Origin of the sequence: Fructobacillus parabroussonetiae, assembly GCF_018437265.1 — a bacterium.
GTDB classification, from domain to species: domain Bacteria; phylum Bacillota; class Bacilli; order Lactobacillales; family Lactobacillaceae; genus Fructobacillus; species Fructobacillus parabroussonetiae.
In genome coordinates this window covers 57,672-115,342 of record NZ_JAAMFL010000007.1, presented here as the reverse complement: position 1 = coordinate 115,342, position 57,671 = coordinate 57,672, and the positions used below count along the sequence as shown (strand labels likewise).

Below are 57,671 nucleotides of genomic sequence, written 5' to 3'. Positions count from 1 at the left end.
ATTACGGAACGCCGCATTCAAGAAATCAACACGGGTGTTTACGTCTTTGATAACGAATTGCTCTTCCAGGCCCTGGCAAAAGTCGGTAACGATAATGCCCAAGGTGAGTACTACCTCCCCGATACCCTTGATATTTTGCGTGAGTCGGGTCAACCAATTGGCGCCTATGAGACCATGGATTTCTTTGAGTCCTTGGGTGTCAACGACCGGATGGCCCTGGCCAAGGCAAATGAAATTATGCGCGGCCGGATTAACGAAGGCCATATGCGAAACGGCGTCGAATTATTGGCACCAGGCCAAACCTACATCGAAGCGGACGTTCAAATCGGACAAGATACGGTGATTGAGGGAAACGTGACACTGACGGGCAAAACGGTGATCGGGCGCGATAACGTGTTGACGGCGGGGACGCGGATTTCCGATTCGACCATTGGGGATGGCAATGTGATTACTTCTTCGCACTTTGAAGAAGCACAGGTTAAAAACCATACGACGATTGGCCCATACGCCCATTTGCGTCCGGCAGCCGTCATTGAAGACGAAGCCCACTTGGGGAACTTTGTTGAAGTGAAGAAGGCGACGGTTGGGCATCGTTCCAAAGTCGGCCACCTTTCCTACGTTGGTAACGCAACGCTCGGCGAAGATGTGAACATTGGCGCCGGCACGATTTTTGTGAACTATGATGGGGTGCACAAGTTCGATAGTCAGGTGGGTGACCGGGCCTTTATCGGGTCGAACACCAAAATTATTGCGCCAGTAACGATTGAGGACGAAGCCATTACGGCTGCGGGATCAACGATTACGAATGACATCCAAAAACACGCGATGGGGATTGCCCGTTCGCGCCAGACCAATAAGGAAAATTTCTGGGATCGGATGCCACATAAGAAATAAGAAATGTTGAGGACTGTTCTGACAGTCCTCTTTTTTTGTGCTGACTTGTCAGGAAATCATTTTGTGGTATACTTTTTTTAGTTCTTATTACAACTATACCAATACTTAAAGGAGTGAATGATGAATAAGAAAGCTGTTGCGTTGATTTCTGCTATTGTCGTGATTGCTGCTGGTGTTGCGGCCGGTTTTGCCATTGCCGGACACAATGGCAAAAGTAAAGGTGACCATTCCATGAAAAACATGTCGATGTCCTCTTCGTCTTCCATGTCAATGTCTTCGTCATCAAGCATGGACATGTCGTCCATGAAGATGGATGAGAGCCTGCCAACCAACTTGAAGACCGCTGAAAATCCAAAGTATCCAGTTGGCTCGGCAATTACGTTGGAGGCCGATCACATGACGGGTATGAAGGGCGCTGAAGGAAGCGTTGCAGCAGTTTATGATACAAAGCTCTATGAAGTTACTTACCAGCCAACAAACGGTGGTAAAAAGGTAACGGGTCACAAGTGGCTAACAAAGGACGACTTTGAAGACATGAAGGACCACAAGAAGGGTGATGCTGTGACAATCGCCAGTGCGCACATGGCCAACATGAAGGGGGCTAAGGCGACGATTACAAAGGTGGTTGACGGACCAGCTTACGCCGTTAACTACCAACCAACAAACGGTGGTTCCATGGTGATGAACCACAAGTACTTGGTTGAATCCGAGATTAAAGCTCGCTAGAATAGAGAATAGATAAGGTTTTTTGAAAGGAGCAACAGAATGGATTTTTCAGTGCTTTACATTGGCTCAGGTCAGGCAACATGGAACGGGGCCGTACCGCTAGCCAAAACCGGTGTCAAGATTGGGGTCATTGAAGAATCCCAGTATGGTGGTGTTTGTTCCAACAAAGGCTGCAATGCCAAAATTATTTTGGACAAGCCGTTGCAGTTGATCGACCAGATAAAAGCCCTCCAAGGCCGCGGCCTGGAAGGTGTTCCAACGGTTAATTGGGAAGATCTGATGGCACACAAGCACGAGTTAATTGTGCCACAGGACCAGCACGGAAAGGACCGACTGGATAAGGCCGGGATCACAACCATTCATGGCCATGCGGAATTTGTCGATGCCCATACCGTTCGGGTTGGCGAAAAGACCGTCACGGCAAATAAAATTGTGATTGCAACCGGTCTGCGTCCCCACCGTCTGAACATTCCTGGAGCAGAAAACTTTGCCAACTCCACGGATTTTCTTTCATTACCACACATGCCCGAACACGTGACCATCTTGGGTGGCGGCTTTGTGGCCATTGAATTTGCTACCATTGCTTCAGCAGTCGGTGCCAAAGTCGACGTGATTACCCGTGGTAATCAGATCTTGAAGCAATTCCCTAAGGAATATGTGGCTTCGGTCCAAGCGGACTTGAAACAGTCTGGCGTCCGCTTTATCCCGGACATGAATGTGGCCAAGGCGGAAAAGAACGCGGATGGCAGCCTGACTTTGTTTGGGCCAAAGGAATTCCAGCTGACAACAGATTATGTCTTGGATGCAACGGGTCGGATTCCTAATCACGATCAATTGAATCTGGAAGCAGCTGGTGTCAAAGCCAACGCGCGTGGCATTGAAGTGAATGAATACCTACAAACCAATGTGCCCAACATCTTTGCTGCTGGGGATGCCCTTGATAAAAGCATTCCGAAGTTGACGCCAACGGCGGCTTTTGAATCACGTTACTTAGCGGCCAAGTTCATGGGAACAAACGAAGGTCCCATTGCTTATCCAGCAATTTCTGAGATTGTCTTCACTTCGCCGCGGATTGCCCAAGTGGGGGTTCACTTGGATGAAGCTAAGGCCAAGCCTGAACAATATGAGGTGGTTTCTGCTTCGTATGATGGCGACTGGTACCGCCAAGTCGAAAACGAGCAGGGTGCTAAACTGGCCCTAATTTTTGATTGCCAAACGGACCGTTTGGTCGGTGCGGCTGAAATGGCCAATGCTGCCGAAGAAACAATTAACACGATTGTGCCCTATGTCCAGATGGCGTTGACCAAGGAAGAACTGAACGACTTTGTTTATGTTTTCCCTTCCATTGCCTATACGCTCCAACGGCGCTTGCCACTGGTCTAATCCAAAAGAACCGACGCTTTTTATGAAAAGCGTCGGTTTTTGTCTTTTGCAGGTCGCAGCCCTATGCTATACTCTTTTTGTTAAGCAAAGGAGAACTTCATGGAATTATCAGGTGAAAACATCGTCGACTTGGTCGACAATCAGTCTTATCAGGACAGAGTCATGGCCAATCCTGAGGGACAGGCCGTCGACTTGGATGCTCTCTTTGCCGCCTTTGCCGAGTTGGCCAAAAATGAAGAACCTGCTCGTGCCGCCCTGGATATTGAGGGTGGTATTGAACAAGGGGGCACGACTTTGTCTTTGGAATTAAACGTCATTAACTTACCCCTACGATACAAAAATCAGGAAAAGAAGCTGGTTTACGTTGATCAGGCCTACGAGTTGGCAGTTTATCTGATTGTTGATGATGCCAACGTGACGAAATCAGCTTTGAAAATTGAGAAGCTGGCCTCGCTGTCGGCCTATCTCGATGATCCTGATTCCGTGACGGCAAAAGCGGCCCAACGCTTTGCTGAGCTCTTGGATCAGATTCGAACAAACCAGGAAGAAGCAGCATCCGAAGCAGCGTCATCGGATGACGAAAAAGAAGAAAAGTAAGAAAAAAGCAGCCCTTTTGTTGAAGGGCTGCCTTTTTATTCTTGGTGGATTTTACCGGATAAGTGGTAGGATTGACCATCTTTTTCCACGGTGGCCTTCAAAACACTTGGCGAAGCGATGTGGGAAAAGGTCTCGAGTTCGCCAAGGTCGTAGGCCTCGATGACAGCGGCCACGAGGGCTTTCTTATCGATAAAGTCGTTTTCAGGAATGGCCAAGTCGTCCCATTCCTTGACTTCGGCTGGGCCAATGGCCTTTAGTTCTTTTGTTTGGATTTTTTGAATGATAATCATAGCCTTCATTATGAGGGCCTTTTTCGTAAATGTAAAGCGCCGGCAGTGCCGAGAGCTTTAAGGGATGCTGCGACCTTTTCCGTCGGCTTGTGCCAAAAACCTTTGCACAAGCATGAAAGTCGTGCGGCTTGCATTTTAGGACTTGAGCTGGCATAATAAAGGTATGCGATGAGTCGAACGCGTCTTTTAGGACGCTCACGCGGCCTGCTCGGATTAAATTCCAAGCCACGGATTTGGTGCAGGTGTTTTGGTTGTTGTGGAACTGCCATTTCTCACCATGACTACTAGCGCAAGCTAGGGTGACGCAAGACTTGTTTGGTTCGTGACTGAATCAAACCGCCCGTCGAAGCGAATTCGGCATGCCAAACTAAGGGCGAACTACGGTTCGCCCTTTTTTACTGTCCTAAAAGAACTCGGCTTTCTGATATAATAAAGAAAGTAATGCATTGTTTGGGAGGGACTTTTGTGGATCAATCACAGTACGTCAGCGTTTCAGCGTTAACGAAATATTTGAGTGCCAAGTTTGATCGGGATCCCCACCTGGGGAAGGTCTATCTGACGGGTGAAATTTCCAACCTTGGGAATCGCCGCTCCCGCCACCTTTACTTTTCGATTAAGGATCCGGAAGAGAAGGCAGTGATTCGTGCTGCCATGTTTTCTTACGCCTCCCGCTTAAAGTTTGAGCCGGAAGAGGGAATGAAGGTCCAGGCGGTTGGCCGTGTGCAACTATACGAACCAGCCGGTTCCTACTCGATTATTCTGGAACAAATGACACCGGCTGGTGTTGGTGATTTGTTTTTGGCCTTACAGCAGTTAAAAGATAAGCTGTCAAAAGAAGGCTTGTTTACGGCGCCAAAGCGGCCAATTCCGGCATTGCCAAAGAAAATAGCGGTCATTACATCACCAACGGGAGCAGTTGTGGAAGACGTGGCCAAGACGGTGGAACGCCGGCTGCCACAGGCCCAAGTTGTTCTCTTACCCGCAGTAGTCCAAGGGGATGGCGCCGTTCCCTCCCTGTTGAAACAACTGGAACGAGTTGATCAACTCGGCTTTGACACGGTAATCATTGGTCGTGGGGGTGGGTCGATTGAAGACCTTTGGGCCTTCAACGATGAGGCCCTTGTTCGTCGGGTGGCGGCGTTGAAGACGCCCATTATTGCCTCTGTTGGGCACGAAACGGATAATACCCTGGTTGATTTGGTCGCTGATCAGCGAGCCGCGACGCCAACAGCCGCGGCCGAATTAGCGACGCCCATTTCAAAGCAGAACTTACTGGATCGGGTCTTGGAGCTATCTGCCCGTTTAAATCTGGCGGGGCAAAAGCTCATTCAAAAGAAGCAGCAAGATTTGAAATATGTCATTGACCGCCCCATTATGAAACAGCCGGATCGGCTATACGCAGCCTATCAGCAGGAAGTTGATTCGCTTGAGAAGCGCTTGCTTCAGGCCTTTTCTCGTAAAACGGAACAGGACAAGTACCAAGAGCAGGCCTTGCGTGAACGCCTCTTCCAGCAAAAGGGGCAACTGTTACGCCCCTATCAGGAACACTTGGCCTTATCGGCGGCCAAACTGGATTTGGTCTCGCCACTAAAGATTCTTTCTTCTGGTTATACCATTGTACGGGATGAGAAGGGTCAGGTCGTGAAAGCAACGACTGATTTAGCCGCTGGGCAACCGGTGGATTTGACCTTTGCTGACGGCCAGTTAACGGCGAAGATTTTAGGAGAAAAACATGACTGAACAGGCAACATTTGAAGAGAAGTTAAAGCAATTGGACCAAATCGTGACGGCTCTTGAAAAGGGTGACCGTCCGCTCGAGACGGCCTTGGCCGACTTTAAGACCGGGGTCACACTAGCAAAGGACTTGCAAAAGACTTTGGCTGAGGCCGAAAAGACTTTGGCAAAAGTCATGCAAGACGATGGTTCCATGACGGATTTGGAATTAACGAACAATGACTGAGTTTCGATATTTTATCAAGCGCTATAAGGGGCAAATCGACCAGGCCCTGGTTGACGAAACAACAAAACCCAACGAGGCACTGATTTCGAATTATGAGCCGGATTCGGCCTATGAGCAGGCCCTCCAATATGCGCTCTTAACACCCGGTAAGCGTTTGCGCCCACTTTTGGCCTTAGCCGTGATCGATTCCTTTGGTCAGCCGATTGATGATCAGGCGGTGAGGGCTGCTTCTGCACTTGAATGGGTCCATGCTTATTCGTTGGTACACGACGATTTGCCAGCGATGGATAACGATGCCTACCGACGTGGCCAATTATCGATGCATGCCAAGTATGGCCCAGCTTTGGCGGTCCTTGTTGGGGATGCCTTGCAGGGTAATGCCTATGCCATTTTGTCTTCTTTGACGGCGGTTTCTGCCGAACAAAAAGTCAAGATGGTGGCGACTTTGGCCAATCGGTCGGGTGCTTTCGGGATGGTCTACGGCCAGGTCTTAGACATGCGCAACCACGACTCAAAGGGGATTGGCGAAGTCGGTTCGATGGAACGTTTGGAAGCTTTTTCGAACTTGATGAAGGTCTATCAGATGAAGACGGCGGATTTGCTAGTAGCTGCTGCCTTAATTGGTGGGCACTATCTGGGATTGGACCAGGAAGCGCTCGACAAGTTAGAACGATACGCCACGAAGCTCGGCATCATTTTCCAGATTCAAGACGACATCGACGATTATGAACAAGATGTTAAGGAAGATGTGGTTTCCTTTGTGCGTTTCTATGGGCTAAAAGAGTCTAAGGAAATGGTGGCTGAATTACTTGACCAAGCCCATGAAACCTTGGATGAATTAAAGGTATACGATGACCGCTTTAATCCCGCCTTACTCACAGATTTGATTGATTTAATTGGAGCATAGCAATGGCAGTTGCAAAAGAACGTGTTGATATTTTACTTGTCCAGCAGGGGCTGTTTACTTCGCGTGAACAAGCCAAGCGCGCCGTGATGGCTGGCCAGATTCTTGGTGAAAACGAAGAACGTTTGGACAAGGCCGGACAGAAAATTCCGGTCACAACCGAATTGCATTTTAAGGGGCGGCCACTGCCCTTTGTGTCGCGTGGCGGCTATAAATTAGTGAAAGCAATCGAGACTTTTGGTATGGCGATGGCCGACCAAATCGTCTTGGACATTGGCTCTTCGACTGGTGGCTTTACCGATGTTTCGCTTCAAAACGGGGCGAAGCACGTCTATGCTTTGGATGTTGGAACCAATCAGTTAGCTTGGAAGTTGCGAATCGATGAGCGGGTGACCGTCATGGAGAACACGAACTTCCGCTATGCGAAGTTGGCGGACTTTATGGAGGGGCAGCCAACACGGGCAACGATTGACGTTTCCTTCATTTCGCTGTCACTTATCTTACCGACTTTGAAAGATATCTTAGCAAAGGGTGGCGAGGTCGCTGCCTTAATTAAGCCGCAGTTTGAGGCTGGTCGCGAACTGGTTGGCAAGCACGGGATCATTAAGGACCCAGCCGTTCACCGCCTCGTGTTGGAAAAGACTTTACCGATGATGGTCGAAAACGGCTTCTCGGTAAAGGGGCTAACCTTTTCGCCAATTAAGGGCGGTCAAGGAAACATTGAGTTTTTGGCCTGGTTATCACGCAGTGATGATGCGGCGATTGCCGAAACGGTGTCGAGTGATCAAGTCATCGAAGCTGCTCACGGCCAATTAGACCAAGAAGGCTAACAAAGTCATCGTGCAACGTGTAGATCATTTGTTTGGAGGCAGGGGATGCTGGAACAACTTGTCATTGAAAATTTTGCCATTATCGATTCGGTCGAACTGGCCTTTGATGATCATTTGACGGTCCTAACTGGGGAAACCGGTGCTGGAAAGTCCATTATTATCGATGCCCTGGCCATGCTAACCGGAGGCCGTGCCAGTACGGAAATGATCCGCAAAGGGGCGGAGAAAGCCGTCTTGCAGGCTGTTTTTTCACTGGATGACGGGAAAAAAGAGCAACAAGCAAAGCAGCTGGGCGCTTTTGAAGAGGCGGGCATTGACGTTTCGGATGGGCAAGCCGTCATTTACCGGGAGTTTAACCAAAAGGGCCGGTCGGTTTCGCGGATCAACGGAACGATTGTCCCCTTGAAACTCTTAGCTGAACTAGGGGCCATGCTGGTCGAAATCCAAGGGCAACACGATACCTCACTTTTGTTGAATCCGGATTCCCATCTCAGCTTGCTCGACGACTTTGCGGATGCCTCATTGAAGCAGGCCAAGGCCGAATATGACCATTACTTTACTGCTTACCGTTCCCTTGCTTTACGTTTAAAACAAGTCCAAAGTCAGGCCCAGGATTTCAACCAGCGACTGGACCTGTTGACTTTTCAAGCAGAGGAACTGAAAAACGCCAATTTGCAAGCTGGTGAAGAAGAAGAGCTTTTGGCGGAACGGGCAAAACTTGCCAACCACAAGAAAATTGCGGATTCGCTCGATCAAGCACAGCAGGCCTTGAATCCTGGATTGGAAGGTGGGGCCGTTGATTTGTTGGCGGCTGCTAACAATGCCTTAAGTACGGCGGCCTCCTTTGATAAGAGCTATGAAAATTTGGCCCAGTCACTATCCGAGGCCTATTATGCCGCACAAGATGCAGGCCGTGAGTTAGACGAGTCCGTTGCCAATCTTTCCTTTGACGAAGGTGCCTTGGTCAAAATTGACGACCGTCTGCAGGTGATCCACCAACTGAAGCGTAAGTATGGTGAAACCGTTGACGAAGTGCTGGCCTTTCAAAAACGAGTTGAGGCTGATCTGGCTGCTTTGGATGGCGGTTCGCTCGATATTGATCAGTTAACGACCGAAAAAGAAAAGATGAAGGCAAAGATTCAAGCGGCTGCAACACGCCTTCACGAAGGCCGAGAACGGGTCGCCAAAAAGCTAGAGGAAGCGGTCAACCAGGAATTAGCGGACTTGTTGATGAAGGACGCCTTCTTCCAAGTGGCCTTTGAACCCGTTGAAGGTTTCTTACCAAGTGGTAGTGACCGGGTCACTTTCCAGGTGCAGACTAACAAGGGTGAGGGGGTCAAAGCGCTCGAAAAAGCCGCCTCAGGTGGTGAAGCTTCCCGGCTGATGCTGGCTTTGAAGACGGTCTTCATTGCCCAACAAGGCTTATCAACGGTTGTCTTTGATGAAATTGACACCGGGGTGTCAGGTCGGGTTGGTTCGGCCATCGCACAAAAGATGCGGGCCATCTCGGCACAAACACAGGTTTTGGCCATTACGCATTTGCCACAAGTGGCTGCTGCTGCTGACCATCATTTCCTGATTGAAAAGTCCACGGAAGAGGAACGAACGGTCACCCATGTCAAGGATTTAGCAGAAAAGGACCGCGATGCCGCCGTTGCGATGATGCTTTCTGGAAACGAAATGACCGAGGCCGCCTTGGCCAATGCGCGTGATTTGCGTGAAAATGCCGGTCGATAACGTTCATACTCAAAAAAAGAATGTCGCTCAGACATTCTTTTTTGATTGCCGGCTTATTTCACAGATTTGTGACTTGTTGTTTCTTGTTAATCATGTATCATGGTGATATAAAGTGACTCTTTGAAGGGAGAGCCGGATGTTTCGTCGTATCGAAGAAGTGAATCTTAGTTTTAACGAGCGCTATCGACCATCAAAAACGGGTTTTTTTCTGGGCTTTGTTGTTCTCTTGGGCCTCGGTTTGTTGGTAACGCATCAGGTCACACGACTGTCCGGTAGTTATGCGGCCGTTGCCAAAGAAAACCGGCATTTTCTAACGGACACCATTGACTTTCATAATGAAGATGTCGTCACCAACCTTGCCAAAGCGGATCGTTGGACACACGGTTCCTATGATTTAAACGGGCAGCAACTGACTGTAACGGTGGCTGGCAAGCAATATAAGGGCCGGTTCGTGCAGGGCCGCCAGAAGTTTTATCTCGAAGTGAATCAGCATAAAGAATACTTTACAAAGAATTAGCGATTTTTTGTCTTTCGAAAAGACCTTAACAAATTAAAAAAAGTCCGACCGGATATCCGGTCGGACTTTTCGTTGTTTAGCGATGGGTATAGAAGAGAAAGGCCACGAAGATAATGGCTAAGAGGTACATCAATACGTTGACTTCTTTTGCTCGCTTGGCCGCAATCATCGTGATTGGGTAGGCGATAAAGCCCAGGGCGATACCATCTGAGATCGAATAAGTCAGTGGCATGCCAATGACAATGAGAAAGGCTGGCGCTGCGATGGCCATGTCTTCCCATTGAATCTTCTTCAAGTTACCGGCCATCATGATGCCGACAACAATCAAAGCGGGGGCGGTGACTTGAGAAGTCACAACCGAAAGCAATGGGGAGAAGAAGAGGGCCAGGATGAAGAGAATCCCGGTCACAATTGAGGTGAAGCCTGAGCGACCACCAACGGCAATACCCGAAGAGGATTCAACGAAGGCAGAGGTTGGGGATGTTCCCAGTGTTGCCCCGACCGTCATCCCGACGGCATCAGCCATCAAGGCCTTACCAGCACGTGGCATCTTGCCGTTTTCAAGTAGGCCGGCCTGTTCGGTCAAACCAATCAAGGTACCCGCTGTATCGAAGAAGACGACAATTAAGAAAGTCAATGCGACAATGATCATTTCGAAACTGTTGATATCGCCAAGGTGTGACCAAGCTTGACCAAATGTTGGCGCCATTGAAGGGGCGCTGGCAACAACGGAACCAGGCAAAGCGATTTGGCCGAAGATAATCCCAACGACTGCCGTTCCGACCATTCCGAAGAAGATGGCGGCTGGGACTTTTTTAACTAATAAAATCAAGGTCAGGGCAATGCCGAAGATGGCTAACAAAGTCGTGCCCTTCGTCAACGTGCCCATGGCGACCATGGTATCCGCGTTGGCAACGATCAAGCCCGCGTTGTGCAAGCCGATGAAGGCGATGAACAGGCCAATACCAGCAGCGATGGCGATTCGCAAGTTATAAGGAATGGCGTCGATGATTTTTTCACGGATGTGCGTGAGTGTCAGCACTAAGAAAATCAAGGCGGCGACCAAGATACCAGCCATCGCCGTTTGCCAAGAGACCTTCATCCCAATAACGACTGAATAGGCGAAATAGGCGTTCACGCCAAGCCCGGGGGCAATGGCGATTGGATATTTGGCGACCAGCCCCATAAAGATGGTGGCCGTTGCGGCGGCAATGGCTGAAGCGGTAAAGACCGCTCCCTTGTCCATACCGGCAGCAGCCAAGACGTTGGGGTTCAAAAACAAAATGTAGGACATGGCCACAAAGGTGGTGAGTCCGGCAGTGACTTCCTTTTTAAAGGAAGTACCCAGTTTTTCAAACTGGAAGTAAGATGCAATTCGTGACATAAACGACTCCTCTTTTGCTAAATGACTACTTGACTAGTTTAACAAGAATAAACGGACTTGTCTGGATAAAAATGAGAAAATATGGCGTAAAAAGCGAACAATAATCATTAATTTTATAAAACGTTCTTATTTTTACTCTTATCTAATGGTGAAAATTGCTCTCTCTGCTTTCTTTTACTGGACTGGCCACTCGTCGAGTTGGCATTGAAGAAGAAATTGCAGGATGGGCCTTTGCCGCTTACCATTGGCTGGGCTATAATAAGGTATTAAATGAAATTGAGGGGGACCAGCGGATGGATCAACAGACATGGGAACGAATCGTGACCTACACGGAATTACAGGGGACTTCCGGTCAAGAAGACGCCGTCCGGGCGACCTTTGAAAAAGATCTAAAGCCGCTCGTTGATCGAGTTGAAAAAAACGGGATGGGCGGTCTCTTTGGTATCAAGGAGGGGAATGCAGCGGATCCGCGTATCATGTTTGCTGCTCACTTGGATGAGGTTGGTTTCATGGTTTCGTCGATTTTGCCAACCGGGGCCTTGCAAGTGGTTGCCCTTGGCGGTTGGAATCCAATGACGGTTCCTGCCCATCGCTTTACCCTCTTTACAAAAACCGGCCAATACCCGGTTGTCTCGTCTTCCATTGCCCCACACTTACTACGGGGCAAGGCTGCTGGTGCAGCAGCCTTAACCATCGATGACATTCTCTTTGACGCCGGTTTTGAATCAAAGGAACAGGCGGAAGCCTTTGGCGTTCGGCCTGGCGACTTTATTGTGCCTGAGACGAAAACCATCCGCATGGCCAACCCGAACCGTGGCTTGTCAAAAGCTTATGACAACCGGTTTGGCCTTTCAGCCATTTTGTCGGCTTTGACGGATTTACAGGGCGTTCAAACGCCCAATACGCTGATCATGGGCGCCAACACGCAAGAAGAAGTTGGTTTGCGTGGCGCATTGCCAGCCGTTCAACAGCAAAAGCCGGACCTTTTCTTTGCCGTGGATTCATCGGCGGCCAATGACCTTGATCAAACAACGGGTCGACAGGGCGTTTTGGATCAGGGAACCTTGATTCGGGTTTTCGATCCAACGGTTGTGACGTCACCGCGCTTGAAGGAATTTATTCTGCAAACGGCAGAGGACCATCACATTCCTTACCAGTACTTTGTGTCGAAGGGTGGAACCGATGCTGGTGCCGTTCAGAAATACGGGCAGGGAATCCCTGCCGTTGCCCTTGGGGTGGCCTCTCGTTACATTCACACGCATGAAACGGTCTGGTCAATTCCGGACTTTGATGCGGCGCGGGAACTGATTGTTGCGCTGGCTAAGAATTTGGACCGGTCGGCTGTCGATGATATTGTGGGGCTCTAATGTTTAAAAAACTGCAACGTTTGGATTATTGGATTGCCGTGCCTTTTGCCGTGCTTTCCTTAATTGGTATTGTCATGGTCTTTTCGGCCACTCAAAACGCTTACTTGGCACCGGTGATGTCCTTTGCTAAGCAGGCGATTTTTGTGCTGGTCGGCTGGTCGGTCGCCTTTTTCACTTTTAAAATTAATCGAAAAGTCCTTCGTTCCCAGTCGGTGTTAAACATGCTGCTTTTCATCACAACGATTCTCTTGATTCTTGCCCGTTTGGCCCCTGCCGTTAACGGTGCGCACGGTTGGATTAACCTTGGACCGGTGACGCTGCAACCAGTCGAGTTAGCCAAGATCATTTTGATTCTGTATTTTGCCCACTGGTTCACTGTTTCCCCCTGGCGACCTGGAAAGGGACTTTCTGGTTTTATTCGTTCTTGGCTGCGGCCAGGCTATCCGGTCAAGCTCCTTTGGCCAATCGCCATTCTAGCCATCACCATGGCCATGCCCGATATTGGAAACCTTTTCATTACCTTAGCGGTTTTGACTTTATTGGTCCTTTCCTCTGGTGTGAAGCCAAAGCCCAACCTCATTCTCGTTGTGCTTTTTTTCCTCGTTTTGGCTTTCTTACCAGAAATTATTTCCTTCCTTGATTTGAAGGAATCTTCTTCCTATGCCATCCGTCGTTTATCGAACTTTGTCGATCCCTGGTATAATATGGACCAGAGCCGTCAGCTTTTGTATTCTTACTATGCAATTTCTCACGGTGGCCTCTTTGGCGTTGGCCTGGGAAACTCCTTAATTAAGCCTTACTTGCCGGAATCCAACACCGACTTTATCATGGCGGTTGCCGCAGAGGAACTTGGCGCTGTATTAGTGGTCGTCGTTTTGGGCTTGATGATGATCTTGATTGGTCGTTTGGTTGTGATTGGTGTCCGGCAAAAGTCACAGTACAACCGGTTATTCTTGTATGGTTTGGCCGGCCTATTAATTATGCAGTCCTTTGTTAACCTGGGTGGTGTCTTAGGCCTCCTGCCGATTACGGGTGTGGTTTTCCCATTTATTTCTGGGGGTGGTTCCTCCTTTGTTTTCTTCTCGGCAGCCGTTGGCTACGCCTTAAACATTGCCGCCCAGGGGAAGGAACCGGCTCGACCAAATCCGCAAGATGACGCGGCACGAAGGGAATTGAAACACTAATGTTTGAGATGAAAAAACGACGGGCCCTCTATGTCTACATGCGTGGGCTCAAGCAGGTGAACCAGCTAAAAAAGTTTGGTGATATCGCTTATATTTCGAATAAGATGCACTATGTGGCCCTGTACGTTAACGAAGAAGAGGCCGATGATCTGGTGATTAAATTAAAAAAATACCGTTTTGTCAAGACGGTCAAGGCTTCGGCTCGCCCGGATATTGATCCCGACTTGGGTGACCAACATGATGATGTCTTCTTTGAAGAATATGATCAGGAACAGGCCAACCAGGCTGCGAGTGCAGAAGCAACAACCGATCATCAGGTAGACGAGGACAAGTAGATGCGAGTCATTGCTGGACAATTTGGTGGATTGCGTTTAGAGGCTGTCAAGGGCCGGGCAACCCGCCCAACAACTGATAAAGTCAAGGAGGCCATTTTCTCGATGTTAATGCCTTATTTGACTGGCGGTCGGGTACTTGATCTTTATGCTGGAACCGGCGGACTGGCGATTGAGGCCATTTCGCGGGGGATGGATGAAGCGGTTTTGGTGGATAAGCAAGCAGCGGCTTTGGCCGTGATTGAAAAAAATATTGAAAAAACCCACTCGGCTGATTCTTTCACCGTTATTCGGGGTGCGGCGTCTGCTGCTTTGAGCCGCTTGGCCAATCAAAACACGACCTTTGACCTGGTCCTGCTTGATCCCCCTTATGCGAAGGAAAAGTTAAAAGCCGATATCGATAAAATGATTTCGACCGGCCTGTTAAACGATGGGGCGGTGGTCATGATTGAATCCGATCAGGTTGCTGACCTTCCGGAGGCCGACGAACGATTGACCTTGTTGAAGCAAAAAGATTACGGCATCACTCGGGTTTCACTTTATCGTTATGAATTGGAAGGAGCGTTCGAATGAAAAAAGCAGTTTTCCCCGGATCCTTTGATCCGTTGACGAATGGCCATCTGGATATTATCACGCGAGCGGCCGGTCTGTTTGACGAACTGGTCGTGGCAGTCGGAAAAAACACGAACAAGCAAGGACTTTTCCAGCCGGAAGAACGGTTGGCACTGGTACGCCAGGCGGTCGCCCATTTGCCCAATGTATCGGTTGGCCAAATCGATGGCTTGACGGTTGATTACATGGCATCAGTTGGTGCTAAATACATTGTGCGTGGTCTGCGAAATTGTAAAGATTTCGAATATGAGCGCGATATTGCCGGGGTGAACTCGGTATTAGATGATGTTGAAACGGTTTTGCTCTTTGCAAAGCCCGAAAACCAAAATATCTCGTCGTCGATGGTGAAGGAAATCTCGAAACTTTCCTCTAATCGTTTGGAGGCTTTTGTGCCGCCGGTGATTGTCGATGCCTTGCAAAATCATTTTAACTAAGTAAAAGCTTCCGAAATTTCGGAAGCTTTTTTCTTTTTCGATTCGTGTTATCGATTAAGGAGGTAGTGGGATATGCTCAATCGATTTAATTGGGAACAGTCATGGGCCTTGGCTAAGAAGTACTGGTGGGCGCTTGGCCTTTTGTTTCTATTGCTTTTCTTCTTGCTCAGTACGTTCATTCATTCGACACCAAAAGAATCGGCCACTCCGACAACGGTTACGGCCGGTGGCAAAACGACTCAACCGGTAAAAAGCGAGGGCCATTCGTCACAAGCAAAAGCGCCAACCACGCTCAAGGTTGATTTGAAAGGGGCCGTGAAAAAGCCCGGCCTCTACACGCTACCGGTTGGCTCTCGATTAGCCGATCTTCTTGACAAAGCCGGTGGTTTGACGAAGGAGGCCAATGTCAGCGAGCTGAATTTGGCTCAGAATCTAGAAGATGGCATGGCGGTTTACATCGCAAAGGAAGGGGAGGCGCCACCAGCAATACGAAACGTGGGAACCGTTCCTGGAAGCACAAGCAGTAAGGACAAAACAACGGGATCAGACAGTGGTCGGGTTCGGTTGAACTCCGCCAGTCAAAAAGAATTGGAAGGCCTGTCTGGTGTTGGCCCGAAAAAAGCTGAACAGATCATTGCCTATCGAGAGGAACACCCTTTTCAATCGGTTGACGAATTGAAAGACATTTCTGGAATAGGGCCGAAGCGATTTGAGCAGTTAAAGGATGCCGTTAGTTTATGAGGCGAACTCGAACCGACTTTTTATTCGCAATCTTATTGGCTAGTTTTACCAGCTTCCTCTATCAAGCAAACGCTTGTACGGCGGCGCTGCTGACCTTGACCGTTTTCTGCACGTTCACAGTGGGAAGCCTTCGTCATTTTCTGATGCTTTGGTTGAGTGCTGGCATTTTGGCGCTTTATTTTATTTTTGGACAGCAGCAACTTGCCAATCAGGCAAAACGGCCGGCTTTTATTGATGAGATGGCCATTCGGGTGCAGCGTGATCAGCTTCGTTTGACAACGGAGGGGACAGTCTCTGGACAAGGAAGACTTGAAAGCGGGGAGAAGGTACTTTTTAACTACCAAGCCACGAGTCAGAAAGATTTGGATCGCTTTATTGAAAGTGACCATGCACGCTGGTTGCTGGGCCAAGGTGAAAAGCGTCCGATTATGGGGCCGACCAACGATTACCAGTTTGACTTTCGCCGCTACTGGCAGAGTCAAAAGGTCACGCATCAAATTCAATTGAAGACTGTGGCAATGCAAGAGGCAAAGGCGTCCAATCCCGTTGTTGCCCTGATTGATTTTCTGCACCGGGCCCATTTCAGAGCCGAAAGGTTGGCGGAACGGTTACCCAATCCCCTTCGTGACTATGCCCTTTCGTTACTCCTGGCCTCAAAAGCGAGCCAGCTCTATCAGAATAATCCCATGATTGCAGAATTAGGCTTGCTCCATCTCTTTGCTCTTTCTGGTCTCCACGTTGCCTTCTTGACGGCAACAGTGCAAAGATTCTTCCGCTATTTACGGATTGAACAGGAAGTGGGGGATGGGGTGTTATTGGTTCTCTTACCGCTCTTTTATCTCTTTACTTCGTCACCAGCCGTTTTGTTTCGTGCGCTGCTGGCTGGTGAACTGCGAATTATTCGCCGGTACCTCCGTTGGCGAATTTCTGCAATTCAGATTTGGTCTTATTCCTTGATTGGGAGTCTGCTGCTTTCGCCAGCTATTTTGTTAACTTTAGGCGGGCAGTTATCCTTTTCCTTGACGCTTGCGGTGATTCTATCGAAGCAGTTGGGCATGATTAAACGTGGCCTTTTCCTATCCTTGGTGACCTTTCCGCTAATTTTGTCACAGCAGTATGTCTGGAATGGCTGGCAAACGGTTGCCAATCTTTTGGCCATCCCGTTTTTTACAAGCGCCGTTTTACCGGCCACTCTGCTGGGGTATTTTCTTGGTTCTTGGTCTTTTTTAGCGACCCTGTGTAATCTACTCATTCGTTTCTTTGACACCGCTGTTTCCTTGGCTGGTCGCTTACCCGGACAGTTTGTCATTGGAGCGCTTTCCTGGCCCGTGTTAATTGGCTTATTTTTGCTGCCCTTTTGGCTGCTGCCGTTAGGGAAAACAGGTAAGCGATTAGTCATTGCGGCTTGGTTCACCATACTGTTGGGTAATTTTGTGCTGATTCATTGGCCTGCCGAGGGGGAGTGGACGACTTTTGACATTGGCCAGGGGGATGCCGCTGTCTTGATTGAGCCCAGGCACCGAACGGTGACGATGATTGACACCGGTGGAAAGGTGCGGTTTGGTCCTCAGCCAAACTATCGAACGGGGCATCCCGAAGACCTGCGCCCTAAAGCAATCGAAGCAAAAAAAGCAAAGGCAAGAGGAGGGGCTGGCTCGTTCCGTTATTTTGCCCTATCTTCACGCCAGGGGAATTCAACACATTCATACCCTCGCGCTCTCCCATCAAGATCAGGACCATATTGGCGATAGCCGGGTGATCCTTGAGAATTTTCGTGTCGATCTTCTGGTGATTCCAGCCGGGATGCGTTCGCTGCCATCCTTTCAAAAAAAAATCCAACCGTATTTACAGCGGACTCGGGTGGTTGAAGCGACGAATCAAACGACTATTCCGAATTGCCCCCTTAACATTCGTTATCCCTTTGAGGCTGGGTTAGCAGGAAACGACGATTCTTTGGCCTGGACGGGGAAAATTGGTGGGCAAAGTATCTATACAGCTGGTGACTTGGACCGTAACGGCGAGCAGAAAATATGGTCGAAGTACCCAGATTTTTCCCCAACCATTGTTAAATTTGGCCACCATGGGTCGAAAACGGCGACCGATCCGACGGTCTTTGCCCACTGGCAGCCCAAAGTGGGCCTCGTGTCGGCCGGCCGAAATTCTCGTTATGGGCATCCACATCAAGAAGTGTTAGACGTTGCTGAAAAGGAGAAGATGATTGTCTACAGTACACAAGAGCAGGGTATGCTAAGATATAGCTATCGAGGAAATCACGGACATTTTGAGGTAAGCATTCATGACCCTGCAGGATATTAAAGGACAAATTGATAATCAGGCCCTCCCGGACCTTTATTTGGTAACTGGTGAAGAGCCCGCGCTTTTGCAAAAGGCCAAGCGCCTCTTTGCTTCAATCATTCCAGAAGCAGACCAGGAAATGAACGATGCCTCCTATGACTTTTCGGCTGTCGGTCTAGACGATGCGATCGCCGATATTACGGCGCCACCTTTCTTTGGTGACCACCGAGTGGTTCGATTGACGAACCCGACTTTTTTGACAGCGACAGGGAAGTTATCGGACAGTCTGGAAAAAGCTTTTTTATCCGTGATTGAACATCCGATTCCTGGTAATTTATTGGTAATTTTTGCCAATGACCTCAAGCTGGACAAGCGGAAGAAATTAACAAAAACCGTATTAGCAAAGGCAGAACGCCTCGATTTGCCACGGCTGAATGAGCGACAAGTGGGGCAGGCCTTACAGGGCTTGCTCGAACAACGAGGCTTTCGAATGGCGGCCGATGCAAAGCAGGAACTATTGCTGCGGACACAGGCCTCTTATAGTAAAATGTTGCAGGAATTGCCCAAGTTATTGGCTTATGCAGCGGATAGTAAGGAAATTACTCGGCAAGCAGTCGATGATTTGGTCATCAAAGAATCGACCGCCCAAGCCTTTGATTTGGCGGATCTGGTCCTAAAGGGCGAACGCGAAGCCGCGATTCGGACCTACCATGACCTGGTGAAAAACGGCGAAGCACCGCTTCGCCTAAATGCCCTGTTGCTTGGTCAATTCCGCTTACTCTTGCAAGTTGCCTCACTGTCGGGATCAGACGCCGAAGCGGGCAAGGCCCTTGGCATTCATCCGTTTCGAGTGAAGTTGGCCCGGCAATCGTTACGGACCTATCCTTTGGGGAAGGTGCGCGATGGCTTTTTAAAAATTTTGGACATGGAAATTCAGATGAAGTCCAAAGCAGTCGACTCACTCTTCTTATTTGAAACCTTTATGGTGAATTTTTGATTGAAAATGTCGAATCTTCTTATGGCTGATCTGAGTTATTGGAAACAAAAAAAGACTTGCTTTGAAAGCAAGTCTTTTTTGGATTAATTGAATTCGCCGTCTGCGATTTGTTCCAGTGTTTCGCGTGATGGAATAAAGAAGAGCTGGCCAGTCAAAATGTCTGAGAAAGTCAACAAGTAGTCCGATTGGTCCAACATATTGATCAACATGCCCTTTGTCACGTGCCAGTAACGGGAATAACCCATGAAATAAGTACCGGTAACGCCAGTGGCAGGGTCCGAATAAGGAACGTTCATTCGGATAATCTTTTGTTCCTCACCGTTTTCATCGTATTGTGAAGCAACGTTGTGCGCGTTTTGATACTTGTCTTCATCTTCCAATTCCAAGTCGGTGAACTTTTCACGGCCAACGGCTTTTTCTTGGTGTTCAGTCTTCATCTTGTTCCAGAAGTCCATATCGTGACGCCACTTCTGGGCAAAGGCGTATGAACCGTTGATATAGTCAGGATCCTCATCACCAATGATGGCATAAGGTGCGGCATCTTCCATGGCTGGGGCTTCGGTACCATCGATAAAGCCGATAATGGCACGACCTTCAAAGTAGCGGAAACCTTGGGTTGAATCAAGCACTTCCGTGTATTCCTTCAAGAACTTCATAAACTGGCTCTGGCACTCCACAACAACGGCTTGGTTGTTGGGCCCGAATGTGGAAGAAGAGGTCACCTTCCGTTGCCGGCATTTCGTACTTAGGACCTTTTAAAGTCTCGTAAGTTTCTAATTCTTTTGGCTTCTTAGTATTTGGAAATAAGATATCCCAAGCGTGGTTTGAAATTCCGATTGCCACCTTCAATTGAGAAGGCGTTCCATCGTTTTGACCGTCGCGAATTCGTAATGAACGAATAATGGCTTGCGAGCGGTCGGCAAAAGCCTCCACTACTTCTTTCAATTCTTCGGCTGGCAAGTCTTTAAACTTTAAAACCGTGAATTGTACACTTTGTCCGATGTCCTTCCAGACATCTTGAGCAATCGCTGGGTTGATTGGCATTATATTATCCTCACTTCTCTTTGATAAAGATATTATAACCTATAAGGCCGGGCTGTACTACAAAAGTTTAGATTGATTTTAATCTAATCTAAAGTAGAAGAATTGCTTAGAAAAAGGGATAGTATTTCCGACTTTTCTTTTTGAACTTTTCTCTATAAAATGACCATATGGCAAAAATCACGAAAATTTCCACTCAAAAAAGAGCGGGTCGCTACAATCTTGAATTAGACGGGCGCTTTGCCTTCGGTATCTCGGAAAACGTCCTGGCCAAGTTTGGCCTGATGAAGGGGCGAGAGCTAGACAAGGAAGAAATCGAGCGCATTAAGGCGGCCGATTTGGTGGATCAGGGCCTGAAGGTGGCGCTGAATTACTTGTCTCCGGCCATTCGGACCAAAAAGCAGGTCGCCGATCGCTTGAAGAGCAAGGACATCAAAGAAGGGGTTATCGACCAAGTCATCGACTACCTGGTCGAACAGCAGCTCCTAGATGACGCGACCTACGCCAGGGCCTATGTCAATACCAAGCAGGTCTTTTCACCCAAGGGCCCTCGGGCGATTGCCATGGAGTTGAAGAAGGCTGGAGTGGCCGAGCCTCTCATTGAAGCGGCCATGGAAGAGTATCCAGAAGAGGCACAGCTGGAAGTGGCCGTGAAGCTGGCTGAAAAGATTGCCCGAACGCATAAGCGTGATTCGACGCGGATTCGCCAGCAAAAGACCGCCCAGTCACTGGCCCAAAAGGGCTTCTCCTTTGACATTGCCAGCCGGGCTGTTAACGAGATTGACATTGAAGCCGATGAGGAAGACAAGCGGGAAAACGCCCGTAAGGAGGCCGAAAAGGCCCTTCGCCGACAACGGACCGGAACTGCTAAAGAACGCTATTACAAAGTCAAAAGCAAACTCTACGCTAAGGGCTATACAGGTGAGACGATTGAGTGGGCCTTGGAAGAGCTCGACTTTGGCATGGATTGAAGAAAAGGGGTCAAAGGGCGCTCTGTCACTAAGGGGCGGAGTAGGTTATCTAAGCTCAAAGAAGAATCTTCATTCCTCCCACTAGCCATCGTAAATCTTTAATCTCCTTTCGTAAAAAATATGATATAATCGAAAAGGAATTTTTTGTCAGAAAAGTGGGACGAGCATGATTGTTGATAAGCCGAGTCGCGGTCCACGCGAAGGGGATGTCATCACGATCAAAAGCTATAAGCACGACGGCTCGTTGCATCGGACATGGCGTGACACCATGGTGTTAAAAACCAGTGAGAATGCCATCATTGGATTAAACGACCATACTTTGGTGACAGAAGATAACGGCCGGCGCTGGGTGACCCGCGAACCGGCCATTGTGTACTTTCATAAAAAGTACTGGTTTAATATTATTGCGATGATTCGCGATAACGGGGTTTCCTATTACTGCAACCTGGCTTCTCCCTACACATTAGATAAAGAGGCGCTCAAGTACATTGATTATGACTTGGACGTCAAAGTCTTTCCAGACGGTGAGAAGCACCTGTTGGACGCGGATGAATACGCGGCCCACAGTAAGAAATGGCACTACCCCAAAGAGGTAGACCAAATCTTGAAGGCCCACGTTAAAATCCTGGTTGATTGGATTGACCAGGGCAAGGGTCCTTTTTCAAAAGGGTATGTGGATGTCTGGTACTCCCGTTACCAATATTTGATGCAACAGCGGTTGAACGATCGTCGTTGACCAAGAAAAAAGCCCGGATTTTATCCGGGCTTTTTTTGTACAATAGACAGAGATAGTTTCACAAACAGTTAGAACCAATTGAGCATAATTGCTTTGACTTGTAAAAAGGCGTAGAAGGGGTATTCGATGACGGTTACCGTAAACATTGCAGCAGGGGAAATCGACAGCCGACAGGCACTGGTGCAAGACATTGCCGAACGCATGAAGGCGGGTGAAAAACGGCGGATCTTCTACCTGGTGCCAAACCACGTCAAATTCGATGGGGAAGTCGACGTCTTATCCCGTCTGGCCCAGGCCAATGGCAAAGGCAAGAACCAGCCCTATGCTCAATCACAGGTGCAGGTCTATTCCATGTCCCGTTTGGCCTGGCGCTTGCTGGATGATGAGGGCTTGACCCAGCCGGCCACCCTTGGGTCTGCCGGGCTCTTTGTCCTGGTTTCAAACATTCTAAAAGAAGAAAAGGACCGCCTGCCCATCTTTGCGCGCATGGCTGCCAAGAAGGGCTTTATTGAGAAACTGGTGGCCCAGTTAACCGAATTGCGGGCTTCTCGGGTTTCGGCCCAAGACCTATTAACGATTGTCGAAGCGGTCAACGGCCAAGACAAGCAGGAGGCCTTAACGGCCGAAGCGCTAAAGCAGAAGCTCCGTGACTTGGCCATCGTGGCCGACGCCTTTAACAAAAAGATGGGTGAGGACTACTTACTGGCTCAAGAAATGCTGCCGGACTTTGCCAGCCGAATGAAGGACGCCGACTTGTCGGATGCCATCTTTTACTTTGATGGCTTCACTGGTTTTACCGCAGCCGAATGGGCCGTGGTTAAGCTCTTGATTGAAAAGGGCGAAGTCCAAATCGCCCTGCTCGGAAGAGTGGCAAAAGACGACCCCTTGAAGTACCAGGCGGCCGGCTCGGTCTTTGAAAAGCCCTTAGAAACCGCTCGGACAATCCGAGAAATGGCCAAGCAGGCCGGACAGACTTGTCAGGTCAAGGTGCTGGAAGAAGAGAGTCAGTCGGAAGAAAACCAGCCGGGTGCGACTGGCCAAGCTGAAGCCGCACAGAAAAGCAGTGCGGCTGCCAGCCGGAAAAACCTCCTACAGGCCTGGGAAAAGTTAGGGGCCTACCAGGACTTTTCCGCAGACGAAAAGCAAGTCGCTGAGACCAATCTCCAGGCCTTCGTTGCGGCCAACGCCGTGGCCGAACTGGAAGAAGTCGCTCGCCGGATTCGAGAGGATTTGCGTCTGAATCCCGACTTGCACCTCCGCGACATTCTCGTTTTGGCCCGCGACCTGAATCCTTACAGCAAGCACTTGCCAGCCGTGATGGACGCCTTTGATTTGTCCTATTTCTTGGACAACGACGTCAAGATGGGCAACCATCCCTTGGTTGAGCTGACGACGACGCTCTTAGCTAATCCAAGTGCGCTCTATCAAAAGGATCAACTGCTAACGGTTTTGAAGACCGGCTATTTGCGACCAATCATAAACGGTCAGCTGCTCGACGATGAACCCTACTTTGAAGCCGTCGCCTACCTGGAAAAGTACTTAGACGGCCACCGGGTGTCCAAGAAGACTTGGCAGGACGACAGCAAGGGCTTTGCCCTCTTTGAGCTGCCGGCCGATGAGACCGAAGGCTTTAGCGAAGATGCCAAAGTCAACCGCCGCCTCTCCCAGCTCAAAGTCTTCATTCACCAACGAATGGAAGAACTGAAGGCAGTGCTGGACGGAGCTGATACGAACCTGGCGGCAGCCCGAGCCCTGATGACTTTTTTGGTTAAGGCCAAAGTCCCAGAGGCCGTGCAAAAACAAGGCGACTACCTACTTGAAAAGGGTGATCTGATTGCCGCCCAGCGGGTGCGCGAAGTCTGGCAACTCTTTGTCAACATTTTGGACCAGGTCGTTTCAATTGCAGGCACTGAAGCCTTTTCCCGGCAGACCTTCCTGTCTGCCTTGCAGGCCGGCTTTTCTGGTGGAACATTCTCCGGCATTCCCAACCAGTTAGACCAACTAATGGTGTCGGAAGCAGGTATCGTGCAGAGCCAAAAGTACAAGAGGCTCTACTTCATTGGCGCCACTAGAAACGCCCTACCGGCGCAAATTAAAAACAAGTCCCTGCTGTCTGATCAGGACCGCTTGCTGGTTCAACCGGCCCTAGCAGATCAAGAAGACCCCCGCTACTTGCAGGAAACGGCCAAGCAACAGATGGCCTCAGAAGCGCTGGTCTTTTACAACGCCCTGCAGGCGGCCAGCGATTCGGTGACCTTTTCCTACCCCTTGCTCGATCAAGACGGTGGGCTAAACGAAGCCTCACCATACGTGCTGCGCCTGACTTCGGCCTTTGGCATCGATGAACTAGCAACGGTCAAGGCCCAGGCGGAAAACCTGAGTCAGCTGGCTTCAGCCTATGCCGGAACGGCCGCTGCGACCCTTTCGCAGTTGGTGAAACTGCCAAACAATGAAAAAGTCGGTCCAGACTTTGACCGGGTAAAGGAAGCCTTAGAAAAGGCCGGCTACGGAAAGCGAACCGAACGGGTGCTTTCGAGTCAGAACTACGAAAATAAGGCGAAAAAGCTCTCGGTCGAAATAGCCAAGCGGCTCTTCCAGGGGCCGCTGATGCTCTCCATTTCCCAGGTCGAATCCTTCTACCGCAATCCCTACGAGTACTTCTTGAAGTACGGTCTGCGTCTAAAGGAAAAGCCGACTGTTGAAATCAACAATATGCTGGAAGGAACGATTTACCACGCGCTCTTTGAAGGGGCGGTTTTGCAAGTGGTCCAGCAAAACGATCGTCTGGCGGACCTGGCCGATGAAAAAATCGACGGCCAAGTCAACCAGCTCTTTGAAGAACAGTTACAGCTGCCAGAGTATGCCGAACTGACCGAACCCGGGCAGGGGCAGGCCCAGGCGAACTTTATGGCCAATCAGGCCAAGCGGGTCTTGAAAAACCTGCGCGATGTCGCCCGTTTGAGCAATACATCGCGGCCAACCCAGGTCGAAGAGCAGTTTGGAATGGGCCGGCAGGGCTTGCCCGCCATGGTGATGGCAGATGAAGCTGGACAGTCCGTTAAGCTCCGTGGAAAAGTCGACCGCTTCGACCGCCAGGATGCAGTGGGCGACTTTGGTACCATTGTCGACTACAAGCTGAACGGTAAGAAGTTCAACTATGCTGACGCGGCCAACGGGCTGGAACTGCAGCTTCTGGCCTACTGGCAGGCGGCAAATGAAAACGCCCAGGCCATGGGGATGGCCGCAGACGGTCAAGTTGCTGGGGCCTTCTTTGCGCCAATTAACGACCAAGTCACCAGCTTTAAGGACTTCAAGGGGGACTTTGGCGAACTTTTGGCTGGCCAGCTAAAGGCACCAGGCAACAAGCTCCATGGACTCTATTTGGATAACGAGGACTATGTCGATACCCTTGACTATGTTGAGTACGGTCAGCCTTCCGAGGCCTACGCCATTGCTAAAAAGCAAAAGGGCGGCTTTAACGCCAACCAGTCCGATGTGGTCAGTGCCGACGAACTGAACCTACTGATGGCCCGCAACCGTCAGTTGATCTTGAATGCGGCGGCCAAGATTGCTGCCGGGGACTTTAGCATTGCCCCAAGCAAGCAGTCGTTGACCTATTCGAAGTACACCGACGTGATGCGCTTCGATGCCGCCCTGGGCGATCAGTACCAAAACTTTACTTACCAGGGAAAGAAGGGGGCCGTGCTAAAGGCCCTTGAAAACAATTTAACTAGTGAAACAGACGGAAAGGAGGCCGACAATGCCTGAATTCACAGCACATCAGCAAGCAGCCATTGCCCACAGGGGGCACAACATCCTGGTCTCGGCCTCCGCTGGTTCCGGAAAGACGACCGTTTTGATCGAACGGTTGATTCGAAAAATCGTCGACGAGCGAATTCCGGTCGACCGCTTCTTAATTGTGACCTTCACCCGAGCCGCTGCCGGGGAGATGAAGGAACGGTTGGAAAAGGCGCTGACCAAGGTCTTGCAGGCCAGCCAGGATTCGGCAGAACGAGTTTACCTGCAGGAACAGCTGGCCCTTTTGCCAACGGCTGCGGTAACGACCATTGATGGTTTTGCCCTGCAACTGATTGAGTCTTACTACTACGAAATCGATTTGGACCCGGCTTTCCGACTGGTGGCCGATTCAGCCGAGGAAGCGCTTTTCAAGAACCGCGTTTTGGACAGCCTCTTTAACGACCTTTACGATGATGAAAACCCCGATCACCAAGCCTTTTTGAACGTTCTGGAAAACTTCGCCTCGGTTTCACGAGACAATGCCTTAAAGGAAATCATCTTAAAGCTGGCGGATTTTGACATTGCCCGTCCGGAAGAGGACCACTGGCTGGACTCACTGGCCGATGGGGAAGATGCCAATCGACCACTTGCTGAACAAAAGGCCTACCAGGAGTATTTGGCAGGCGAAGTGCGTCCGGCAGTCGAAGAGGCTTTGGTAGAAGCACGGAATCTCCTGCCCTTTGTTGAAGGACAGGAGAATAAAAAGCTGGACGATGCCGCCTTGGCCTTCACCGAGGTTGATCACTACCTTAGCCAGCTGCTTGCCATCATTGATAAAAAGGGTGACTATGAAAGCCTTCGGGCAGCCATGGCCCTGCCCAAGTTGAAGTGGCCAAACCGTGATAAAAAGGCCTTTGAAACGGATGATTCGGACCGGATTGCGGTGGCCGAAGTGCTTGAAAAAGTCGCCACTTATCGCGAGAGCTACATCACGAGTGGGAAAAGTCAGGACAGCCCGCTGAAAAAGATCCGCGAATCCTTCTTCCGTCTCAGCGAAGGTGAATGGCAGATTGTTAACGCCCGTGGCCAGCGGATTTTGGCTGACTTGGTGACGGTTACCCGCGATTACCTGGCCGCCTTAAAGAAGGCAAAGGCCGAGGCAAATGTCCTTTATTTCTCTGATTTGGTTGTCTTAGCCCGGCAGATTTTAAAGAAGGACGACATCAAAGAATTGGTTCAAAACCAGTTTGAAGAGGTCATGGTTGATGAGTATCAGGACGTCAACCGCCTGCAAGAAGCCTTCTTAAAGGATATGTCCAACGGTCACAACATGTACATGGTCGGCGATATTAAGCAGTCGATTTACGGCTTCCGTCAGGCGGCTCCGCAGCTGTTTGCTTCGAAGTACGACGACTTTGCCAGTGCTGATAGTGACGATGAGCGAATCGAATTAGCGGAAAACTTCCGGTCGCACAATAACGTGACCCGGGTTATTAATCAGATTTTCACGCAGATAATGGACGAAAAGCTGGGGGATGTCCCTTATCAGGGATCGGCTAAGCTGATTCCAAAGGCCGCCTTTCCAGAAGAAGTACCGCCGGTCTTTCACCTGGACCTCTTGTCCATTCAAAAGAAGAATCAGGGCAGCAGTTCTGCCGACAAGGAAGAGGCAGACGATGATGATCGCGGCACCCGCGAAAAGACGCTGACCTACCTGCTGAAAAAAGTCCAGGACCTCCATTTGAACGGCCAGGTCTATGATAAGGAGGCCCCAAATGGCATGCGGGCCATTCGGTATTCAGACATTGCCATTTTGACCCGGTCGAAAACGGTCTACCCGGACTTGCTCCGCTTGGCCCACGAGGCCGGGATCCCGATTCAGTCGGAGTCGGTCGGCGATTACTACAAGGCCATGGAAGTTTATTTGGTTCTGGACTTGTTGCGAGTGCTGGATAATCCCCACCAGGACATTCCCTTGGCAGCCGCCCTTCGTTCGCCGATTTTTGGCTTTGATGAAGATGAATTGTCTGCCATTCGTCTGGCGGATGAGGGTCACGACTTTTACACGGCCTTTCTGGCCTATGCTAAAGAGGACGAGAAGGCTGAAAAAGTCTTGGAACAGTTCGACAAGTGGTCCCTTTATGCCCGGCAAAACGACCTGGTTGGCCTCATTTGGGCCATCTACCAGGACACCGGTTGGCTAGACTACGTCGTCGGTCTGCAGGGCGGTGCCCAGCGGCAGGCGAACTTGCATGCCTTGTACCAGCGGGCGACGACTTTTCAAGAAAATGGCCAGTCCGGTCTTTACGCCTTCATTGCCTACATTGAGGAGGTGCAAGACGGCGGTGGCAACGTTGGTGAAGTCGCCCAGGAAACCTCGGAATCCGCGGTTTCGCTGATGACCATCCACAAGTCCAAGGGCTTGGAATTCCCCGTTGTCATCTTGCCTGACTTGGATAAGTCTTTTAACCAAATGGACAGTCAGACGAATTTTGTCCTCCAAAAGGATGCTGGTGCAGGGCTTGACTACTTGGAGCCAAAGGCCAAGGTGAAGCTGCCAACCCTTGGAAAGTACGCGGTAAAACAGGCCATTAAAAAGCAGAACTGGTCGGAAGAAATGCGGCTATACTACGTGGCCCTGACCCGTGCCAAGCAGCAGCTGCACCTGATTGGTCGCGTCGATCCAATGGATGGTGAAAAGGAAACGGCCACTCAACGGCTCTATGAAAACGCACAGTTGGCAGAGGGCCAGTTTCTCTCAGAAAGTCAGCGCCTAAAGGCCAGTTCCTACTTGGATTGGACCCTGCAAGCCCTTGCTCGGACGAAGAATGCGGATTTGGATAAAATCATGACGTCGGCAAGCCTCAAAACAGTCGGGCAGGCGACTCATCCAATCGAGCTGGAAGGGGGCGCAATTAACACACAGCTGATTTTAGAGGAAGATTTGCCTCAAACGGTGGATTTGCTTGTTGCTGGTGTCAGTCAGGCGGCGTCCGCTGATGCTGAGGCGGTCACTGCCAAGCCAGCCGCTTTGAAGCCGGCTGATTTAAAGGAACTGCAAGCAAAGCTTTCCTACCGCTACTCATTTGAAGCCGCCACGAAGACGGCCGCCTACCAATCGGTGTCAGAAATCAAGTCACTCTTCGAAGATCCGGACCGGCCATTCCTGGCCGACCTCTACTTGGATGAAGGAGGGCAGGCAGTTGAGGGTGGTCGAAGAGATGAGGAGAGGAATGGCCATGCAGACGCTGTTCTTGTGGAAGAAAGCAAGGCGGAGGCGGCGGATTCTTCTGCCGCTCGCATGCTGACCCAAGACGAGCTGCCGCTGCCGGACTTCATGACCGACGGGAAGGCCAAGCCGTCCCCAACGGCCGTTGGAACGGCCACCCACTTGATTATGCAGCTGGTCGACTTCACCTCCTGGATTGAGGAAAGGGACCTGGAAAAGTTGGTTGGTGACCTCGTTTCAGAGGGGAAGATTGCCGAAGAAGTGGCCCCTTTGATTGATTTGGGGCAGGTGATTGCCTTCTTGCATTCGGATTTTGCCCAAGAGATAGCCCGGCATAATGCGAACTTGAAGCGGGAGACGCCCTTTGCCATGGTCATTCCGGCCAAGGAGGTCTACCCTGATTTGAACGACGAACAGCCCATTCTGGTTCACGGGATTGTCGACGGCTATTTCGTTGACGAGGGAAAGAAGACGGTGACGATTTTTGACTATAAGACCGACTATGTGCCAAAACGGCCCGGTGCCCGTCAAAAAGAGGCCCTGAAGCGGATGCGTAAGAACTATACGGGACAGCTGAATTTGTACCGCCAGGCCCTTCAGGAAGAGTACCCGGATTACGACGTTTTGTCAGGGCAGCTGGTCTTGTTGTCGGCCGGGTTGAACCTGACTTTGGACTGAGCGGAAGCGGCCGGTGGGCTGCTTGCACTTTAGGCGTTCAGCGGCTATAATTGCTAAAAAGTTCGAAGCACCCTTGACGCTGATGAAAGCAAAGGAGACGGTCGTGAAGAATTTTTACGATATTTTGCAGTATTTGAAGAAGTACGAGATTTACATTCACGTCGGTAAGCGACTTTGGGATATCGAAGTGGCCGCCCTTGAGGTGGACAATCTCTACAAGGCCAAAGTTCTGTCGGATCAAGACTATCAAACGATGAAAGTCATCTTGGCAAAGGAACACCGACAAGAGGTTGAGAGGACCGGTGACAATAGTCATTACGATGTGAATGCGGCACAGTCGGCTAGTCATTAGGCGATTTTAAAAGGGCCTTGCTGGAACCATTGATTGCTCAGCAATGCCCAAAAGAAAAGTTTTGTAAACGCTTGCAAAACTTTCATGTCCTTTGTTAAAATAGACTTGTAACTTATGAAATAGGAGGCGGTTCCCATTTTGCCTTGGCCAATGGGAACCAATTAATCATCATGACAAAAGATAAATTAATTGGTGTTGACCTTGGTGGAACGACCATCAAGTTTGCGATTTTGACTGACCAAGGTGAAGTGCAACAAAAGTGGTCAATTCAAACAAACGTTTTGGGCGATGGTATGCACATCGTGCCTGACATCATTGAATCCATTAACCACCACTTGGACTTGTACCAATTGGACCGTTCACGTGTGATCGGAATTGGAATGGGAACGCCTGGAACGGTTGACCGTGTTAACGGAACCGTTAAGGGTGCCTACAACCTTGGTTGGGCTAAGGAAGAAGCCGTCAAGGAACCAATCCAAGCCGGAACTGGCTTTGAACTCACGATTGACAACGACGCCAACGTGGCCGCCCTCGGGGAAGCCTGGAAGGGTGCCGGAAACAACGATGCCGACGTTTCCTTCATCACTCTTGGAACCGGTGTTGGTGGTGGCTTGGTTGCCAACCACGAATTGATTCACGGAGTGGCCGGTGCCGGTGGTGAAGTTGGCCACATTATCGTGGAACCAAACGGCTACTTGTGTACTTGTGGAAACCACGGTTGCTTGGAACAATATGCTTCAGCAACGGGTGTTGTGCACTTGGCACAGGACTTTGCCGAACAGTACGTCGGTGAATCACGTTTGAAGAAGATGATTGATAACGGAGACGAAGTAACGTCAAAGATCATCTTTGACTTGGCTAAGGAAGGTGACTTCCTTGCTAACGAAACGGTTGACAAGTTGGCCTACTACTTGGGCTACGCAGCCGCTACGATTTCAAACATCCTGAACCCATCAGCCATCGTTATTGGTGGTGGGGTTGCCGCAGCCGGTGAATTCTTGCGCGAACGCGTAGAAAAGAACTGGTCAGTCTTCGCCTTCCCAACGGTTCGCACGTCAACGACTGTTAAGTTGGCCGAACTTGGAAACGACGCCGGTGTTATCGGTGCCGCTTCATTGGCAAAGAACAAGTAATTTGAATAATTAATCAAAGAGCAGCCAGTTGGCTGCTCTTTTTTGTCTGCCTAAGCAGCTGGTAAGTTATGGTAAAATAAAAGGGTATTGTGGCGTTATTTTGCCATTGCGGGAAAAGGAGGTCCAAGCATGGAATGGACAACGTTTTTTGAACCATACGAACAGGCGGTTGCCGAGCTGAAAGTCAAGCTCGGTTATTTGACGACTGGTCAGGTTAAAACGGGCACCCGTCCGGTTGAATCCGTGACGGGCCGGGTTAAGTCCCAGGCCTCCATTGAAGAGAAGATTGTCCGCCGGCACCTCCACGAGGATCGTCTGGCTTTGGACTTGCAAGACATTGCCGGCCTGCGCATCATGACCAAGTACATCGATGACATCTACAAGGTGGTTGAGCTGCTGCGTAAGCGGACCGACTTTACCATCCTAGAAGAGCGCGATTACGTGATGAACGCCAAGCCATCCGGTTACCGTTCCTACCACATGGTCATCGAGTACCCGGTTTCGCTCTACTCCGGTGAAACCAAGGTGCTGGCCGAAATTCAGATTCGTACGATGGCGATGAATTTCTGGTCAACCATTGAACACGACCTGAACTACAAGCACGGCGAAATCAAGCCGGAAGTGGCCGAAAAGCTGGCCGAGATTTCCGAGCAGACCTTTGCCTTAGAACAGGAACTGGCCGAAGTAAAGGAAATGGATTAGGGTTCGACTCCCGGATTGCGCACCATTCGGTGATGCACCCGCCCAGACTCGAACTCCACCAAAGAAAGAAGTTTTATGAAAGTCGCACTCTATCACAATGACCAAGAACGGTCACTGAAAATTGTGAAAGAATTGAAAGCCGAATTGGACCGCCAGGGCATTGAACAAGACGATGCCAATCCGGATTTGGTCATCACGGTCGGGGGAGACGGCACCTTGCTCGGGGCCTTCCACGAGTACATCGGTTTGAAGGAAGACCTCCGTTTTGTCGGCCTGCACACCGGCCACCTCGGCTTTTACACCGATTGGCTGGGGAACGAAGTCAAGGAGCTGGTCGCTTCCTTGGTCAAGGATTCCGGGGAACGGGTTTCTTATCCACTGTTGAAGTTAACGACTAAGATGGTCGATGGCACAACGGAGGAGTACCTAGCCTTAAACGAGGCGACGGTTAAGCAGCCTGTTGGAACGCTGGTGGCCGACATTTACTTGGGTGACCACCACTTCGAAGGCTTCCGTGGTGACGGTGTTGCCATTGCCACGCCAACCGGTTCGACGGCCTATAACAAGGCCAACGGTGGGGCCGTTCTCCACCCATCCCTTCAGGCCATCCAGATGTCAGAAATTGCTTCAATCAATAACCGGGTCTTTCGTACTCTTGGTTCACCTCTGATTGTGCCCACGGGCCAGAGCATTACGGTCAAGCCAAAGCACCAGTCCTTTTTGATCACTTGCGATCAGCTGGAAATTCTGGCCGAGGACGTTGTGTCCGTGACCTTTGAAGTGGCCGAGCAATCGATTCACTTTGCCTCCTACCGGCATCTGGACTTTTGGCATAGAGTGCAAGAAGCATTTATCGCCGATATCGACCATTAGGTCGAAGGCGAGAAATACTTCTTTCACTCGACCGACGACGAGTTTGTTTAAAACGAGTCGTTGTAGCAAACAATCCATCGCTATTTTGACTGAACAAAAAGGTCGACGGCGAGCATGTCGACTTCACTCGACCAACGACAATTCAAGCGAATGATGAATCGTTTTCGACAGCCATAATCGCTGTCCCATCTACATATCCACCAAACTCCCACCCGAAAGGACGCGAAGACCAAGCGGTCACCGCGAAAATCACGATTACTTATGAAATTTTCTTGGACGTATGAAGGGGATGAGAACCGCAAGGTTCGTTCCTTCCTCCAAAGCCATGGCGTTTCCCACCGCATGTTTTCACAGATGAAGCATAACGGTGGCGCTATTTTAGTGAACGACAAGCAGGTCTACACCTCCGACTATCTGAAGAAGGGGGATGTGGCCACAATTATCATGCCGGTTGAGCAGGGGAACGACCTGGTTGTGCCGGACTTTTCACCAATTAAGGTGATTTACGAAGACGAGCACTTCTTGGCCGTTGACAAGCCCTACGGGGTGACGACGGTGCCCGGCCATGCCGACCGCTTGCACACCCTGGTCAACCAGGTGAAGGGTCATCTGATTGACGAGGAAGCCGAGGACTTGGTGCCCCACGTCGTGACCCGCTTGGATCGTGACACGTCCGGTCTGGTTCTGTTGGCCAAGCACCGCTTTGCCCACGCCGTTTTGGACCAGCAACTCCAGGACCATTCGGTTGAAAAGTTCTATACGGCCTATGTTTCCGGCATTCTGCCAGACGACCATGGTATCATCGAGGCGCCAATTGGCCGCCTCGAAGGGGACTTCATCAAGCGGACGGTCACTGAAGACGGAAAGGCATCGAAGACCGAATACTGGGTCGAAAAGCGCTACGAGCAGGACCCCGAACACCCCATGACCCGTGTCAAAGTCCAGCTGCACACCGGCCGGACTCATCAGATTCGCGTCCACTTCAAGCACATTGGCTTTCCGCTGGTGGGCGATGATCTCTACGGCGGACCACTCTGGTATGGCTTAAAGCGCCAGGCCTTACACGCCTACCAAATGGCCTTTTACGACCCCTTTGCAGAAATGACACGGCACCTGCAAACGGATCTGCCAGAGGACCTCGCGGCCCTAAAAGATATCGAAGAAAATTAAGCATTTAGACGGATTAGAGCGGGCAAAGCCCCTCGAAAGGAAGACAGCAAGAATGGCACTTGATAATGAACAACAGTTAGCAGAAACTGTTCATGAGTTAGCAAACCTGATTACCACCGGTCAAGACGACCTCTTTATGAACCGCTTCACGGCCCTGCACGACTTTGAAAAGGGACAGGTCTACGCGGCTCTGCCCGAAAACATTCGTGAAGTGGCTTGGCGGGTCATGGACGACGAGACTTTGGCAACGATTTTTGACAACTTGGAAATCGATCCCGAAGAAATCGTTGGCCTCTTAGAGGAGATGCCAGAGCAGAAGGGGGCCGATATCCTGGTGGCCATGTTTGCCGATAACGAGGCTGACCTACTCCAGGCCATGCCCGCTAAAAAAGTCGCCAACTACCTGGCCCTGATGCCCGCCGACGAAGTCAAAGAAATCAAGCGTTTGATCAAGTACGAGGACGACACCGCAGGGTCCTTGATGGCTACCGAGTACCTGGCCGTGAAGCGTTCCGAAAAAGTCAAGGACGTCCTTCGCCAGGTCAAAAAGCAGGCCGAAGAAGCTGAGTCAATCATCTACGTCTACGTCATTGATGACGAGAACCACCTGATTGGGGTTGTCTCATTGCGTGACCTCTTGACCCACCCGGACGACATGGCCATCGATTCCATCACTAACACCCGTGTCATCTCCGTTTCGGCCGATAGCGACCAGCAGGACGTGGCCCAAGTGGTGGCTGATTATAATTTCTTCTCCATTCCCGTCATCGATGCCGACAAGCACCTGCTTGGTATCATCACGGTTGACGATATCGTCGACGTCATCGACGAAGAAGCGGTCGAAGACTATTCCGGCCTTGCCGCCGTCGACGTCTCCGACACCGACGACTCTGCCTGGCATTCGGCCATTAAGCGAATTCCATGGTTGCTGACGCTGTTGGTCCTAGGACTGGCTTCAACGGCCTTGATTGGCATGTTTGAGCACACCATCCGCCAAGCACCAATCCTCGCCGCCTTCATCACCATCATCGCCGGTACGGCCGGTAACGCCGGTACCCAGTCCTTGGCCCTAGCCATCCGCCACTTCGGCAACGGCTCCGACCAATCCGGCTGGAAGAACCTCTTCTCTGAGTTCATCTCAGCTCTAGTTCTTTCCATTATTGGTGGTGCCGTCCTCGCCCTCGTCACCATGCTCTGGCAAGGCAACGACGGCCTGGCCCTGGCAGTTGGCCTCTCACTGGCTTTGTCAATTCTGGCCTCATCTCTACTGGCCCACCTTGTCCCAGCCCTCCTAAACCGTCTCAACATCGACCCAGCCGTCATCAACGGTCCCCTGGTCGCTACGGTCTGTGACTGGGCCTCCATCCTGATCTACTTCAGCATCGCCACAGCCATGTTGAGTGGCTTTGTGGGGAAGTAGAGAGGAATTAAAATCGAAGTATGCTAAAATTTATTTTAAATGATTTATCTAAATTAATTCCTATTGTTACTATTATTGCAGCGATTTTTGGATTGTTTGGTAACATAAAAATATCAAAAAAAAGTGGTATTGATATTGCGCTTGATGATTTAAATAGTATTTACTTATTAGTTTTCAGAATGTTGACTATAGAATCTAAATCGGAAGAACTACTCGATCGTATTGAGTATGAAGGTGCATATCCTTATCATATTGATCCAGCTTGTAAAACAGATTTAAGAAAAACTATTTCTTATAAGGATTTAAAAGATATTTTCACAATTTTTGAAGAAAATAAAAATGAATTAAAGTATAGAATTATTATTTCATCGAATTTAATTAGTAAGTCAATTTTAGAATCCTTTACTGATTTGTCAATTTCGATGTTCACGTTGGAACAATGTTGGAAAAACATTGAATACCTCGAGGATGAAGTTGGTGGTTTTACCGAAATTGAACTTAAAGAAGAATACATTGAAAAACTATTGTATGTTCAAACATTTTATAAGATTCTAAGTAAACAATTAGAATCAGAAATTCTTTCTAAAAAAAATATCTTGAATAGTTTTTGCTTTGTATTTTTTGGCCATATTGAGAAAAATAGTCAGAGTTTAAAACAAATTAAAAATAGGGAAATTAAGTCTATTGAAGAAAACCATTCATTGTTGGTGTCAAAAATAATTCAAAAGATGTCATGGGATTTATGAAAGATTTTATTTATACATTTCTGGAAAAATAATATAGGAATATGAAATTGAAAAAAAAAGAATTTTATACAACTAAAAAAGAAAAAAATATTGGAATCGCATTCATTTTTTTGATATTTGTCCTTATGCTTATTGGAACGTTATTTGATCAAAAAATATCTAATATATTAATTACAAATCATTCCATTTTTAGCCACATTTTTGAACATTATACAGTTCAGGGAAAAAATTTTGTTTATTTAATTTGTTTTGAAATTATAACTTGGATTATTTGGCGACTTGTTAAAGAACATATTTTACGAATTATTTTAACTACCGGGTTAGTTTTGATCGATTTAAATCAGATGCGAAGCGTTTTATATGATTATGTTTTTTACACTGCAGCTGTGCTACATAATCATAAAATAGGTCAAAGTTGGGCAGATTCATTTAACACTAGTCAATTAGTGAATCCTAAATTAGGTTTTCTTTTTGATGTATTATCAATATTTTTTACTTTTGTTTGTTCATATTACTTTCATAAGTGGATACAAAAGCAGTCTCAGGATGAATTGGATTACTCATTAAGAGCAGCGTTAGCTGGTATTTTTGTTATTGTTGCCGTAAGTACATCTCTGGAAACTCTGAAGGAATTATGGGGGCGAGCAAGGCCGCGTGATTTATCTACAATAATGGGTACTGGGTTTTCCGCATGGTATAAAATTAATCCGGGAACAGAATATCGTTCTTTTCCTTCAGGACATAGCACACTTAGCTGGTTTTATTTATATTTACCATTTTTGGTACCCAGAAAAAATATTAAATGGCAGAGAATATTAACCTGGTTGGCTGTTTTCATTGGTGTTTGTTCAGCATACGGAAGGGTTCGACTTGGTGCGCACTGGTTAACTGATGTGACCATTGCTACATTTATAGTCGTATTGGCAGTTTACACTGCTAGTCGATTTTTGGATGCACATTTTGTTGAACATCCAAAACATTAGAATGAAAATAACCTTTCAATAATTATAGAGACACTTAGCGTCAAATCTGATTCATTGGCGGTTTATTGGTATTACAATACTAGTAATAAAAGAGGGGACATCTTTTTTTGATTCACTGGATTGTGAAGAATAATATAGGAATTTAGTATGAAAAAGATTAATTATATAAGGTTGGTTGAATTGTTGCCAATTTTTTTAATGGCGTTTTGTAGTGCGTTATTATTGAATGTTTTATTATCTTCACCTGTACAATTGAGCAGTGATGGGTATTTTCATTTATCCCGCATTTATAATTTGCATAGTAGTTATTTGGGATGGTTATATCCTCAGAATTTCATGTCAATAGGGAAGATTGGTGTTGCAACGAATGTTTTTTACCCATCATTAGACATGCAGTTACTGATGAATATTATTCCAAGAAGTATTGATCCATCTATACAATATAAATTGTTTATTTACTTGACTTTGTTTTCTTTGATGGTGGTTTCGTATATAACACTTCGGTATTTAAATAAGTCTGAAATTGTCATTTCTACGTTACTTTCTATTTTGTGGGGATCTTTTGTAATTGCTCTTGAAGTTGAAAATACCGGTGGTGTTGGCATTGCCAAAGTTGGATTTCCGCTAATTGCATATGGAATACTACACCTCAATGAAAAGAAAACAATTCTGCCATTAACTTTTGGTATTGTCCTTACGTCTTTTGCACACGTTTTGACAACTTTCTTCGTAATACTGTTCATTTTAGCTTATTTGATTGTTTATTTATTGTGTTTTAAAGATCGAGTCGATGTTGTAAAAAATTTGTCGGTTGCAGGTGTGCTGGTTTTCTTTTTAACGTTACCAGTGACGGTTCCATTGATTTTAGTGAAACTGAATAATAATATTAACTTTCCAGAGTTATCTTTAGATTGGTGGGTGTCAAGATATATTTATATAAATGACTTATTTAGTAAACCTCTTTATTTGGTTCTAATCATTTTTATATTATTAACGATTTATGTATTAAGAAAAGTAAATTTAGCACAAATTATTTCTTTTATTTTTATATGTTTTGGTATGTCAACTTTTTCTTGGACTTACTTTAGTCAAGGAGGAATTCTAAGTTTTATTCAAACACCACTTAGATTATTTGATTTTGGATTATATTTTTGTGTGGCAATTTCTATTGTTTGTTTATCCGAAAAAACTTTTTCGATACAAATTTTAAAGATTATAACTACCTATACGGTGTTTATATTGATAATTGTTAGCTCTATTATTTTCCCTCAAAACATGCCGGATATAGGCAAGGATGGAAAGTTTATAATCGCGAATAAGGAAGACATTCTTTCAAAGTTCTCTTCAAATACGGATGTAACAGGCATGCGAGGATTTGGCGCCTTTGATAGAAGTACATTTAATATACCTGAGTTTTGGAGTATTAAAAATTATTCTGACTATGTACCAAAAGAGATATTAGAAGATGATAAAAACCAATTTTTGCTTTCTGATAAGAAAGCAAATCCCATTGTTAAGCATATGTTGGTGATGGATGGTCAGGAAAGTGTGGGAACTAGCAATTTTAATTCAACAACTGACAAAATAAAGTTCACTATAACAAAATCAATTGCTAAACAAACAATAAAATTACCAATTCTAGCGTATAAATTTACAAATATTAATGTGTTTTTGAATAATAAAAAAATAACATTTTTTGTTCAAGATGGACAGATTACTATCAATAAAGAAATACACGAAGGGGATAGCATTACTATAAAGCAAAACATTCCATGGTGGGAAATTATACCCTCGTTGACATCTTTACTTGTTCTGTTCGGAGTTATTATTTTAGAATTGAAGAAAAAATTAAACCAAAACTAATACTATTCACAACCTTTGTATCTTATGAGGAATGTAAGAATTTAAGAGCTCAGAAAGTTTATCAATGCCTTGATTAAGCTTTTTGAGCTTTTTTTGTAAATTAATTAACTATAGAGCACTTTTTATCACTTTTGCTTATAAGAATTTTTTTCGGTATATATCATGTACAATATAATTTTTTTAAACAAAAATTAAATTTAATAACAAAAAGATATAAATCCTTTTAAAAAGTACAAATCTGTGTAAAATAATAAGTAGCAATAAATCAGGTAGTGAAAATATAGGTATTTAAAATGAAAAAAATTGTAATTACAATAGTTTCTTTGGTGGGAGCTGCATTCGTTATTTTCGGTGCTTTTCAACTTGGGACAACCAAAAATAATAAACATGAAGCTAATATTTCTTCAACTTTTACATTTTCATCGTCCAATCATAATTCGATTTCTGAAAGCAAATCTTCTTCTATCATTAAAAAAAATATTGAAAATAGTAACAATTATGATCCTAATAAAACTGTAGAAGGAAATACTGTTGACTCCAATATGATCACGAAAGTCACTAAAGAATTAACCGATGCTGGATTGCCAGCAAATGAATGGGCTCCTTCAGATATAAAATCTATTATAACTCAATCTTCACAGCAAGGAATCTCAGCTGTGGATTATGCTAAACAGAATTATCATCAGAATTAATGTATAGAAATGAATTTAAAACATAGTTTATTAACATTAAGTGCCATTGCTACTTTAGGCGTAGCGGGTGCTACATCAACACCTCTTTTAGTTTCAGCGGATATTGACCGCGTCACTGGTGGACAGAGTGGAATACCACGTATGGACGCAGTGGATATTTCTTCTCATAATGGATATTTATCCACTAATGATTTTCAAATAATGAAGAATAACGGTGTTCGTGGTGTTATTGTGAAATTGACAGAAGGAACTTATTATCGTAATCCTTATGCGGCTAGTCAAATCAATAATGCAAAGGCAGCTGGAATGAAAGTTTCCGCATATCACTATTCTACATATAATGATCAAAATAGCGCACGGAATGAGGCGAATTTTTTTGTTGATTATGCAAATCAGTTAGGTCTCAGCACGGCAGAGTTGTTGATTAATGATTTGGAGGATTCTTCGACTAAAAATAGCGGAGTGTCTGGAAATTCTTGGGCTTTTAATAATCAGTTGAATAATCGAGGCTATAATAATACGGCTCTTTATACTTATACATCATATAAAAATGAAATGAATCTCGATTTTTCATTTCTTGGAAATAAAAGAGTTTGGATGGCTTCGTATCCTTATCATCCTTCAAGCAGCAATTTATGGAATACTGATTATGGTATGTGGCAGTGGTCTTCCAATGCTGGTTTTTGGGGGATCAGTGGAACTTTTGATGTTTCAATCGACTATGCTGGCCTGGCAACAACGTTACCACTAGTTGAAAAGGGAATTAATGGTAAAACCTATCTTATTAATACAATAACTGGTGAGAAACAAACAGGTTGGCAAAACTTTGATGGCCGTCAATTATATTATGATAAAGATGGTGCCATGGTGCATGGTGAATATAATATAAATGGTGACACATATTATTTTGATCCTGCGTTCGGAACTATGAAAACGGGTTGGCAAAATTTTGATGGCCGTCAATTGTACTATAAACCTACAGGACAAATGGTACATGGTGAGTATAATATAAACGGTGACACATATTACTTTGATCCTGCGTTCGGAACTATGAAAACAGGTTGGCAAAATTTTGATGGCCGCCAATTGTACTATAAATCTAGCGGCCAGATGGTACATGGTGAATATAATATAGACGGTAAAAACTATTATTTTGATCCAGCATATGGAACTATGAAAACTGGTTTTCAAAAATTTGACTGGCGAACGCTATATTATAATAAAGATGGTCAAATGCAATATGGTGAGCAAAAAATTGATGGTAAGTGGTACTATTTCGATTTGGCTTATGGGGCAATGGCCACAGGAATTGTCAACTTAAACAATCAATTGATTGGTTATGGTAACGATGGTGCGAGATTAAATGGCTTTGTTGAGATTCATGGCTCTTGGTATCTTTTAAATGATGAAGGTAAAGCACAACATGGCTTTATAACTGTAAAAAATAAGTTGAGATATTTCCAGAATGATGGGAAAATGGCAATCGGCGAACGAAACATTGACGGAAAGAACTATTACTTCGATAAGAATGGAGTAATGCAGACGGGTTGGCAAAAGTTTGATTGGCGAACATTATATTACAATCAAGATGGCCAGATGCAGTATGGCGAACAGAAGATAGATGGGAAGTATTACTACTTCGATGCTAATTTTGGCGCAATGACAACAGGTCTGCAAAATGTCAACGGTAAAGTTAAAAACTTTGGATCTAATGGAAGCCTGGTCACTGGAATTAAGAATGTTCAAGGGAATTGGTATTACTTTGACGAAAACGGTGTTGCTAAAACAGGATTTCAAACGATTGATGGATTGAAGTTCTATTATGATTCTGAAGGTCGAATGGTTCATAATGAACGAAACATTGACGGAAAGAACTATTACTTCGATAAGAATGGAGTAATGCAGACGGGTTGGCAAAAGTTTGATTGGCGAACATTATATTACAATCAAGATGGCCAGATGCAGTATGGCGAACAGAAGATAGATGGGAAGTATTACTACTTCGATGCTAATTTTGGCGCAATGACAACAGGTCTGCAAAATGTCAACGGTAAAGTTAAAGGCTATGGCGCTGACGGAGTGCGTTTAAACGGATATTCAAAAATAAATGGGAAAGATTATCTTTTTGACTCGGAAGGTATCCTACAAAATGTCTAACTAAAATTTTTATTCATTAGATATAAAAAATCAATTTTTATATATTGGTGTGTTGAAAAAAGGTAATGGTGCAAGAAGCATCATTACCTTTTTTCTAGATTAGAATAAATATATAAGGTGAATTTATTTTTTTAATTAAAATAATTTTAAAGTTGATGTCTGGTACTATAAAATATGATGGTCATCTTTTTTAATTTATAGTAGAATATGTTGGTTATCAATTTGTTTATCATAAAATCATTTATTTTTAGGGGCTAAGTATGAAAGTTAGCAAAAAATTCGACTTGTCGGAACTGAGTAAGTATCGAAAGCCAATTTTAGGAATCGCAACTCTTTGGATAGTTTTATATCATTCTTGGGATTTAAATTTTTATGAATCAAATTTTTTAAACAAATATAATTTGGCTGAATCTATAACGGATTTTCGAATGATTGGTGATTCAGGTGTAGATTTTTTCTTATTTTTTTCAGCTTTTGGTTTATATTTTTCACTGAAGAAAAATAATGTGTTACGTCGCTTTTACAAAAGAAGATTGTTAAGGATTTTCCCGGAATTATTAGTAGTCTCGATGATTTTTTACTCATTTTCACCTTGTAAAGGTCTATTCGACTGGTTTAGTAAGATTTTTCTTTTTGGATTCTATAGTTCCGGTCTCCCGGGTGGCAATCATTATTGGTATTTTTCATTAATAATAGTTTTATATTTGTTATTCCCAATACTATTTAGAATTATTGATATATGGGACTGGAAAGGCACTTTTGTATTAATCACTATTGTGGTCGCATGTTCATATGGATTGAGTATTGTTAATCCTCAATATTTTGTGATGATTGATATTTTAACTGTAAGAATACCAATTTTTATTGTTGGAATTTGGTTTGGAAAGTTAGCATATAATCACACTCAGATTTCTAAAACATTCATTTATTTTTCTATTCCAATTTCTATTGTATTGATTGTTATTTCATGTGTGTTGAGGAAAAATTGGCTTCAAAATCGCCCTAAATTTGAATTTTTTGATCGATATGAATATTTTCTGATGGTCATAGTGTTGTCTGTTGTAATTGTTTTTTTCTTTTCGATATTCAAATTAAGGTTGATAAAAAATTGTTTATCGTTAATTGGAGAATATTCGTTAGAAATATATCTGCTTTATGAAATTCTTTATTTAAACCTGAGAACAGTGTTTAAGTCTTCAGATAAAATTGGTATTTCATATACATTCGCGATTTTATCTATTACATTTGTACTTTCAGTAATTTTAAAACAGGTAAATAATGTGATTTTGCAGACTCAAGAAATAAACTACAAGAGATAGCTCCTTTAAATTATTTATTAGTGTTAATTATCACTTTTAAATAATTTGCATATGAAATACTTAAAAGCAATAAATTTAATGATTAAATATAAAAAAAATAGTGCCTCTAAAATTATATGTATCTTTTTCTTAACGGTATTTGGATTTGGTTTGATTCTAATATACTGCAATAGGGATACTCTTAAGGATATGCTAAAATGCTATAACAAGGATTATGGTATTGCACATATTACTCGTTCTCAGATGGACTCGTTCTCTAATTCACTTGATACTGAAGCCTTTCGAGCTCCAAAGTACAATCAAAAGGAACTAATGAAGGATGTCCCAAAATCGAAAACATGGGATTCTGAAAGTCAAACTATGAAAAAGGTTCCGGTTTGGGATTCTTGGCCTGTTACTAATCCTGATGGTACAGTTGCTGATTATCATGGCTATCGATTGGTGATTGGGTTAACCTCAATTGGAGCCAGATCAGATGTCGGAGGAGCTCACCTTGGCTTATATAGTCAAAGGATAGACGCTGATTCTAATGATATTAATTCCTGGGAATATCTTGGTAATGTTTTTGATAGTTTTGGGGAGGGCAAGAATTCTTCAAGTGATCAGTCGTTAAATCAAATGAAAAGTGAATGGTCTGGCTCAACAATTCTTTTTCATCAAAACGATGATACTTTACGCCTATTCTATACAAATGCAATGGCAACAGGTGCTGATAATCAGGCTCAGGCGCTTACCACTGCGCAAATTACAGTTGTACCAAAAAATGGATTGGATTGGAAATCAGGCCTGACTATAAATCATTCTAAGGCAACTGATAATAAGACTATTTTCCTTGGTGACGGTAGAATATATCAGACCGTGGATCAGGCAAAACAAAAAGAAGGTGATTTTTATAACTCTTTCGCTATGAGAGATCCACATTTTGTTGAAGAAAATGGCAAGTATTATTTGCTTTTTGAAACGAGCACTTCAGATAAATATGGTGCTGAGGGCGAAAATAATTTGAATAATCAAGCCTATTATGGATCGTATGTCTATTTTAAGAACGAAAGGAAAAGATTATTAAAAGAAAGAGATAGCTTGGAGTTTAAAAAGGCTTTCTATGGAAATGCTGCTATTGGTATGGTTGAGTTAAATAAGGACTTTACTGTTAAAAAGGTTATGAAACCATTGTTAACGGCAAATGCGACGCATGATGTGATAGAGCGTCCCAATGTTTTTAAATATAAGGGTAAATATTATCTCTTTACTTGCCTATCTGCTGATAAATTCGCAACCAATGGGAAACAGTTTAGGAATCAAAGTTATCTTCTTGGCTATTCATCAGATTCTTTGGAAGGAAAGTATGAGCCGCTAAATGGTAATGGGTTAGTTCTTTCAAGTTCAACAGTGAAAGGTATATCAAATTATACATACTCATTCTTAGCATTAAAACCTAATAAGAATGAGAAAAACATTGTTATCACTTCGTTTGCAAATAATGAAACATTTGCTCCTAGCTATATCATGAACATTAAAAATAATAAGACAAAGTTATTAAATGATCGTTTATTAGGTCAGGGTGCTTTAGTAGATAATGGAAAATACTTTAAGACTGTTCCGCAAACAAAGTATAATGGATAGTAGTTTGAAAAACGATTTAATATCGTTTTTTTTATTATAATTGGAATAGTAAAAATTTAATTAATATGATTGGAAAAAGTTTTATGCAGGTAGCCAAAAATTATTTATACAACGCAGCGTACCAGTTGCTAAATATCATTGTCCCAATCATCACACTTCCCTATCTCGCACGTGTCTTAGGAAAAGAAGCAGTTGGAATTGCTTCCTGGACTAATTCCTTAGTAACTTATTTTCTGTTGATTGCTTCTCTTGGAATTGTGACCTATGGTTCACGTGAAATCGCATATGTTCGTAATGATGTAGAACTACGTCAAAAGAAGTTTTGGGAAATTCAGACGATTCATTTTATTGCTGGATTAGCGGCTATTGCAATGTATGTCGCCTTTATTTATGGTGGAGGCGTTCTGAATTCGCGAATTCACAATAATGAACTTTTCCTTTGGTATCAAATCTGGGTCATTTTTTCTGGAATCGTTGATATCTCATGGTATTTTATGGGATTAGAAGACTTCAAAAAAACCGTTCTACGGAATATGTTTATTAAGCTATTAATGACTGTTCTGATTTTTATTTTAGTGAAGGCTCCCAGTGACGTTGGTGCATACATTCTTTTACTGGCTATTTCTCAAGTCATTGGTAACTTATCAATGTGGTTTTACCTGATTGGTAAATTTAAATTACCAAAGTTTTCCTCACTTGAATTGAATTTACATTGGAAACCCGTATTCCTAATGTTCTTGCCGACAATTGCCACACAAATATATTTGCAGTTAAATAAGACGATGCTGCCGTTTATTACCGGATCGACGGCATCATCTGGTATCTATGATAATGCGGATAAGATTATTAAGGTTTGTTTGGCCTTGGTTACATCAGTTGGTCTGGTTATGTTGCCACGTATGTCGGCTCATTATGCTGCCGGGGAACATGATCAAATGAAAAAGGCAATTCATTCATCCATGGATTTCGTTTCTGCCATTGCGATTCCTCTTGCTGCTGGAATTGCGGCCATTGGTCCAACGGCCATGCTTTGGTTTTTGGGTCAATCATGGGGCCAGGTTGGTAGCGCCCTTGTATTATTAACCCCAATCATTATCTTTATCGGTTGGTCCAACGTTATCGGTAATCAGTTTTTGATTCCGACAAAACGATTGCACGATTATACTTGGTCGGTTACCTTTGGTGCGCTATTAAATGTAGTCCTTAATTTCTTCTTTATCTTCCTATGGGGAGTTGAAGGTGCGGCCATCGCAACGGCCTTGTCTGAACTAGCGGTTATTTTATACCAGTTGGTTGTGACTCGCGAAGATATGCCTGTAAGCAAACACTTCACTGGTATTTGGCGGTATCTTTTAGCGGCATTGGTCATGTACATTAGCGTCATTGCATATGTGGATACCCACGGCATTGGCATTATCTCGACGGCAGTAGAAGGGTTAATCGGGATTTTTGTTTATCTGATGGCTTTATGGATACTACGAGCACCAATTCTTAAGCGCGTCTTAAACCGCGGATTCTTTCGGTAAGTCAGGCTTTCTGGTATAATTAATCGTTGTGAACAAATTAAAAATATTGGAGGATGGGGCATTGAAAAAGCTCTTGTTCTATCGTCTTCCCAAACGTTTATTAGATATTGTCGTCTCATTGGTGGCTCTTGTTGTTTTCTCACCAATTTTTATAGTTATTGCGATTTGGATTAAACTTTCGAAAGGGACGTCGCATATCTTTTATAGCCAGGACCGGGTTGGCCAGGGCGGAAAACATTTTAAAATTTATAAATTTCAATCAATGGTTGACAATGCAGATGAAATTTTGCGTTCAAACCAGAACTTGTATCAGAAATTTGTCGATAACGGCTATAAGTTGCCAACGAAAGAAGATCCGCGGATTACTAAAGTTGGGGCAATCTTACGACGGACTTCATTAGATGAATTACCACAGTTTTGGAATACACTTAGAGGTAATATGTCCATTATTGGACCTCGACCAGTTGTTGAGAAAGAATTGATTGAGTATGGTAGTCAAGATCGAATTGATAAGTTTCTTTCAGCAAAGCCCGGCGTCTTTGGTTTGTGGCAAGCTTCAGGGCGTTCAAACATTGGTTACCCTGAAAGAGCACAAATTGAACTGGACTATGTCGATGAAGCCAATCTAGGCTTAGATTTTAAAATACTGTTTATGACGGTTATTGCAATTTTTAAAGGCGATGGTGCCTACTAATGGAGACTAGGAAAATGGAATTTACTTTGAAAGATTTGATGAAACGCTTCTTACGATATAGCTGGGTCATTATTTTAGCGATGGTCATTTTTGGCGCAGTGGGCTTCTTCTATGCGAAATCTGCCAAAACGAGCACGAATTTTTCAACTAGCCGCTTGGTTTTAATTGCAAAAAATAATACAGATGTGAAGGATCCGAGTTCTCGGGTTACCGCTGATAAATCATTAATTCCTACATATAAGAAATTGGCAATGGATGATGCAGTTCTAACAGTAGCTGAAGATAAATTACCATTTAAAATGACAAAAGGGGAAATTGCTTCTTCAATCACGGTTGATAATCCTTCTGATACTTTGATGCTGTCTTTTAAGGCAAGTGGGGCCGATACTTCAAAAGCAAAGACGCTTTCGAATACATACGCTGAAGCCTTTGTCGAGGAAGCACCAAAACTTTATCCAGACATGGGTCAACCAACATTGCTGTCCAAAGCGTCAGGATCCGATGTGACAACCTTTGGAATGAAAAATAAAAAGAAGTTGACGTTGTTTGGTGCTGTTATCGGTTTTGTTTTGTCATCCTTTGGAATTATGATTGTGGGAATCCAGAATAATTATTTGAAGCTGAAAAAGCAAGGGTAAGAAATAAAAATGGTGAATTTTCTTCTACCAATTACATTTTTTTCGAAAATGTATACCTATTCATTGGCTGAGCCTTTGACAATGGTTGCATTTCCTTTTTTTGTCTGTACGATTTTTTATCAATTATTTTGTCATCCTGACCGAATTAAGCGAATTATTCCTTCTAAAAAAGCTATTTTGATTTCCGCCTTTGTTTGGATTGAACAATTGGTAGTAATGCTGTATTCCTATAGTCAAGTTGGTGAGAACAAAGTGACATGGGGACTGCTTCATTCACCATTGAATTTAGCGGGTTGGACAATTGCAATTTATATCGCTTGGGCAGTTATTCGTGTTTGTGTTATGACTGAAGAAGATGAAAAGAAATTGATTAAATCTGCCTTAATTGGTTTAACAATTTACTTATTGTTAGTGATCTTTCCTCAAGTTCTTGTAACTTTTCATGTTCAAACGTTAAAGAGTTATGTGAACGGGATTGCTTCTTTGTTTGAGAGCCATTGGCAGGCTCATAGTGGGTACAATTTTTACTCTCACGGTTCGTATGTGACCACATTAAATCGTGTGAATGGCTTTGAACCCGAAGCTTCTTATCTTGCCAATCAACTTAGTGTTGTTTATTTACCGATATTGATTGCCTTAGCTGTTTCCGACTATTCACTTTGGGAATGGGCGAAGCAAAGAAATTGGCTGATTAACCTTATTTTTGCCTTTTTAGTCATGTCTGTTCTTGTTTTGGCAAGGACCTCAACTGGCATTTTTGCCGTTGTTGTTGCCTTTGCTTTGTGGTTACTATGGTCGAAAGGGAAGATACGTGCGACTGTGCTTTCAATTGCTTTTGTAAGTTTTGTTGGATTAATTCTTGCTTATGAAACGATACCAGCCATTCATAGTACTCTAAATCAGTTCCTATTCGCTAAGCAGGGGACCGATAATCGTACTGGTGGCACGATTGCTTTGGCCCTTACTTTCCTAGCACACCCTCTTTTTGGTGTTGGAACAGGATTTACCTCTTATTATATTATCCAAAACATGCCGGAAGCGTTTACTCATAATTTTGAATATGAACATGTATATTCTCAGTATGGTTTCCCCATTCTGTCTGAGTCGCTCGGATGGTTCGCATCATTTGGTTTGGTTGTCATGATTCCAGCACTATTCTTGTTGTTCAAGTTAGTTGCTCGATCATATTTAAAAACTTATCGATTGAACCAACAAAAAGTTTTGATGGTCGATCAAAAATGGGATCGAACCATGCACATTGCCTTTATCACGATGATTATAATGATTGCTTTCTCATCGATCTTCATTATTCGCATTTATCTTTGGCCTTATTTATTAATGTTTTTCTTTTATCGGGAACACCTCTTACGTGTTGAACAGGAGCTTAAGTAATGACCGTTTACGTAGCCACACACAAAAAATATGACATTCCGGATGATGGATGCTACCAACCAATTATGGTTGGGTCTGTTCTTCGAGATGAGGTTCCTGAAAATTACCTTCGTGATGATCAAGGGGATAACATTTCTGCGAAGAATCCGAACTACAATGAGCTGACGGCCATCTACTGGGCCTGGAAGCATGCCAATTCAAATGTAATTGGTCTGATGCACTACCGTCGTTATCTTGGCTCTAAAAAGTCACATGATACACGCGACCGCTTAACCAAGGCGCAGATGGAATATCTACTGCGAGACCATGATGTCATCTTGCCAAAGGCACGGAATTACTTCATCGAAAACCAACGAAATCACTACTTGCACGCTCATGCAAACGAACCATACTTCGTGATGGAAGATGTGATTAAGACGGATTTCCCGGACTTTTATCCGGCCTTTCAGAAGATGGAAAAGTCTACGAAAGCCCATCTCTTCAACATGTTTGTGATGAAGAAGGCGGTCTTTAACGACTATGCGACTTTCCTATTCGGGGTTTTGAATAAAGTCGAGGATCGGGTGGATTTATCCGTACTCGAAGGGCAGGACCTGCGGGTCTTTGGTTTTCTATCTGAGCGTCTGATGGACACTTGGCTGATGACCCGTGGTTATTCCTATACGGAAGCACCAGTTGTTTCGCTGGAGAAGACAAATTGGCTTGATAAGGGGACTCAGTTCCTGAAGCGTAAGTTCTTCCCAAATTCAAAGAAAAAGGTACATTTCTAATGGCTAATAAATTTAACACAAAAAACTATGATTACTTGATTGTTGGTGCCGGACCTTTCGGTATGACTTTTGCATACGAAGCCGCTAAGCGTGGTAAGCGTTCATTGGTTGTCGAAAAGCGGGCTTTCATCGGTGGAAACACCCACACTCACGTGGAAAACGGAATCACGGTTCACGATTTTGGGGCCCACATCTTCCACACGGACAACAAGATGGTTTGGGACTACGTTCGTCAATTCGCTGAATTCAACGGTTTCCAAAACCAAGTGATTGCCAACTACAATGGTAAGCTCTTTAACTTGCCATTCAACATGAACACCTTCTACCAAATGTGGGGGACGAAGACACCTGACGAGGCCAAGGCCAAGATTGAAGAACAAAAGGCTGCCGCTTTGAAGGAATTGGGCGACCGTCAGCCACGTAACTTGGAAGAACAAGCCATTTCATTGATTGGTACGGACATTTACAAGGCCTTGATCAAGGGTTACACGGAAAAGCAGTGGGGTCGTAAGGCAACCGAATTGCCTGCCTTCATTATCAAGCGTTTGCCCGTTCGTTTCATCTACGACAACAACTACTTTAACCACCGTTACCAAGGAATTCCTGTTGGTGGTTACACGCAAATTTTCGAACACATGGTGGAGCGTGCCGATGGTTTGATTGATGTGATGACGAACACGGACTTCTTCGAACACAAGGATGACTTCTTGGCTGAATTCCCTAAGGTTTTGTACACGGGAATGATTGACCAGTTCTTTGATTACAAGCACGGTGAACTGGAATACCGTTCATTGCGTTTTGAATCCGAAACGATTGATTCCGACAACTACCAAGGGAACGCCGTTGTCAACTACACGGATGCCGAAACACCATTTACCCGTCAAATGGAATGGCGTCACTTCGATGGTTTGGCTGACGAAGGTAAGACCATCATCACGCGTGAATATCCACAAGATTGGGACCGCACAAAGGAAGCTTACTATCCAGTTAACAACGAGAAGAACACGGAATTGTACAAGAAGTACGTCCAAGAAGCTCGTGAAAACGCCCCTGAAGTGATGTTTGGTGGTCGTTTGGGTAAGTACCGTTACTTCGACATGGATCAAGTCTTCAACGATGCCTTGAACACGGTTCGTCAAGAATTCGGTATTGATGATGACTTCAACTTTGCACATGATGAAGTGAAGTAAGATATAATAAAAAGGGCTCTAATGAGCCCGTACATAGATTTATAGGGAGAGGAAACTTATGCCAACGGAAAACAAACCAGAGGTCTTGTCACTAGTTGTACCAGTCCATAATGAGGAAGATACGATTGATATTTTTTATCAAGCTATTCAAGATGTTAAAAACCAAGTCAAGGCAGAGATTGACTTCCATTTCATCGATGATGGTTCGACTGATTCTACTCTCTCAATTTTGCGTAAATTAAGTGATAAAGATTCCCATGTTCACTACGTTTCCTTCTCCCGTAACTTCGGTAAGGAAGCGGGCTTGTATGCTGGTCTTGAACAGGCAACTGGAGACTATGTTGCCGTGATGGATGTCGATTTGCAGGACCCACCGGAACTGCTCCCCGAAATGCTAAAGGAAGTTCAGTCAGGGGACTATGATGCAGTAGGTACTCGTCGTGCCGATCGCAAGGGTGAGGCAAAGGTCCGTTCCTGGTTCTCTGCGCAATTCTACAAGTGGATGAACAAGATCTCTCAAACGCATTTAGTTGATGGGGCTCGTGATTACCGCGTAATGACTCGTCAGATGGTTAACGCTATCTTGGCTATGTCTGAAAACCAACGTTTTTCAAAGGGAATCTTTACATGGGTTGGCTTTAAAACCAAGTACATTCCCTTTGAAAACCGTGAACGTGTTGCTGGAAACACTTCCTGGTCTTTCTGGTCCTTGACCAAGTATGCCATTGAAGGAATTGTTTCCTTCTCAACGATGCCATTGACCATTGTGACATTCCTTGGAATGTTCACATTTGGAATTTCTATTCTGGCCGGAATGTTCATTGTGATTCGTGCACTGATTTCAAATACTTCAGTTGCAGGGTGGCCTTCAATGGTCACAATTATGTTATTTATTGGTGGGATTCAGATGTTGAGCCTTGGTGTGATTGGTCGTTATATTGCGGCAATTTTCATGGAAACAAAACGACGGCCAATTTACATTGCTAAAGAAGAAAAATAAGAACACAAGAAAAAGGAATTAGAGAATGTCGCGTATTAATACAAAAACGATGATACTTATTTTGACCCTGGTATCATTGCTGTCTATTTTAGTTTCAGCCATTATTCTATATCCCACAGGGCTGCCGACGGGCTCAACAAGTGCTTTTTTACCCGTATTTTTTCGTTTAGGTGCTGCAGCAGCCGTTGCGGTTTTGTCGTATAGTTTTTTTGTAAAAAAAAGTAAGTACGCAAAAGTATTCGTATTATTTCTAATCTTTCTAGCACTAATTTGTCAGCTTGTTTTCTTATTAACCTTTGCTCGTCCAGTTTATACAGATACTGGGTATGTTATGACGATGGCCGGACGATTAGTCGACGGCGTTCACGAATGGTACCAGTACTTTTACATCTATCCGAATAATGTCAATGTTGTCATCTGGTGGTCATTGCTGTTTAAGCCTTTGTCTTTGATTGGTATAACCAATTACTTTGGTATCTATCCATGGATTCAGATGCTAATGCTGGACTTGGGCATTTTCTATCTGCATCGATCGCTAAAGAAGATTAATGATCAAACTTCGAACATTTTTCTTTTAGTGACCCTATTCTATGCACCAATCTTCTTTTATGCTATTTTTCCGTACAACGATGTCGTTGCTGTATCGCTAATTATGGTGGTTATTGGCAGCTTTATTCGTTTCCAAATGGCTTTGAGAGGGAAGAATCAGATTGTTCAAGGTTTAATCATGATGCTTGCCTTAGCCTTGGCCGTATCGATTCGACAAAACTCGATTATTATTTTAATTGCGCTTTTAGCAACCATCATTTTTACTAAAAGCTTTTCGAAAAAAGCTAAAACACTGCTTGTGTTGGGTGGTGTCCTGTTCACGCTATTTGGAACGTTAGGCTTTAACCAATTGCAAAAAAATGCTGGTTTCATTAGTAAGCCAGATTTAGTAACACCCTCTGTTCGATATGTGAACATGTCTTGGAATCCGAATACGCATGGACAAATTGATGGTCCAGATTCATTCCTGTATAGTGGCCTCCCCAAAAAAGAGCGTACAGAAAAAATTAATGCTGAACTGAAACATCGAATCAAAATTTTAGGTGTAAAAGGTTCAGTGATTCATTTATGGAAAAAGATTGCCTTTATGTTTTCACTTGGTCTGTCAAATCAAGACATGGGTGGTCTTCAAGTGAAGCCGCCATTGTTGAAGTATGAATGGCAAGCTGGAGAATTGACTGAATTTTTGGGTAATATTTTCCAACCGTTTTATATCTTAGTCCTTTCTGTCTCTTCATTCTTTATTTTCTATGTGCTAAAAAATCGAGAGAAGCTAGATTCATTTGTCTTTAACACTGTCATTTTTTCTTCTTATAGTATTGTAGGTGTTTTTACTTTTCATATTTTGTTCTGGGAAGTTCGTGATCGGTATGCAATGCCAATGTTCCCATTCCTTCTGCTTTTGGCAGCAATGGGGATTAAGCTACTATCCGATAAAAGTCAAGAAAGTGTTAATCTCCCGCATGTTAAATTGATCAGCTGGAAAACAATCAGTGTGCTAAGTGGTATTTTGCTATTACTAAGTATGATTACTTCTTATTCTCATTCTCAGCAGCCTACTGGACGTGGTGGTGCTGTGTATACATCCGGATTTTCAATGTATACTGAGGGACAAAAAGAACTAGCTAATATCAAGGCACATTCACGCTATCAAACAGATTCTTTTGAGTTGGCAAGTCCTGCAAATACTCTTTACTTAAACTTTTCAAAATTAAGTAAAGCAGAGGCAAAAGATCTTAGCGTAAAGTTAATTAATAAAACGACAGGTTCTATTAAAAATCTAAAAGTTGAAAATAAAGAGATGGCTTATCTTGATTCTTATAAACCTGGTAAGTATCAATTATTAATAGTAAATAACGGTAACTTTAAATTACAAACTCCAATTTTGCAACAAGTAGAAACGAAGAATATTCAGGGACCACAGGTCTCTGAAAATGGCCGTGTAACTACTGGTTTAAATGCCATTTTCTCCTTTGCTGATAATGTTAGGACGAAATGGATAACTTTGTCAGTGTTCATTTTGTTACATGCGTTCTTCCTAATCGCATTGATTTTTGGAGTACTACGTATAAATAACTATAAAAAGAGACAATAATTGAAATGATAAATATTAAAAAGAAGTTTAAAGGAAGAATTCAGCCAATTTTTGAAAAAAAGGGATTAGTTGATTTTATATTAATTATTGGATTATCTATAATTACTGTTTTGCCAGCATTTATGGGCCATTACTATAATTCATCATCCGATGGCTTTAACCACTTAGATAGATTCGAGAATATATACGAAGCCTTCAAATCTGGACATCTGCCATCTTTGTTTAATTTTCAGTATGCTCCAAGTAATAGTGCTCCCGGAGCTGCTGTCAATGGTTTGTATCCATGGTTACCTGGACTAATTTTCATTATTCCTCGATTAATCTTTTCAACGCCTTTACAAGCATTAGCAGTAGGCTTCTTGATATTAAATGCCATAACCATGTTTAATGCACGACTATTGATGTCAAAGTTAACAAGTAACCGTTGGCTATTGTGGCTTGGAATTATTTTATATCAATTTAATAATTTCCATTTGATTGACCTATTTTCGAGATCTGATTTTGGTGAATCTTTTGCCTATGCATGGTTACCGTTGATTTTCGTCGGACTTATGGAAATCCATGATGATAAAAAATCTGGTGTTTGGCTCCTTGGTCTTGGAATGGGAATGATGGCAAATAGTCATGTTTTGACTCTTTTAATGTCATTCGTATTTATCCTAGTGTTTGAAGTAATCCGATTCCTTACAAAAAAGCTGACCTTAGATAATTTTAAGAAGTTAATTTATGCAGGGATTATCGCGATATTTGTTGGTTTTTATTCTCTTTTTAATATTGTGTTGATCTATTTGAGAGCAAAAATCGATGAACCCGCACATTATTTGATGGATGTCGATCCAATGACTTTTTTGACCTCCTTTATTCAAAATAATATGGGAGAAAAGGGATATTGGTCGTATGGACTCCCGTTACTTATTGTTCAGATTACTTTGACAGTATTGATTTTTAAATATTGGAATAAGCAACAATGGTTTGGATGGATCATTGCTGCTGATATCTTAACTATTGGAATTTTCAATTGGTGGCCTTGGTTTAAATTTATCAATACGCCATTATCCCTAATTCAATTCCTGCAAAGAGCAAACTTATTCATTGTGATGTTCTTGTGCATTGGCATTGTTCTCTATTTCAATAAGAAAAATTCATTAAATAATTTTAAAATCATTTTGCTAGAATTAGCGGTCTGCCTGTTTTCACTTGCTGGTGCATATTCAGTTCATGCTACATACTTTGGACCTGATAAGTATCATGATGCAATCACAAACGCCAACTATACAAAAATGTTAACCACACGCTATAGTTTTGGTGAATTTCTGCCTATTTCAAAAGATACAGGGAAAGTTGAACTGAAGCAGAGTAAGAACAAATCAGTTTCGGTAAAGGAAATTGGTAGAAAATCTGATTCGATTGTTTATAACGTAAAAACAACAAAGGATCAGTTTGTTTCTTTCCGGACAGTTATGTATGATGACTTTAAGTACGACATCAAATTAGATGGAAAAAAGGTTCAAAGTAAATCTATTAATCAAGTGAAGATTCTGGTTCCTGAAGGTACTCATAAAGTATCCGTTCAAGCTGAGAGTTCAAGGAATGCTTGGCAATTTACGGTCACAATTATAACAATTATGCTTGCTATTTTTATGATTGCCAAAACATATCGTCCAAATGTTGAGGAAGATTAAGGGGAAAGATAAATGTCAAATAATGTTTCCGCAGTGCTAGTCACATATAATCGTTTAGAGATGTTAAAAGAAGCGATTGAAGCTCTTCAACAACAAGTTTATCCGGTTAGCCATATCATTGTTGTGGATAACGCTAGTGAGATTGACACAAAAGATTATTTGGAATCACTTGGTGATCAGATCGAATACGTTCGTTTAGAAGAAAATCTTGGTGGCGCTGGTGGTTTCAATAAGGGTGTTCGTTACTTCATGGAAGAAACGGATGATGATTTTGTGTGGTTGATGGATGATGATACGATTGTTCATCCTGATACATTGCAGAATTTGTTAACATTTGCTGATGAGAAAAAGCAGTTTGGATTCTTAGCTTCAGATGTACGTTGGACTGATGGTCATCGAGCAAAAATGAATCAACCTGCTCCAATGAATCGCCTCCATGTGATTCCTGAAGATCAAGTTGAGCCTGTCCAGTTACAGAACGCTACTTTTGTTTCTCTATTGGTTAAGCGTTCTGTTGTCTCAGAAATTGGACTCCCTATTACGGACTTCTTTATTTGGGGTGACGATATTGAATATACTGAACGTGCAGGTCGTGTTGATCCAGGGTATTTCGTACCTTCAGCTAAGGTAACGCACAAAATGGGATCCAATGTTGGTTCTAGCCTTTTAAATGACGGACCTAATCGCACCCCACGTTATTTCTATTCCTACCGTAATAAGGCTTATTATGTTCGTAAGCGTGATTGGTATCGTAAGAACCGTGCGCGGTTACGTACATGGGCAGAATATTGGCAAATTAAGCTTTCTAAAACTGAACGTAAGAATGAAAAACTTGCGGTCATGAAAAAAGGAATGAAGGCCGGTAAAACTTTTAATCCAGTGATTGAATTTGCAGACCGAAAGTGATTTCAGACTGGGATGAATATGAGGGAAGTAGATTGAAAAAGTTAGTTATCGTTGTACCTGCATATAACGAAGAAGAATCTTTACCTAAATCATTAAGTGTATTAAGTGATGTTTTACAGCAAATGATTGATGCGAAGAAGATTGATTCAGAAAGTAAATTACTTGTTGTTAACGATGGATCCAAAGATAAAACTTGGTCTATTGTTGTGGATGCTTCGAAGAAGAATCCTCTTATTTCTGGCATCAATTTTAGCCGAAATTTTGGTCATCAAAATGCTGTTATTGGTGGTTTGACTGCTGCTCGTCCTTATGGCGATGTTTTCATTACCATTGATGCTGATTTACAGGATGATGTAAATGCAATACCGAAAATGATTGATCAGTACTTGAATGGTTATGATGTTGTTTATGGAGTACGTAGTGCGCGAGCAACTGATACGCGATTCAAGCGATGGACGGCTGAAGCCTTCTATAAGTTGATGAATAAAATTGGTGTCGAAATGATACCTGATGCGGCCGATTTTCGATTAACTTCTGGTCGTGTTGTTGATGAATTGCTTCAATATAAGGAACGTAATCTTTTTTTGAGAGGAATAGTGCCTAAGATTGGCTTTCCAAGTACCAAAGTATTTTACGCTCGGAAGGAACGAGAATTAGGTGAATCAAAATACCCACTTCGTAAAATGCTTGCTTTAGCATGGAATGGAATTACTTCATTTTCTGTTGCACCCATGCACTTTGTCTTAACACTTGGAATTTTTACCACACTTATATCGTTTGGTATGATGGTTTACTCAGCCATTCAATATTTTATGGGTCACGTAATCGCAGGGTGGTCATCAATTATGGTGTCTATATGGTTCTTAGGTGGAATTCAGTTAATTGGAATATCTGTTATTGGAGAGTACCTTGGTAAAGTATTTAATGAAACAAAAGGACGTCCAAGGTTCATTATTCAAGATAACTTAATGGACGATCAAAATTAGATGATTTTATTAAGGATTATTATAAATTATGGTTTTTAAAAAATATAATTTTTTCCAAAAAGACCTTTTCAATGTTTTATTTATTTTTTTAATTGTGAGTGTTCTTTTTAGTTATAATGTTATTTCTAAAACAA

The 57,671-nt window shown here is 44.5% G+C and carries 50 protein-coding genes and 1 pseudogene (2 of these 51 cut by a window edge); 48 read left to right on the top strand and 3 right to left on the bottom strand.

Annotated features, from left to right (window positions below):
* The 4 genes from glmU to G6R30_RS04805 all read left to right on the top strand — a co-directional run.
* Positions 1-894: the 3' portion of a bifunctional UDP-N-acetylglucosamine diphosphorylase/glucosamine-1-phosphate N-acetyltransferase GlmU gene (gene glmU / locus G6R30_RS04820; protein WP_213822020.1), read on the top strand. 480 nt of this gene lie to the left of the window's left edge; 894 of the gene's 1,374 nt are visible here — the last part of the coding sequence; its start codon lies off the left edge, out of view; its stop codon occupies positions 892-894.
* A 120-nt stretch (positions 895-1,014) separates the two neighbouring features.
* A complete protein-coding gene (locus G6R30_RS04815; protein ID WP_213822018.1) occupies positions 1,015-1,620 on the top strand; it encodes a YdhK family protein in 606 nt (201 codons plus the stop codon).
* Positions 1,621-1,659: 39 nt separating this feature from the next.
* Positions 1,660-3,003 (top strand): dihydrolipoyl dehydrogenase family protein, encoded by a 1,344-nt coding sequence (locus tag G6R30_RS04810; RefSeq protein WP_213822016.1) that lies wholly within the window; start codon positions 1,660-1,662, stop codon positions 3,001-3,003.
* Positions 3,004-3,102: 99 nt separating this feature from the next.
* Entirely contained in the window at positions 3,103-3,600 is a 498-nt protein-coding gene (locus G6R30_RS04805) for a hypothetical protein (RefSeq protein ID WP_213822013.1), read from the top strand.
* A 35-nt stretch (positions 3,601-3,635) separates the two neighbouring features.
* Here the strand turns inward: G6R30_RS04805 and G6R30_RS04800 are convergent, their stop codons facing one another.
* Positions 3,636-3,899 (bottom strand): hypothetical protein, encoded by a 264-nt coding sequence (locus G6R30_RS04800; protein WP_213822011.1) that lies wholly within the window; start codon positions 3,897-3,899, stop codon positions 3,636-3,638.
* A gap of 432 nt (positions 3,900-4,331) precedes the next feature.
* On the opposite strand from G6R30_RS04800, the gene xseA reads away from it, so the two are divergent.
* The 6 genes from xseA to G6R30_RS04770 all read left to right on the top strand — a co-directional run bounded on the left by xseA (position 4,332) and on the right by G6R30_RS04770 (position 9,838).
* A complete protein-coding gene (gene xseA, locus G6R30_RS04795) occupies positions 4,332-5,630 on the top strand; it encodes an exodeoxyribonuclease VII large subunit (RefSeq protein ID WP_213822009.1) in 1,299 nt (432 codons plus the stop codon).
* The gene (locus G6R30_RS04790; RefSeq protein WP_213822007.1) at positions 5,623-5,850 is read left to right on the top strand and encodes an exodeoxyribonuclease VII small subunit; all 228 of its coding nucleotides are present in this window, start codon (positions 5,623-5,625) and stop codon (positions 5,848-5,850) included. The genes xseA and G6R30_RS04790 overlap by 8 nt, the downstream gene beginning before the upstream one ends.
* Positions 5,843-6,757, top strand: a complete 915-nt coding sequence (locus G6R30_RS04785) for a polyprenyl synthetase family protein (RefSeq protein ID WP_213822005.1) — start codon at positions 5,843-5,845, stop codon at positions 6,755-6,757. Before G6R30_RS04790 ends, G6R30_RS04785 begins: the two co-directional genes overlap by 8 nt.
* A gap of 2 nt (positions 6,758-6,759) precedes the next feature.
* Positions 6,760-7,584: a TlyA family RNA methyltransferase gene (locus G6R30_RS04780; RefSeq protein ID WP_213822003.1), complete on the top strand. Its 825-nt coding sequence runs from the start codon at positions 6,760-6,762 to the stop codon at positions 7,582-7,584.
* Between the two features lie 45 nt (positions 7,585-7,629).
* Positions 7,630-9,321, top strand: coding sequence for a DNA repair protein RecN (gene recN / locus G6R30_RS04775; RefSeq protein WP_213822001.1), 1,692 nt, complete (start codon positions 7,630-7,632; stop codon positions 9,319-9,321).
* Between the two features lie 136 nt (positions 9,322-9,457).
* Complete coding sequence (locus G6R30_RS04770; protein ID WP_213821999.1) at positions 9,458-9,838, top strand: hypothetical protein; 381 nt, start codon at positions 9,458-9,460, stop codon at positions 9,836-9,838.
* A 76-nt stretch (positions 9,839-9,914) separates the two neighbouring features.
* On the opposite strand, the gene G6R30_RS04765 is transcribed toward G6R30_RS04770, so the two are convergent.
* The gene (locus G6R30_RS04765) at positions 9,915-11,222 is read right to left on the bottom strand and encodes an NCS2 family permease (protein ID WP_213821997.1); all 1,308 of its coding nucleotides are present in this window, start codon (positions 11,220-11,222) and stop codon (positions 9,915-9,917) included.
* A gap of 293 nt (positions 11,223-11,515) precedes the next feature.
* Here G6R30_RS04765 and pepA point away from each other — a divergent pair, with 293 nt between their 5' ends.
* From pepA to holA, 9 genes are all read left to right on the top strand, one after another.
* A complete protein-coding gene (gene pepA, locus G6R30_RS04760) occupies positions 11,516-12,589 on the top strand; it encodes a glutamyl aminopeptidase (protein ID WP_213821995.1) in 1,074 nt (357 codons plus the stop codon).
* The gene (locus G6R30_RS04755) at positions 12,589-13,773 is read left to right on the top strand and encodes an FtsW/RodA/SpoVE family cell cycle protein (protein WP_213821994.1); all 1,185 of its coding nucleotides are present in this window, start codon (positions 12,589-12,591) and stop codon (positions 13,771-13,773) included. Before pepA ends, G6R30_RS04755 begins: the two co-directional genes overlap by 1 nt.
* Positions 13,773-14,108 carry a YlbG family protein gene (locus G6R30_RS04750; protein WP_213821993.1) on the top strand — a complete coding sequence of 112 codons (336 nt, stop codon included), beginning with the start codon at positions 13,773-13,775 and terminating at the stop codon, positions 14,106-14,108. Before G6R30_RS04755 ends, G6R30_RS04750 begins: the two co-directional genes overlap by 1 nt.
* On the top strand, positions 14,109-14,678 hold the full coding sequence (rsmD, locus tag G6R30_RS04745; RefSeq protein WP_213821991.1) for a 16S rRNA (guanine(966)-N(2))-methyltransferase RsmD: 570 nt from the start codon (positions 14,109-14,111) through the stop codon (positions 14,676-14,678).
* Positions 14,675-15,151, top strand: coding sequence for a pantetheine-phosphate adenylyltransferase (coaD, locus tag G6R30_RS04740; RefSeq protein WP_213821989.1), 477 nt, complete (start codon positions 14,675-14,677; stop codon positions 15,149-15,151). Before rsmD ends, coaD begins: the two co-directional genes overlap by 4 nt.
* Before the next feature lie 72 nt (positions 15,152-15,223).
* Positions 15,224-15,892: a helix-hairpin-helix domain-containing protein gene (locus G6R30_RS04735; RefSeq protein ID WP_213821987.1), complete on the top strand. Its 669-nt coding sequence runs from the start codon at positions 15,224-15,226 to the stop codon at positions 15,890-15,892.
* Complete coding sequence (locus G6R30_RS04730) at positions 15,889-17,643, top strand: ComEC/Rec2 family competence protein (RefSeq protein ID WP_213821985.1); 1,755 nt, start codon at positions 15,889-15,891, stop codon at positions 17,641-17,643. The genes G6R30_RS04735 and G6R30_RS04730 overlap by 4 nt, the downstream gene beginning before the upstream one ends.
* 4 nt (positions 17,644-17,647) lie before the next feature.
* Entirely contained in the window at positions 17,648-18,208 is a 561-nt protein-coding gene (locus tag G6R30_RS04725) for a ComEC/Rec2 family competence protein (RefSeq protein WP_213821983.1), read from the top strand.
* Positions 18,189-19,184: a DNA polymerase III subunit delta gene (holA, locus tag G6R30_RS04720; protein WP_213821981.1), complete on the top strand. Its 996-nt coding sequence runs from the start codon at positions 18,189-18,191 to the stop codon at positions 19,182-19,184. The genes G6R30_RS04725 and holA overlap by 20 nt, the downstream gene beginning before the upstream one ends.
* 83 nt (positions 19,185-19,267) lie before the next feature.
* Here holA and G6R30_RS04715 read toward each other — a convergent pair.
* Positions 19,268-20,228, bottom strand: a pseudogene (locus G6R30_RS04715) (Dyp-type peroxidase).
* Positions 20,229-20,395: 167 nt separating this feature from the next.
* Between G6R30_RS04715 and recX the strand changes: the two are divergent.
* The 29 genes from recX to G6R30_RS04570 form a co-directional block, all read left to right on the top strand.
* Positions 20,396-21,196 (top strand): recombination regulator RecX, encoded by an 801-nt coding sequence (gene recX / locus G6R30_RS04710; protein WP_213821979.1) that lies wholly within the window; start codon positions 20,396-20,398, stop codon positions 21,194-21,196.
* A gap of 166 nt (positions 21,197-21,362) precedes the next feature.
* Positions 21,363-21,932 carry a nucleoside tri-diphosphate phosphatase gene (gene ntdP, locus G6R30_RS04705; RefSeq protein ID WP_213792337.1) on the top strand — a complete coding sequence of 190 codons (570 nt, stop codon included), beginning with the start codon at positions 21,363-21,365 and terminating at the stop codon, positions 21,930-21,932.
* A 126-nt stretch (positions 21,933-22,058) separates the two neighbouring features.
* A complete protein-coding gene (locus G6R30_RS04700) occupies positions 22,059-25,700 on the top strand; it encodes a PD-(D/E)XK nuclease family protein (protein WP_213821977.1) in 3,642 nt (1,213 codons plus the stop codon).
* Positions 25,693-29,577, top strand: a complete 3,885-nt coding sequence (addA, locus tag G6R30_RS04695) for a helicase-exonuclease AddAB subunit AddA (RefSeq protein WP_213821975.1) — start codon at positions 25,693-25,695, stop codon at positions 29,575-29,577. The genes G6R30_RS04700 and addA overlap by 8 nt, the downstream gene beginning before the upstream one ends.
* Positions 29,578-29,680: 103 nt before the next feature.
* The gene (locus G6R30_RS04690; RefSeq protein ID WP_213821974.1) at positions 29,681-29,929 is read left to right on the top strand and encodes a YqgQ family protein; all 249 of its coding nucleotides are present in this window, start codon (positions 29,681-29,683) and stop codon (positions 29,927-29,929) included.
* A gap of 170 nt (positions 29,930-30,099) precedes the next feature.
* On the top strand, positions 30,100-31,062 hold the full coding sequence (locus tag G6R30_RS04685; RefSeq protein WP_213821972.1) for an ROK family glucokinase: 963 nt from the start codon (positions 30,100-30,102) through the stop codon (positions 31,060-31,062).
* A 129-nt stretch (positions 31,063-31,191) separates the two neighbouring features.
* Positions 31,192-31,764, top strand: coding sequence for a GTP pyrophosphokinase (locus G6R30_RS04680; RefSeq protein WP_213792342.1), 573 nt, complete (start codon positions 31,192-31,194; stop codon positions 31,762-31,764).
* Positions 31,765-31,839: 75 nt separating this feature from the next.
* Complete coding sequence (locus G6R30_RS04675) at positions 31,840-32,637, top strand: NAD kinase (protein WP_213792343.1); 798 nt, start codon at positions 31,840-31,842, stop codon at positions 32,635-32,637.
* 261 nt (positions 32,638-32,898) lie between these two features.
* A complete protein-coding gene (locus tag G6R30_RS04670) occupies positions 32,899-33,807 on the top strand; it encodes an RluA family pseudouridine synthase (protein ID WP_213821970.1) in 909 nt (302 codons plus the stop codon).
* 52 nt (positions 33,808-33,859) lie between these two features.
* Positions 33,860-35,227, top strand: coding sequence for a magnesium transporter (gene mgtE / locus G6R30_RS04665; RefSeq protein ID WP_213821968.1), 1,368 nt, complete (start codon positions 33,860-33,862; stop codon positions 35,225-35,227).
* 20 nt (positions 35,228-35,247) lie between these two features.
* Positions 35,248-35,973, top strand: a complete 726-nt coding sequence (locus G6R30_RS04660) for a hypothetical protein (protein ID WP_213821965.1) — start codon at positions 35,248-35,250, stop codon at positions 35,971-35,973.
* Positions 35,974-36,020: 47 nt separating this feature from the next.
* Complete coding sequence (locus G6R30_RS04655) at positions 36,021-36,956, top strand: phosphatase PAP2 family protein (protein WP_213821963.1); 936 nt, start codon at positions 36,021-36,023, stop codon at positions 36,954-36,956.
* 147 nt (positions 36,957-37,103) lie between these two features.
* Positions 37,104-38,819 carry a glycosyltransferase family protein gene (locus G6R30_RS04650; RefSeq protein WP_213821953.1) on the top strand — a complete coding sequence of 572 codons (1,716 nt, stop codon included), beginning with the start codon at positions 37,104-37,106 and terminating at the stop codon, positions 38,817-38,819.
* Positions 38,820-39,112: 293 nt separating this feature from the next.
* Positions 39,113-39,511 carry a hypothetical protein gene (locus tag G6R30_RS04645; RefSeq protein ID WP_213821951.1) on the top strand — a complete coding sequence of 133 codons (399 nt, stop codon included), beginning with the start codon at positions 39,113-39,115 and terminating at the stop codon, positions 39,509-39,511.
* A 9-nt stretch (positions 39,512-39,520) separates the two neighbouring features.
* Positions 39,521-41,668: a GH25 family lysozyme gene (locus G6R30_RS04640; protein WP_213821949.1), complete on the top strand. Its 2,148-nt coding sequence runs from the start codon at positions 39,521-39,523 to the stop codon at positions 41,666-41,668.
* Positions 41,669-41,928: 260 nt separating this feature from the next.
* Entirely contained in the window at positions 41,929-42,987 is a 1,059-nt protein-coding gene (locus tag G6R30_RS04635; RefSeq protein WP_213821948.1) for an acyltransferase family protein, read from the top strand.
* 51 nt (positions 42,988-43,038) lie between these two features.
* A complete protein-coding gene (locus tag G6R30_RS04630; RefSeq protein WP_213821945.1) occupies positions 43,039-44,610 on the top strand; it encodes a glycoside hydrolase family 68 protein in 1,572 nt (523 codons plus the stop codon).
* An 83-nt stretch (positions 44,611-44,693) separates the two neighbouring features.
* On the top strand, positions 44,694-46,136 hold the full coding sequence (locus tag G6R30_RS04625) for a flippase (protein ID WP_213821943.1): 1,443 nt from the start codon (positions 44,694-44,696) through the stop codon (positions 46,134-46,136).
* A 61-nt stretch (positions 46,137-46,197) separates the two neighbouring features.
* The gene (locus G6R30_RS04620) at positions 46,198-46,830 is read left to right on the top strand and encodes a sugar transferase (protein ID WP_213821934.1); all 633 of its coding nucleotides are present in this window, start codon (positions 46,198-46,200) and stop codon (positions 46,828-46,830) included.
* 26 nt (positions 46,831-46,856) lie between these two features.
* Positions 46,857-47,468, top strand: a complete 612-nt coding sequence (locus tag G6R30_RS04615; RefSeq protein WP_213821932.1) for a YveK family protein — start codon at positions 46,857-46,859, stop codon at positions 47,466-47,468.
* 9 nt (positions 47,469-47,477) lie between these two features.
* Positions 47,478-48,860, top strand: a complete 1,383-nt coding sequence (locus G6R30_RS04610) for an O-antigen ligase family protein (protein WP_213821930.1) — start codon at positions 47,478-47,480, stop codon at positions 48,858-48,860.
* Positions 48,860-49,630 carry a DUF4422 domain-containing protein gene (locus G6R30_RS04605; protein ID WP_213821928.1) on the top strand — a complete coding sequence of 257 codons (771 nt, stop codon included), beginning with the start codon at positions 48,860-48,862 and terminating at the stop codon, positions 49,628-49,630. The genes G6R30_RS04610 and G6R30_RS04605 overlap by 1 nt, the downstream gene beginning before the upstream one ends.
* Positions 49,630-50,820, top strand: a complete 1,191-nt coding sequence (glf, locus tag G6R30_RS04600) for a UDP-galactopyranose mutase (RefSeq protein WP_213792358.1) — start codon at positions 49,630-49,632, stop codon at positions 50,818-50,820. Before G6R30_RS04605 ends, glf begins: the two co-directional genes overlap by 1 nt.
* Before the next feature lie 58 nt (positions 50,821-50,878).
* Positions 50,879-51,820 (top strand): glycosyltransferase family 2 protein, encoded by a 942-nt coding sequence (locus G6R30_RS04595; RefSeq protein ID WP_213821926.1) that lies wholly within the window; start codon positions 50,879-50,881, stop codon positions 51,818-51,820.
* A gap of 25 nt (positions 51,821-51,845) precedes the next feature.
* Positions 51,846-53,963, top strand: a complete 2,118-nt coding sequence (locus tag G6R30_RS04590; RefSeq protein WP_213821925.1) for a hypothetical protein — start codon at positions 51,846-51,848, stop codon at positions 53,961-53,963.
* Positions 53,964-53,968: 5 nt separating this feature from the next.
* A complete protein-coding gene (locus tag G6R30_RS04585) occupies positions 53,969-55,645 on the top strand; it encodes a glycosyltransferase family protein (protein WP_213821923.1) in 1,677 nt (558 codons plus the stop codon).
* Between the two features lie 12 nt (positions 55,646-55,657).
* Positions 55,658-56,551 (top strand): glycosyltransferase family 2 protein, encoded by an 894-nt coding sequence (locus tag G6R30_RS04580; protein ID WP_213821921.1) that lies wholly within the window; start codon positions 55,658-55,660, stop codon positions 56,549-56,551.
* Positions 56,552-56,583: 32 nt separating this feature from the next.
* Positions 56,584-57,537 carry a glycosyltransferase family 2 protein gene (locus tag G6R30_RS04575; protein ID WP_213821919.1) on the top strand — a complete coding sequence of 318 codons (954 nt, stop codon included), beginning with the start codon at positions 56,584-56,586 and terminating at the stop codon, positions 57,535-57,537.
* Between the two features lie 28 nt (positions 57,538-57,565).
* Positions 57,566-57,671 carry the 5' end (the start) of a hypothetical protein gene (locus G6R30_RS04570; RefSeq protein ID WP_213821917.1) on the top strand. 1,649 nt of this gene lie beyond the right edge of the window, so the window shows 106 of its 1,755 coding nt (coding positions 1-106); the start codon lies at positions 57,566-57,568; the stop codon falls past the right edge of the window.

Excerpts from the sequence above, each read along its gene's own strand:
- G6R30_RS04815 (WP_213822018.1), top strand. The coding sequence starts at position 1,015 with ATGAATAAGAAAGCTGTTGCGTTGATTTCTGCTATTGTCGTGATTGCT.
- G6R30_RS04810 (WP_213822016.1), top strand. The coding sequence starts at position 1,660 with ATGGATTTTTCAGTGCTTTACATTGGCTCAGGTCAGGCAACATGGAAC.
- G6R30_RS04805 (WP_213822013.1), top strand. The coding sequence starts at position 3,103 with ATGGAATTATCAGGTGAAAACATCGTCGACTTGGTCGACAATCAGTCT.
- G6R30_RS04800 (WP_213822011.1), bottom strand. The coding sequence starts at position 3,899 with ATGAAGGCTATGATTATCATTCAAAAAATCCAAACAAAAGAACTAAAG.
- xseA (WP_213822009.1), top strand. The coding sequence starts at position 4,332 with ATGCATTGTTTGGGAGGGACTTTTGTGGATCAATCACAGTACGTCAGC.
- G6R30_RS04790 (WP_213822007.1), top strand. The coding sequence starts at position 5,623 with ATGACTGAACAGGCAACATTTGAAGAGAAGTTAAAGCAATTGGACCAA.
- G6R30_RS04785 (WP_213822005.1), top strand. The coding sequence starts at position 5,843 with ATGACTGAGTTTCGATATTTTATCAAGCGCTATAAGGGGCAAATCGAC.
- G6R30_RS04780 (WP_213822003.1), top strand. The coding sequence starts at position 6,760 with ATGGCAGTTGCAAAAGAACGTGTTGATATTTTACTTGTCCAGCAGGGG.
- recN (WP_213822001.1), top strand. The coding sequence starts at position 7,630 with ATGCTGGAACAACTTGTCATTGAAAATTTTGCCATTATCGATTCGGTC.
- G6R30_RS04770 (WP_213821999.1), top strand. The coding sequence starts at position 9,458 with ATGTTTCGTCGTATCGAAGAAGTGAATCTTAGTTTTAACGAGCGCTAT.
- G6R30_RS04765 (WP_213821997.1), bottom strand. The coding sequence starts at position 11,222 with ATGTCACGAATTGCATCTTACTTCCAGTTTGAAAAACTGGGTACTTCC.
- pepA (WP_213821995.1), top strand. The coding sequence starts at position 11,516 with ATGGATCAACAGACATGGGAACGAATCGTGACCTACACGGAATTACAG.
- G6R30_RS04755 (WP_213821994.1), top strand. The coding sequence starts at position 12,589 with ATGTTTAAAAAACTGCAACGTTTGGATTATTGGATTGCCGTGCCTTTT.
- G6R30_RS04750 (WP_213821993.1), top strand. The coding sequence starts at position 13,773 with ATGTTTGAGATGAAAAAACGACGGGCCCTCTATGTCTACATGCGTGGG.
- rsmD (WP_213821991.1), top strand. The coding sequence starts at position 14,109 with ATGCGAGTCATTGCTGGACAATTTGGTGGATTGCGTTTAGAGGCTGTC.
- coaD (WP_213821989.1), top strand. The coding sequence starts at position 14,675 with ATGAAAAAAGCAGTTTTCCCCGGATCCTTTGATCCGTTGACGAATGGC.
- G6R30_RS04735 (WP_213821987.1), top strand. The coding sequence starts at position 15,224 with ATGCTCAATCGATTTAATTGGGAACAGTCATGGGCCTTGGCTAAGAAG.
- G6R30_RS04730 (WP_213821985.1), top strand. The coding sequence starts at position 15,889 with ATGAGGCGAACTCGAACCGACTTTTTATTCGCAATCTTATTGGCTAGT.
- holA (WP_213821981.1), top strand. The coding sequence starts at position 18,189 with ATGACCCTGCAGGATATTAAAGGACAAATTGATAATCAGGCCCTCCCG.
- recX (WP_213821979.1), top strand. The coding sequence starts at position 20,396 with ATGGCAAAAATCACGAAAATTTCCACTCAAAAAAGAGCGGGTCGCTAC.
- ntdP (WP_213792337.1), top strand. The coding sequence starts at position 21,363 with ATGATTGTTGATAAGCCGAGTCGCGGTCCACGCGAAGGGGATGTCATC.
- G6R30_RS04700 (WP_213821977.1), top strand. The coding sequence starts at position 22,059 with ATGACGGTTACCGTAAACATTGCAGCAGGGGAAATCGACAGCCGACAG.
- addA (WP_213821975.1), top strand. The coding sequence starts at position 25,693 with ATGCCTGAATTCACAGCACATCAGCAAGCAGCCATTGCCCACAGGGGG.
- G6R30_RS04685 (WP_213821972.1), top strand. The coding sequence starts at position 30,100 with ATGACAAAAGATAAATTAATTGGTGTTGACCTTGGTGGAACGACCATC.
- G6R30_RS04680 (WP_213792342.1), top strand. The coding sequence starts at position 31,192 with ATGGAATGGACAACGTTTTTTGAACCATACGAACAGGCGGTTGCCGAG.
- G6R30_RS04675 (WP_213792343.1), top strand. The coding sequence starts at position 31,840 with ATGAAAGTCGCACTCTATCACAATGACCAAGAACGGTCACTGAAAATT.
- G6R30_RS04670 (WP_213821970.1), top strand. The coding sequence starts at position 32,899 with ATGAAATTTTCTTGGACGTATGAAGGGGATGAGAACCGCAAGGTTCGT.
- mgtE (WP_213821968.1), top strand. The coding sequence starts at position 33,860 with ATGGCACTTGATAATGAACAACAGTTAGCAGAAACTGTTCATGAGTTA.
- G6R30_RS04660 (WP_213821965.1), top strand. The coding sequence starts at position 35,248 with ATGCTAAAATTTATTTTAAATGATTTATCTAAATTAATTCCTATTGTT.
- G6R30_RS04650 (WP_213821953.1), top strand. The coding sequence starts at position 37,104 with ATGAAAAAGATTAATTATATAAGGTTGGTTGAATTGTTGCCAATTTTT.
- G6R30_RS04645 (WP_213821951.1), top strand. The coding sequence starts at position 39,113 with ATGAAAAAAATTGTAATTACAATAGTTTCTTTGGTGGGAGCTGCATTC.
- G6R30_RS04640 (WP_213821949.1), top strand. The coding sequence starts at position 39,521 with ATGAATTTAAAACATAGTTTATTAACATTAAGTGCCATTGCTACTTTA.
- G6R30_RS04635 (WP_213821948.1), top strand. The coding sequence starts at position 41,929 with ATGAAAGTTAGCAAAAAATTCGACTTGTCGGAACTGAGTAAGTATCGA.
- G6R30_RS04630 (WP_213821945.1), top strand. The coding sequence starts at position 43,039 with ATGAAATACTTAAAAGCAATAAATTTAATGATTAAATATAAAAAAAAT.
- G6R30_RS04625 (WP_213821943.1), top strand. The coding sequence starts at position 44,694 with ATGCAGGTAGCCAAAAATTATTTATACAACGCAGCGTACCAGTTGCTA.
- G6R30_RS04610 (WP_213821930.1), top strand. The coding sequence starts at position 47,478 with ATGGTGAATTTTCTTCTACCAATTACATTTTTTTCGAAAATGTATACC.
- G6R30_RS04605 (WP_213821928.1), top strand. The coding sequence starts at position 48,860 with ATGACCGTTTACGTAGCCACACACAAAAAATATGACATTCCGGATGAT.
- glf (WP_213792358.1), top strand. The coding sequence starts at position 49,630 with ATGGCTAATAAATTTAACACAAAAAACTATGATTACTTGATTGTTGGT.
- G6R30_RS04595 (WP_213821926.1), top strand. The coding sequence starts at position 50,879 with ATGCCAACGGAAAACAAACCAGAGGTCTTGTCACTAGTTGTACCAGTC.
- G6R30_RS04590 (WP_213821925.1), top strand. The coding sequence starts at position 51,846 with ATGTCGCGTATTAATACAAAAACGATGATACTTATTTTGACCCTGGTA.
- G6R30_RS04585 (WP_213821923.1), top strand. The coding sequence starts at position 53,969 with ATGATAAATATTAAAAAGAAGTTTAAAGGAAGAATTCAGCCAATTTTT.
- G6R30_RS04580 (WP_213821921.1), top strand. The coding sequence starts at position 55,658 with ATGTCAAATAATGTTTCCGCAGTGCTAGTCACATATAATCGTTTAGAG.